This window comes from Paenibacillus sp. M-152, assembly GCF_003856555.1.
GTDB lineage: Bacteria > Bacillota > Bacilli > Paenibacillales > Paenibacillaceae > Paenibacillus > Paenibacillus polymyxa_C.
Map to the genome: position 1 here is coordinate 4,254,630 of NZ_CP034141.1, position 57,671 is coordinate 4,312,300.

Genomic DNA, 57,671 nt, shown 5'->3' on the forward strand with positions numbered 1-57,671 from the left:
ATTAATAGCATTCTTGTTGCTCCTCTCCAAAATGAAAAGGAACCCTAGCTCATAGCCAGAGTTCCCGTATATAATATGTACTTTTAAATTTGCTCATTGTGTCACGTGACACATTTTACTCAAGTCCTCAATTCGTGTAGTTTAAAATTTTGCAAATAGCAGTCAGTATTCAACAAGGTAAAATTCAATATGAAATACGAAAATTTTAAAGCGATAAATACAACCAATTAATAATATGACTCTGAATTGTCCATGAATCCTACCAAGTCTATATATGATCTATACGTGGGATAGGGGAAACTAAAACCGCCATAAAACCACTTCGCTACGCTTCGTAAACGGTAGTATCGCCTGCCACCGTTTCCCCTCCCACACCCAGCCCCTTTGCGGCATATTATAAATACTTTGTTCGCAAATTTTTATCTTTCCCTATCTCTAAAAACGGTTGATTTTATTGACTTATCTATCATCTGGACAGCAAATCATGGATACATGTATATATATAGCATTACTCCACAATTTGCTGTCCAAGATTAAAAAAATCCTTATATGTACTACCTTTTTGGCATTATCGAAAATGAGAAAAACTTGATTTTTTTTGTTACAACCGATTATCCGTTAAATTTGCTAACTAACCAATATCGCTTCCCTTTATGGGGATTGTTGCTTCCATCTTCTAACTTCTTTCGGTTATCTGGAAAGCTACCAATCGCATATTTTAATTGATTCGATTGGAGGTAGGACTGTAATTGGCTAATATCCTTTTGTAATCTACCTCGATAATCCTTGATATCAAATTTTTCAATGACTTGTTTTTGACCGTCTTTATATATTCTTTTACCTACTATTGTTTCTAAATAGCTACATAATTCTTCTTGTTCAAATATCTTCTCAATCAACGTGATTTTATTTTTATGTAATAAGTTCGAAATGTACATCATATAGGCATCGCTTTCCTTTTTCCCTCCAGTTTCTTCCCTGAAATTATTGGTTTCTCTGTTCTGATCCAGCATTGCTTTAATCCGATCTCTCGTAGCTACAGCTTGAAGATATTTAACTCTGGAAACTGTCTTCTTCGATTTATATTTGCCATCACTTGTTGCGTTGTCTTTAATGATGTAATTGGATTGCCTCGAAAATTTACCCACTAGCTTTTTCCATTCTCCAACCCCACCATGAATAAAAGCATCTGCTTCATTCAGTTTCTTCTGGACTGTTCTCAAGTAATTATTCAAATCTCGATTGCTTCGATTCAGTAAAACAATATGAACCTTATCTTGGTCATTCTTGAATCTCTTTCGTCCAATACACTGTAGCATCGTATCCACATCAAATATATCGCACACAACTAATTTAATTTGCTCATCCTTCAAATCAAAACCATTATCAAGCACAGTTGTCGTGAATAGATATTTACAGTCAAACCTATTTTTCTTGACCATGGACTCCACTTGATCATCATCTACATATTTGAGATATTTTTTATTTTTGCTGCTTTTACTACATACGAATAATGAATTGTCATATTTGAGATGAAGCTCATAAGCCTTTTGGATACTGCTTGCAAAATATATAATTTTATCGTTAGCTTTATTGAATTTGCGCTCAATCCATTTTTCTATTGCATAAAAGTCTCTATAGAAGGATAACGATGCAATCTGATTGAATTTTATTGGAATGGAGTATGTCCATATTTTATTACTTTTTTGTTTGAGCTTACGTCTATATTGATCCTTGATGTAAGAGAATAACACATGACCTGTTGCGGACATAAAAATTCTAATTTGAGACTGTAAATTAAGAATGGCTTGAAGGGAATCATCCGAATTATCATTGAATCCACTGTCCGTAGTAAAGTAATGCGACTCATCACACACAATGTATGTATACGGAGAAAAATCGTATTCCTCATCATTGTTTAGCTGGTTCTCAATCGTTTGATATAATTCCACTTTGATTCTTGAAAATAATGAATTGTCGATAGCTTCCTTATTCTGATCGTACAGGTTCTTTCGATTGACTAATAAAAGTATGTTCACATTTTGCTGATCCGCTAATTTTTCCAGCTTGTTTCGAATAAAATAGGATTTACCCGATGCCGTCCCACTGCTAATTAAAACGATATCTCCATTTTTCCATTCAACCTCCTCCCCGTTTATCTTCTCAGTTACATTTTGCTTTGGCTTATAATCATCAATTCTCATCAAATGCTCCTCACATCATTTCTAACATCTACATTTTAATGATTTGTTGCTTCCCATTCATCAATGGCTACAGATAGTTCTGGCGTTTTCAGATACATGGAAAATAAAACATTCGTCTTATAGTGTCGTGCCTTCGTTATAAACGAGAACCCCTTACTCGTCAGATAATTAAACAAATGAATATCGTAACAATAAAAATAGCTCAATCAGATTCACTCCTCTCATTTGTGGATCGCACCTTTATAGCAGGTGTCACCCAAGCGCCAGTGTTAACAGGCGCCTATCATGACAGACAAATGATTCACGTTAGTCGATATGGACTATCGCCTTAAAGCTCGATTTCGTGACTTTCTCGATAGTTATAAATTCAATTGTCGCACCGTCAAAATCCAGTAAGGATAACCCCTCATCTCGACGAATGACCTGATCTCTCGGAATGATACACTTCACTTTCCCCTGCTCATCTACAATATGAACATAGCGGTACTCGACCACCTGAATCTGTAATTTCTCGCCTAATATCTGGTCAGCTACCGACTGCGATTCTTCCTCCGACTTTTTCAAAGTACTGAAGCCTAGCAAGTAATTTCTCAATGTCCGTCTTGTACTTTTTTCATCCAGTAGAGAAGACATATTACTGGTTTGTACTACGCTTTCCCTCTCAGCTTCATATCCAATAAAGAATTGTCCCATGATCTCAAATAATGAATAAACACCGTCCGGCACATGGAATGGAAACTCCAAATCATGTATTGTAGCGATACCAGCTTGAACGGTAAGCTCCTTGCCTTCTACATTCCAATTCGTAAGCCGGTTCACCTTTCGTACTTCCCTCTTCATCACATTTTCATGCTGCTTTAGATTTTCCAGTATCCCATCTACAAACAGCCATGCAAAGGAGTATGTTCTGTAGTTTTGATATGCGATCTCGACAGCAACACTGGCAAGTATTGAAGGATAAGGACAGATCACTTCACACTGAGTTTTGTATTCCTCTCGTAACTTGGCGTATTCAGCACTGATCGCTTTCCGGGTATCATTATCTCGTTCCCATTTTTTTAGTTCATTAAATTGCATCAAGCGATGATCAATTGGTTTTTTCTGCTCGTTGTATTCTTTATACAGTGGCTCAATTCGAGCTAGATAGCTCAGAAACTTGGGCTGACTGACCTTGCTCATATCCTGTAACAATTCTTTCGTACTCTCGATGCCCAAAATCGACTGATCCAGTTTGCCATCTTTCATCTGGAACTTGTCATCTATGTACTTCTCCGCCTTAACGCAAAACTGATTAAACGACGATTGGGTTGAATACTGATAATCCTCGGCTTTGCCACCATTCACAAAACGAAAGAAATACGGCATTTGGATAGCCAGACGATCCAGCACATATGGAATCTCTACTTCCAGTCCATTTTTCGTGGCATCAATGATTTGACCTTGGAGAAATTTTAAGACTGAGTTTTCCAAAACGCGTCCTTGAAGGCTCCCTTCTTCTAAAGCCATATTCTGAAAATACGTGTTCACATTCGTACATCTACCCGTCAGATTATGTAGACTTTTTAGCTCCATCTTGACGATACTATCCATATGATTCGGTACAGGAGCAGCTACTTTTTTATCATCTTCATTGATGATCGTTGGAGCATCAATCACTGCCTTGAGTATGGTCGGATCATTCGTACAGAGAGCCGTGTCCCCATCGACATCTCCTAGTCCGAGCCTTGCCAGTGTTAAATCACAACAGTTCAGAACAATCACATTATCCAAATGACGCATATATCGGTTATGTACTTGTACAAAATCTAGCTTGCCAACTTCATTAAATATCGTTAGTGGTGAACGGAATAGAGCGTGGCTTCCCTGTTTCCGATTCATAAAAGCCTGTTTCTTCTTCAGCACACCTGTTACTGGATATCCGCTGGCATGCTCCATGAATGCAATCGGATCATTGGTTAGATAAAAGTAACTACCTCGAATCGGGATGCGACCTTTCAACATATCCTGTACTTTCAGCATGGCTTGCTTCACGATAAATTTACGGACGTTTCCGTCATACAGCATCAATTCATTCAAATCGATGGCATGGACGATTTCATTGATAAACTCTTTCTTCTGGCCCCGTTCTATTTCATTTTCCTGTTCGTCGGGTTCTTCATCTACATCTTTGGGTTCATCGTCTTCTTGGACTAGCATATGTAGGAACGCTTTTGTGTACGCGATATCTCGAAGCCACTTTCCATGGGTGCCATTCTTTTGCCCATGTAGTACACCCTTGATGACATCCATTAGAGGCGTAGCTAATTGATATAAATCGTTCAGCGTGAGATTCAGCGCATGAATATATTGATATGTCAGTGGTGTATAGGCATTCATTTGGTATGCTGGTTTCGCATAATTAGCGACCCAGAAGTTATTATGATTATGTACTTTCAGTAATGCTTCATATTCCGTTATACTTTCGAACAAACATTTAGGCTTAGCTTCTCCCTCACTGTATTGATGCCATGCTTTGAAGCAGGATTTGGTGAGGATAAGATCAATAGGACGACCCTGTTTGTCGATGATCGGCTGTAATTCACCAAAAACATCCTTTATCTCTGTCACGTTGTTTTCGTTAAACCATTTCATCAGATCGAAACGGATAAAGTTTCCTTTAATATATGGGAGCCTTCCCTGAATCGCATTAGGTGAATACGATAGGTTAAGATGCTGCCCAATGCGCTCTGCAAACTGAAAGCTCATTAAACCTTGACCATCGAAAAACTGGACATTCTTATTCTCATACTTCGGGTACTCCACTCGCTTAAATCCGATGGACTCTTCATTGATAACGATGATTGGAATTTCTTCTGTTTGCTCGATGGAATAGCAAGGGTATAGTTTGTCATTATACATAACCGAACGAGCAGGAAAAGGAATTGCTTCTAGCTTCACACGACGATTCTTTTTATTCCATCCATTGAAAGTTTTATATTCATTTTGATCAGGAACAGACTTTGTACGGCCATTCCACGAGATCGTTTTATTCGGTATACGTTCTAACTTATGTAATTGTTCCTTAGATGGTTTCAATTCTTTCTTTGCTTTGAAATATTCACGTTGCTTCGTCTTTTCATCGAATATCGACTTTTGTTGCTGCAAATCCTCAGCACACTTTTCCACTTTCCATACATCCTCGATGATCGTATCCTTTTCATAATCTGGAATAACAACAATCCGGGGAACATACGGTACTGGCTGTGCTGCTGAACGACTCACACCAAGTGCTGCTTCCCACTTATGGGGATTAGTGAGCCGTGGCATTTTACCGAGTGTTATGCGTCTATATAGGTCAGCAACATATTTTTCTTGGATAAATTCCGTTCGCTGTGTGCGTCTCATCGCAGGCGATTTGATCGAACGGACATATTTCCTTCCATTATAGTAGATGCCCTCTCGTAACATTCGTTCAAACATGGCAAGTTGAGATGGATCATCTTCATCAATTTGATCAGCTTTGAGCATGAAGAGCACTTCGGTAACATCGGTGGAAGGATCACGTTCTGCTACGACTCGTTTGAGTTGATCGAGATAAATGCTGTTTGATACAGTGATAGTGCGAGTGCTGGATTGTGGCGCACAAAGTTGGTCGCCTAGAACCGTGATTTCGTTAAAATGGAATAGTTTGATTTGGTATTGATTTCTTGTTGGATTAGTGGTCAAATTTTAGCCTCCTGTTTGTTGGTTTGTGTGATATGTTCCTCATAATGTTCTTCTAGTAAGAAAACATCAGCCTTTGTCTTCAATAATTTCTACCTGTTGCTGTGATTCTTTCTTAAGCCGATCTTTTTCTTCATTAAGAATCTTTTGCTCTTCATCACGTTTACGGATAATCGATTTTTGCTGTGAACTTAAATGTCTAGTATCAAATCTCCAATTCATTAAACTTCACCACCTTCCATTCCTGAGATATATTAGTTCCGAGTTCACCTTTTCAATATGCTGGTAATAGGTGAACACAAATATATTGTATCATACCAAATTAAAATTCGTCAATATTTTTTGTAAAATATTTTACGTATATAAAATTATTTTAATCTACGGATTTTTAGGTTATAATATTTACTGAGGAGTGATATATATGCCGAAAGTCAAATTAACTGAAGAACTAAGCAGGACTATAAAGAATACTCGAAATGATAAAGGAATTAAAGCAGCTGATCTATCTAAATATATTGATAGAAGCCTTGCATATATAAGTAAGTTAGAAAACCATAATGCAGAATTTGTTGATTTGGAAGTTCTCTATAAAATATTTGAATTTCTTTTGGGCAAAAAGGAAGATTTTCTTGAACACATACAGCCACTACTTGAGAAAACAACCATTGAATTAACCCCCGATGAGATTAAAGAACAAGAATGGATACAGATATTTGACTTGGAGTATCGTCAGATACCAATTCCCGATTCTCTAATAATGTTCATTACAAAAATGTTGAATGAACTGAATCTGACCGCAGAAGAAGTCATTCTTGAGATGAATAAAAATGAGGAATTATCAGATCATAATATTCTACACCAAAAAACCAATTCTCTAATCTTTGAACGGAATCAAGAAAAACCATGTTCCTATATCGTATTTGACTTAAAGGAGAATCTACTACAAAAAATCCTCAGTAAGCAGATAAATATTATTAACTATATTACAATGGAAGGAATCGTTCGCACTCTTTATAAAATGCAGGGTGCATCCATTAAAGAAGCTTATGAAAAGGCAGTCTCCACGTTAAACGAACATAAATTTTTCAGCTTATATGAGAAAAAAGAACTTTTACGAGAAAAAAAGCATGGTGAAGAACTCGAAAGGGTTCTAACTGAGTTTGATAAAAAAAACATGACCGTAGTGAACAGTATTATGAAGCATATCAAAATACTCAGTGATTGGAACATAGATTATGCTAATCGGAAATTAAAAAATTTGGAGGACAGTTTCGAGATTGACCCTTCCTTTATGTTGGCTATAATTGGGGGAGAATTTTTCAAATTAGCTGATCTGGATAAAGAAGGAAAAAAGGCGTTTCTTGCAGATTTATCTGCATTGATAAATAAACATTCGGATAAACCAAAATCTTCTGAAGAAAAATTCGAGGCATATTGAAGGTCTGCTAAATAATGAATCCATCTACGTGTTTTGTACTATTGTCTAGTTCTTATGTCAATCCTATGTATATGTCAGCCATTTCACTAACAATACACATTCTTAAACTACTACTAGTTAATGCGAGGAAGGTTACGAAATGAATACAAGAAAAGCAGTTTTCTCTTTCTTATTATTGATCTTTTATATACCTATCTGTTTGCTTCTTTGGTTCTCTACTTATGGTTTGATAAATTCAATAGACCCTGGAATTTATATTCGATTCGCTACAGAAAATAAATATCATGATGATATTTTCTTTAGCAAAGAGATTAATGGAAAAACAAAAATTTACGATACTATAAATCAAACATTAGGTAACAAGGATGTTGATAGTATAAATAACAAACAAGCACTGTATGCTTATTTGTTAAAAAATAAAAAACTCTTAATTAATCCAATAAGCAAGAATGAATCATACATGAAATACTTACAAGAAAATAATTTAGGATTGAATGATCTTTTTCTCTACATCGAAAGAATGACTAATTTAGATCAGACACTCTTAAATGGTTGTTTTTATCTTGTCGCTCTTCTAGAAATTCTGTTATTTTATTTTGTATTTCATTATAGAATAAGAATTTACATAATTGCTGCTGTTCTTTACACCTTTTCAAATTTAAATATATTCACATTGGGTATTTTCGGAAATATGTTTTATCCTTTATCCGAAGCTTACTTTTCCCTTTTTCAAAATGATTTCAAATATGAAAATTATACAATAATACTGAATAGTTTTGTCCCAACATTCAAAGAGGCTTTAATGACCTATATTATTATTGATGCTATTGGCCAATATTATAAAGATAAAAACGGTCGGCATATTTCCTATCATATTAAAACAATATACTATTCTATCCCTATAGTACTAAAAGAATTAAAATTCATAGATAAAACTAATCCTTCTATCTGTGTCAAAAAAGTAAAAATTGAATTCAGTTACCTTCTATCCTATTGTAAAAGAAATAAAAGGGATATTTACCTACAAGAAATAACCAAACTTTTAGAAGAGAACAGAGAAACTCTAATTCAACACTCTACGTCTATGAATATCAAATTAATGATTGAGCTAATAGAAAAAATACACTCAAAAATGAAAAGTTCTCCTAAAATTAACCAAGTGATTAAATCTTAAACGATTATTTAGCTATGTAAGGACTTTCAATCTTCTAACCAATTAAGAAAAGAATATTTCCTCCTCGTTAATTTTATTTCTATCATTAAGTATATTCTAAAAGACGATCTCATTGATAATTTGAGTTTCTATCCCCCCTTCATTCCTATCTGATTGCTAGTCAACTTCAGACGGTTGCAAAGTTGACTAGCTACACAGATCAAGTACACAATACCATCTACTTCAATTCAGACATATCACAGCATTGGGCAATAGAACAACATCACTTCGGTGTGGATTATACCCGCTCGCCTCGATTACCTGTCGTTCATCTCTTCACACCTTTTACACATTACGTAGTTTATCTTTATACATCAAAAACATCGCTAATCTTTATATTCCTTTAATGATTTCTTCAGCTTTTTTTCTAAAGAGTAAACTTTTTTCTGTTGGCGTACTTGACCAAACTGAACTTATGTTGTTTTTTCTACAGTGGTTTTCAATATCTTTACCAAATACTCTTTTTGTTTTTTCTAAATTATGTTTATTAACGCGCCCCCTATTGATATTTCTAGACCATGTTTTAAAGAACGGGAGCTCTCCATCTTTATCATAGTCTCTATCATTAGTACGGGTTCTTCCTATGAATTCAATTAATTTTCGTTCTGTAGGAACTACAACCTCATCCAATTGAACATTTATCATCCTCGCACTGATAGTCTGAAATAAGCCTGCTGTTGAATGCTTATAATACCCTCCCTTATCAGTTTTTACAAATCCGACCACATCGAGCATATTTTTTATTTTTCTAAATACGTCTGCTGGCAGCGATTCAGACATGAAATTGCTTGTAACTGAGGCTAACCAGCCAACATTATAATCTTTGATTCCAATCATAAACGTTAAGCTATTCAAAAAAAACACTACACTGCCTTTAATTCCATTGTGTTCAAAACTAAAAAGAATAGTATCAGTACTTTTCCCTTTACATATAGTAATCAAATTATTTATTTCAACCTCGATATTAATTGCCATCTAAACTCCACCACCATAATCATTTTAGTACAATTATTTCTATTATATTCAGCTAATTTTCCTTTCTTCGAACAGTTGGTTTGGATTATGCAGGAAGTTCATCAAATCTAACGAGTCCCTTTCCCCTGGTCTACCGCTACCTCTCATTTATAAACTCAGCTTAAAAGAGCCAGATCTCCTCTCAATATTAAAGGTTCTGAATAACATTTAGGTGAATGAATCTCATCTCACTGCAAAGGTTACTCTATGTGCTCTCCCTAAAACACTAATCTTATAGAATATCGACTTCTATTTCTCGTCCCTAACATAGAATTATATCCTTCCTCAATCCCGTACTTTAAATTTATTTGGAATTCTTTTTTCCAATTTTCTAGCCAACTCCCCAACTTTATCAGGACACATACTGGCATAGGAAACCAATGCTGCGACAGTTCTTTTCGAAGGAGCTTTCTCACTAAGTCTAAGACTCCAATGATATTCCGCTTCATCAACATTGATATTACTCATTAAATCAATAAGTACTGGAAAATCTTCTTTTTCTAAAGTATTTAAAAAAATTATTAAATCATCGCAATCAATGCTCTGAAGCTTTGAAATAGCACTGATAATTTGTATTGAATTATCCTCCATAACTTTTCGATATACACTCTCGCTTATCTTTTTCAGATTCATGATAACCATTGCAATGAGGCCCCAATTGTGTCCGTTATGCCCGAACAAATTCACATTACCTCCACGTATTACTAGACCAGCAATTGCTTCCGGACAAATTGTTACCAGAATCGGATCGGCCACATTAATTTCAGATTCGTGTTTCATAAGCAAGGTTTTTGCTGGTTCATGGTCACTGTTCGCAGAAAGGGTTATTAATAATAGGCGTAATTCCCTAGGTGGGCTTGACCATAATCCATCTGTCATCCGATTCAGTTTTTCGATATCTAAACAATTAATGATCTTTAGATATATCCGCTTATCTACTTCTTTTAACCACTCGCCTAGGAAATGTGCATAACGTTCCCAATCTCGTTGGCGACTTTGTGATAGATCTGACGAGATTTTCTGTATAGGCAAGCTCTGTGCAATTTTCTTGGAGTATTGCTTCTGTTTACTATTAGGTTTCTCTTGTCGAAGAAACCCAGGTATGTGACCTAACAATCTCCAATTTATATCCTGCAATTCCCTCCATGTATCAAGTGGTCGATTGTTCAGTGCATTTGAAATTATGGGAAATCCATTGTCAAGTAATTGGAAAGCAAACTCATGATCATAGGAAGCAACTTCTGTGATAAGTTTACTCATTCCTTCAATATCTTCACCCGACATATTCGTAATAAGCGTTTTAAGACACTCCTGATTAATGGAAGTTTTGAATTGTTCACACCACTGATCATTCGCGCAAAGTCGAATACGTCCTAATAAATGCCCCCAAGAATAAGCCCCCTCTACTCTAGCCTCATTAAGTCTACTTGCCAGGTTCATCGGGCTTATTAAAGAAACCAACTTTTCGGCTGCTTCATAACTATGGTTATAAATATCATTTACTAAATTTGCAAGTGCATAAGCTGATTTGTCATTTGCCTTTTCAATCCATTGGGCGAGTATAGGCAGATGCTCAATCAGTTTCTCGTTTCCATTCACTCTAGTACGAGCTAAAGCATTTAAAACAAATGCAGCATTTCTTCTTTCCATCATATCGGTAACCCAGCATCGCTCTATGATACTATTCCATACTGAATCTGAAATTACTGTATACTTGTCATACCTTAATTTATCAATAAACCTTATCTCGTTTAACAACCATGAAATACCTTGAAGTGGTGTTTCCACACTTAACATCAATTGCTGCATAAAACTAATCGTAAGATCAATTTCTGTATCTGATGCATATTCAAAAAAGCGGTTAATAACAACTGAAGCAAAGCGAATGTGTGGTGTTCGGATATGGTTACCAGATAACAGCAAATTTCGTTTTCTTAAGATATCCAAATTGCTCTGCAACCAATCGTTATCCTTTTTATAGTATTTTACAACTAAATCCAACCCTTCCAATGACATTGGTGCATCGAGATTTAGAAATTGTTTGATTGATATAGAAACAAGAAGCAAATCCGCCCCATTTAAGTCCCGCAATACCATTAACTCATCATTTGCCTTCTGCCAACCACCACGTAAAATAAAGTTAAAATGCCAAGGTGACTCTGCCTTCCCCGCTTCCTCTATCCGTCGCTCAATTGGAATGTCTAAGTAACGCTCACCAATAAGATCATCAAAGCTTCTCACAATTGGCAGCACCTCATCTCTTCTTTCAAGATAAGAATTACGAAGAGTTTGAACTGCCGCCGAATTAGAGATTAAGATTTTTTCCGGGTTATCATATATTTGTTTTGTTGATGTTATGATGATTTTAAGGAAAGTTGAAGATAGCGCTATCAGTCTGGGTAGAAAAGAATTGGAGTAGATTTGTGCATCATCGACGACCAGTACTGTTTTTAACATCAGATTCGATGCAGATTTAAGTAATAATTCTTCAGACTCCTTATCTCCCTCGGCTAGCAATACTTCCCAACCACTTTGCAAATAATCATATGCCACTTGATAAGCAGTAATGGATTTTCCACATCCGGGCATTCCAGATATGTCGACAAAATTACTAATTTCCAGATTTCTACTAGCTATTTTAACTTGTGGTAAGCGAGGACAAGAGACTACATCCGAAGGAGAGAGACGATGTCCAGCAATAGCCGATGCAATGTCTCTTTGACTGGAAAAAGTGAGATGCCGCCAGCCAGTAGTTTCTATACATAGACTATCAGCCAAAAGTGGTAAAACTTGTTCTGCAGGAAGAGGAATATCATTTTTTCCAGTTGCTTCAGGCCCAATTCGTATAACGCGCCATCTCTCTTGAAGTGGTGCTATCAAATTTTTAACGACTATATCATCCTTTTCCGAATATCCAATGATAATTAATGTACGAGGCCTTTCTTTGCACATATCTTGAAGAAATTCCAAGATCTCAATTGGAATATAACCTGGCTCATGAGGCAGTATCCATGTTTGATCAGGAATCAATGCATCTCCATGAGGCTTATGCAGAACCATCTTATGGTCATTAATATCAGTACCGTATAACCTCTTCCAAGATTTTTCGATGAGAGTGTCCCAATTTAAGGATACTATTTTTTCAATAATTCCATTGTGTGCAAGACGAGCAATAGCTTCATGAGTATAAGATCTCCGCAATGAACGTTCCGCATCCAACAAAGAAAAAGCCGCTTGGAACGTCTTTCTTGCTGAATTGTTAGTAGTTATAAGTTCAAATGCTTTCGAAATATGATTCCAATCATCACCAATTAAACTTTTTGATGTAGTACTGTTCACACCAATTAGACCAGCTAATTCTTTTTTTAAATCTGGATGCTCGTCATATGTCATCCAAAGCAATGGAGGTAACTGACCTGTTAAAGGCATACCTGTCCCAAATGAAACTCCTGCCCCAATAATTGCAATAGCATTTGATGATCGGATTTCGGAAATAACCTTTTGAATAATAGAATCTACTTGAAACATAGAATACCACCTTCATTTAGCTGTTAATTAGATTTTGATCCCCGTTTGTCTATAACTTCTTGGTCTAGCTGGGGCTTTTAGACAGTGTTCTTGGAACGAGTTTCTCTGTATTTAATAGCAATACAGTTGAAGATTGATCTCTAAAGACATTTATCTATAACTATTTTCGTCATCATCCGACAAATCCCTGCTTTTGGAAAAGGAGAAAAGCCACTTGGATACTCTTCATTAGTGAAGTATAAATATAGATCTACATAGATGGCTTAATACTATTCTTTACCAGCAACATGCCTTATATATGTAAATAATATATATTCCCGCACTCAACCCTAAAGCGTTTTTTGAATGCAGGAACATATCCAAGTTAATCTTAATCCCTCGTGTATTAATGCTTTTCCTCTCGATATATTACTACCACGCACTCCACATGCCTTGAGTGTACAAAAATGATGACCCTAAGGCCTGGTCGCCCCTTGGCGGAAAATCTATCGTTTTTAGATCAGAGTCTTTATGTCTTTCTTTTTTTATTTTCTACTGAAAGTGTCCCTCCTGATCCATCTGCCCCAAGGCAGTCTTGGTTTTTCTGACTTTCTGACAATCCTGTCAAACATAAAACCAGTAAAATAGTTTATTGCTCAACTACCCCAAAATCATCCACATAAACATATGCTGTACCAGGATTCTTGTAAGCATACACTGTTGCCCTGGTAGCGCCTGCTCCGGTTGTAAAAGGAATGTTTACCATTGTCCAGGATGTACTGTCAGATGTTGAGGATGCATCCGTTCCTTCAAAGCCATTAACGCCAATCTGAATCCGCTCTCCTATGTCTGCCTTAACCCACGCGGTACACATATAGCTGGTATTAGGACTTAGCCCCGTAAGTACCTGCTCGATACCATCTTCTCCGGGTCCCAATCTAACACTCTTAGAGCCGCTTCTTGGTACCGATACACTTGCAGCAGTATCTGAATATGTTGCTGCCCATGGTGAGATTATCCCTTTCTCGAAATCAGATTGCCTTACGTTATTAACATAAAGTAAGCTGACACTCTCAAAAACCGGGTCCGGAGGTGAAGAAAAATCATGCCCGGCAGTCCAGTCAGCTCCACCGAACTCATATGCTCCAATATCCGGTGCCGCACCAACATAATCATTCGTGATTCCAGATATTACAGCCCCTGCATTAATAGCTGGAGAAGTAGACTGCAACCTGAAATCATATGCTGTGGGATTCACAAATAACGGATTGGTTTCTGAGGTAATATTATTTCCCTCTATATGAGTACCAGGCAGTGTAAAGGTAGTAGTAAAGATATTGTTGAAAATTCTGTCGCCGTACATATCTGACTGAAAATTACTTCCCCAATATCCTACATTTCCGTTACTGTAGGTGGTATTGTTATAAATCAGGTTAAAATTACTGGGTGTATTCAATCTTATCCCTGTATAGTTTCCCCATACAACATTATGATGCACAATATAGCCCTTGCTACCGTTATCCAGATAGATACCAGTGCCGGAATAATTCTTTGCCAGATTATCATGGATGTAATTATGATGAATTACCGTCCCTTGCCCATCCCAGGCAAATTCATAGAGTATTCCGCAGTCTTTTGTCAGCTTTCCTGCATTGTACAGATTATTATATTGTATCTGGCTGTTTTGGGTAGGCATAAATATCAGATAACGCCCAGCGTTATATACCGTATTATGACTGATTAGATGGTTTGCCCCCAATAGATAGATTGCCGGAATATCCGCTGCCGAATAATTTGCTTCATGAATAAGATTATTAATTACCTTATTTCCTGTTCCCTCTATACTCACCAGATTACCGGAACTGTAGGTCAAAGTACTGTCTCTAAGCTCATTATTGGTACCGGACATAAATATCCCTGTACTGTATTGTCTGGTAACATCCGAATCATGACTGACATATTCCGCAATCATATTAGAAACTTTACAGTAATTAGAATTAGACATTTTAATGCTGGAGGCAAAGATATTAATTCCGGTAATATTTATGTAAGAGTGGGAACTTAAATCAAATGCATAAGTCCGCTTCTTTGCTTCTACTGTCAAAGTATTCGGATCAACTCCACCAGGTGCCCATAAATAAAGTCTGCCAGTAATGCTGTCAAAATACCATTCTCCCGCACTGTCAAGATCTTCAAGATTACCAGTAATATAATAGCTGTTACCGCCTGTCGCTGCAGTATCTATTTGATCAAAGGTAATGGAGCCGTCACTTGAGCTGGTAATGGTACTTTTATAAGATTTGTAGCCTGTTCCCGGAACACTCCAAACCGTTTTGCCAACCCAGTATCCAGGTGCCTGAGTTAAGTTTCCATCCTTGATGGTTGTAGTGGAACCGGAATCAACTGTTGCATATGTTGAATTTAAGGGATCAAGTGTTGATGAATTGGGCCATCTAGCTTCAAATTGCATTTGCTTATTAACAAATATCTGATTTTTTGTTCCAAGGGAACCCCTCATTTCCGCATAATAGATGGATCCGGAGTAATTTTTCCAGCCAGTAACCGGATCGGCACCGGATACCGTTACGTTCTCTCCTGTATAAGCCTCAAAGTTTATGGGTTTTGCAGAAGTTCCGGAAGTATGAAGTGTTACTGTTTCCCGGTATGTACCACCTCGTATGATGCAGGTATCTCCGGCTGTCATGGTATCTGCTGCCTTTTGTATGGTTTTCCATGGATTTGATAGTGTACCGGTTCCAGTGATGTCATTCCCCGTTGTAGAAACATAATATACGGAATTTGCCTTTACAGTTTCCACACCCAGATTAAAAGTAAATACATAAATCATCATAATTACAACTAAAAATCTAAAGCCTGTTCTCTTATTCATAGCTTACCTCCTGGAATGAATTCTATTTTTAGATACAGCTTCTACGCTTGGGCCTAAGTTCACTGCTAGGTATGTTCTAATATAGAAATTTGTGTATATATAAGCCCTTAATTATTTAATCGACTTATACCGACTTAAAGTTTATGATTCTTTCGGCGAAGCTTCTCCAATACTGAACCCATCCAGCCATTTCATTGACCATGCATGGTATTATTTTCTTTCCGAAATGGGTGCATGAGCATCCAGAGATTAAAGTACGCTATCAAAATGATTTTCCCTCTAATGGAAGAATCGCGTGAAAAGTATGAGACTTATCCGAAGCATGTAGTTCCTAAATTCGCATATATTACTTTCATTGAAAATGCAGGTGTGAACAACGAGAAGTTGATTGCCCAGGCACCTTACGCGGGCATGACAGATGATATTCGTGCGGGTAAGTTGCAAGCATAGTCAAACAAGACGAATTGAACTGAAAAGCCTGAGCCTGTGTCCCATAACGTAAGACAAATTAAAACACCTACCAACCTGGTCATACCCTGTCTACTTGACAGGGGTATGACCAGGTTGGTAGGTGCCCAGCATCTTTTTTAATGTTCTCTATAACCATCTAATCTCCATTGGCTATTCTTCTTTCTCTTTTTCATCATGAAGCATCTTCTCTAATACAACATATACAAACTGTGCTCCGTACTTCATGCCCTGCCAGTACAAAGCTTCATTCTCCAATGCTTGCTTGTAATGATGCTTATCCTCCCATTCCGAGAATCCAGGTCTGTTCACAATATCCATCTCAGAAAGTCACTTCGATTCCTCTGGGCAAGGCATCAGGATCAATATTTACGCTAATTCCCAGTCGGTCAACAACCAGGTTCTGAATCGTACTTTTACCGCTTCCATTATTCCCCGCAAATACATACATCATTGGTATATGTTTATGCATGAGAACATCCGTATCCGCAACAGGAACAATGTCTCCATCGTTGTATTCTTTTACAATTTGGCCATCCGGCGTTTTATATACAATATAGGTATCGTTCGCTTTCGCATCCAACTTGGCGCGATCTCCTGTAAGTTTAATCAATTTCTCCAGATCTTTAAATTTATCCAAGGGGTTCACCTTCCCGCATCCGTATTTATTTAAAGTAATTGAACCACAGCAAGTTGATTGCACGTCCCAGAAGGGAATAACCTTATTGCTTGAGGAATTCTTACAGGTAGCGTAAAGAAAAGAACGCCAAACTAAGGACGCTCTCTTGAATACTCACATTTTCAGTTAAATACATCGGATGTGTCCAACCACTTTAAATCCAAAAAAATCGAAACATTTATTTTGTTGTGCCATACCTTATTTCTATAAACTTTTCCCCAGCTCGTAAAGGACATAGGAAGCTACAATTAAGCACCTCTATATATCGACTCGACATAGCTTTACTACGGTCTCAACGTGTGTCGAGAGGATGAAACGGATTTACTTGAAATTAACTCGTTCCATTTTAAAAATAATAGTTCAATTTCCTTCTATTTCTTTTTCAGCTAAGCTAGCATGCTCTCGATAAGTCCCTTCCAGCTTAAAATGGAATTTTTCTAATAATTTTATAGAAGCTTGATTACATGCTGCAACCGTTGCATAAATTTTGTTCAACTCCAAATCCTTACGTTCAAACATTGTGCTTAAAAATATCAAGTAATACATTTGCATATCCTTGCATCCTATGCCTTAGAGGCAAGTAGTATCCGATCTCGGCACTCTCGGCACTTTTATTTCGAGAATTATAGTCAAAAAGCTGTATCTTTCCTATCCGCTTATTACTGTTACTTTTATCAACCAAGATATATATTAATTGCCCATTTGCAAGCCTTTTCAGTACATTCTCTTTATAATTGTTATATGGAGGAAGTTCGATTATGGGTCGGCAAGTATGTTGCTCTTTTTCGCTTTCAGTAAGACTCCAATCATATAAGTCTGGTAAGTAATCTTCAATATTCCCACTATTTAAAAGCACAAGTCCCCTTATCATTCTATCACTCCATTATTTTTAAATTTAGATTGTTTAGTTAGGTAGGGTATCATTTGGTTTTAAGTATCTGTTTTGGCAGCATGAAAAAGCATCGAAATAGCAAACCATGTGGCGTATTACCATATTCCTATATTAACTCATGTTACACTTCCCTCTCATCCTCCTACTTCCAAAAATAAACATAGTAAATCCCCCAACCAATGGGTCATTCTGTAAACTAAATCCTTCTTTTAACCGATAAATACATATGCTGGGTTGTTTATTAAATATCACCTCTCGTCCCTTTAAAGCGTACAAACCTTGTAATACATATCTATTTTGACTCACTGTTGTACTCATCTGCAGCTTCGATAATTCAGAAGCAAATGCAAGATGACGTGCTTCACTTGGAAATACCCATCGCATCTAGAAAGGAGTCATGAACTCACTTGAGCGTATTATCAGATGGGATCGGATATGAAAGCCTACGCTTTTATGGTCCCTTTCAGCCACTACACATCGAACAACTTCAAATAACACGCACCATTAATGATCATGCCTTTTTACATATCAGTGGCATACTCTCCGAAGAACAGGGATCCGCTTGTATCAGTCAAAATATGGAGCAAGAGCCCCTTGTGATTCGTCAGTTAAATGATCAGGGACAATCGCTAAGAAGGCTGTTTCATGGGATTGTTACACGTATGTCCATACACCGTGTGCGAGGCGTGTATACGTTTGAACTGGAGGCCGCTTCCCATTCATACCAGATGGATATCAAACGTAAAAGACGCTCCTATCAAGATATTCACCGCACCTATGATGATCTGGTCACATCGATGGTTCGAAAATATCAGTACGGAGATGCCATTGATACGGTAAGCAACCATGCCAAATTGGACACGTTTGTTTTACAATATGAGGAGACGGATTGGGCGTTTTTAAAACGCCTCGCTTCTCGCTTCGGCTCCGTACTTGTGCCAGAGGTAACCGCAGCCTCGCCCAAGGTTTTCTTCGGTATGCCAGAAGGCAAGCAGCATAAGGTGGAGCGGGATGTATTTTATCGAGTACGGAAAACGTTTCATGAGTTGGATGCGGAAAAGCCGGGAGAACGTGCTGGCTCGTATGTCACCTATATGATTGAAAGCCTGCAATACTATGCACTAGGCGACCTCATCACGTTACCTATTGGACAAGGCAAAGAACTGGTCGTGGTTCGAGCAGTGACAACCTTAGCAGATGGCTTACTCCGCACCCGTTATGATCTTCAAGCCGAACAAGATATCCGCTATGCGCGGTATGAAAACGATCAGGCTACTGGAATTTCGCTGACAGGAACGGTGCTCAAGGTACAGCAGGATTTTGTACAGCTTCAACTGGACATTGACCCGAAGCAAGATCCTGCCAAAGCGTGCTGGTTTCCCATCGCCACCCGTTATGTCGCGGAAGAACATAGTGGCTGGTACGATATGCCTGAGATCGGGGAACAGGTGGAATTGTATCTGCCCACCCACCGCGAACAGGATGCCTATGTAACGGATTCGCTCCGACAACAACGCCACGCAAATGGAAAGCCGAATGTGAAGGTATGGCAACATGTGCAAGGTAGCTCCGTCGAAATGTCTGAGCATGATCTGACCCTATCCACTTCCGGTGAATTTTCCATTACACTGCATGAAAGTAGCGGCATTACGATCGACAGTCCGGGGAATGTGCTGATTCAGGGTGGTCATGTAAAGCTCGATGCAGGACAGGAACTTTCGCTCGAAGCTGGAACGGCGCTACATCTAATAGGCGGAGCCAGCAGCATGGTACTGGATGGTGAGACAGATACCAAGGCTCCGGTGATTTATCAGGAAGGTACAGTGAAGGCTCCTGTTTTCGTAGCTGACCTCCCTCCTGTGTCGGAACCACCATTGATGAGCATCAAAGTATATGAGGCGGCGCAAGCTCCATCAGCAGCTAAAACATCATCAAGCAGCCAAGCCTCTCCTTCTAAAGCAAAAGTCACCAGTCCAGCAAAGCTTCAACAGGCGAATGCCATGATGGGGACAGTATCCAAGCTATTAGGCTCCATTCCGGTAATGGGGAAAGTGGCTGGCGTTGTTGTAGGAGCGCTAAGTGGACCTGCGGCAGGTGTGATTCTGAGAGCAACCGCAGCAATCCCTGTTCGGAGCAAAGGAACCCCTACCGTTGGAGGCAGTAGCAAGAGGAGCGAAGTCCACCCATTAAAACACTTGGCGGGTTTGGCTATGCAAGGGTTGATTAGTCTACACGAGCATGAGAAAGCTAAACAAGCCTATTATAACAAGTGGATTCTTGGGAAAGTGTTTACGAGCGCACGTCATATAGCGCATTCCGGCGGCACATTGGAACTAGTACAGAATCTGCTTAAAGAATCGAATGCCATGGTTCATACGTATCAGCAGGTTCCGGAAGAAGTAAGAAAACGCTGGAGAGCCAATTACGACAGCCGCATGGCACAACAGCCTAAACCACAAGTCGTGGAACCTAAGCCTTGGTGGGAAAAGATGTTTGAACAAAGTGCTAAAAATGACATGATGGCTGCTCAAGCAAAAAGGGAAGCGGCACAGCTTCAAGGTGAATTGATATGGGATGCTGCTCAGGGAGCCAATGAAACCATCAAGGTGAATATGTCAATGGATTTATATAAGCAACGTGACTATCATCCTAAGCACCCGACAGCAGGTAAGGTAGGCGAAGTTGCAGGAAACGTGGTTAGCACTTTAGTAGGTGCTGGGGAAGTAATCGCTGGGGTGGGAGGAGAAGGCATTTCTGTAATTGCGACTTCTACGGGCGTATTAACTCCTGTAGGCGTACTGGCAGCAGCAGCATCCGCTGGTTTCATGGTTCATGGAGGTAAGGCGCTCTACAGTGGCGCGTCCAACACTGGAAAAAGCTCCGCTGAACTCTGGCAAATGATCAAAGATGAAGGCAAACATGGTTCCGCTCTTCCTAAACCGAGCAAACCTAAGGAGAAACCGCCTAAAACTGAGAAGATTTCAGAAAATCCCACCAAAGTAAACTATGGAGATCATTACACTAAAAATGGTCGCAAAAAGGTTTTGAAACCAGATATTGAGTATACTAGTAAGGAAGGATACAATTATAAAACCGATGGTCAAGGACGTGTTTCAAATGTGGAAGGTGAACTCAAATTAGGAGACGGAAAAAGAAACGGATATGCTCAGAGGATTGCAGGTCGAGAAGATCGTTTGCCTGATGACGAAGGTGGCCATCTGATTGCAAGTATATTTAAGGGTTCAGGGAATCTTGATAATCTCGTGCCAATGAATGGTAATCTAAATAAAGGTGAATGGAAGAAACTCGAAAATTCTTGGGCTGACGCACTTAAACAAGGCGATGAAGTGAAGGTAAAAATAACACCAAATTACAAGGGGAATTCTCAACGTCCTGAAAGTTTTGATATTAAATATAAAATTGGTGAAGAAGATTGGGAATTTAGTAGATTCGATAATGTACCAGGAGGGAAATTGAATGAATGATGAACGATTAGGAATATTATATCAACAAATAGCAGAAGTCATAGTGGATGCGATTCCCGAGGAATGGTCTAAAGTCTACCTGTACGGCGAAATCGTAGACGGTGCCCAAACTGCATATTTTTACTTTTATCCTGAGGGTAGTGATACAGCTGTTTACAGCCATGACATTCCTGAAATTTTCACAGTAAGTGAAATTGAATATTCTGGAAAGTGGAATGAATTAGTGGATTTAATTCAGGTGCTCTGGAGAGAATTTAAAGATAACGACCAAGAGGCCTGGAGCAATCTAACTTTAGTATTAGAAAGGACAGGAAAATTCAAAATTGATTTTAATTATGACAATCTTTCGAACACAGACCCTCATGCAAGAAAAACGATTTGGAAATACAATTATCTCGGCATTATGCCTAAAAGTAACTCAGGAAAAAAGCATTTAGAAAAGTATCTTGAAACTGTGGAAAAAGAAAATAAATAAGCATAACTATGTTACTTTTAGAGAAAATAATATTGAGATAGTTTGAGACCTTCTAATCCTAAATTAGGAGAGATTTATATAACTAATCTATTTGAAAATTTTTTTAGCGAGTTACAAGCTGATATGGTTTCCATTTGCTTGGAATATGTTAATGATAGAGCAGATAAAATTTATATTTATTGCTCATATGAAGAGGGAATGATTTCTAGCGACTTTTTTTATCGTATAAACAACAAAGTTATTGAAAGACATAAACTTAATGATGTATTAAACAGTGCAGAAAAAGACGTTTTTGTATATGACGTATCTGTTAAAAGACAACGTGGAGTTATAAAAATAATAAACAATGATATTGAGAAATCTTTTCATTTATGCAAAAGATACGGACGTGAAATACCTACAGAAATGAAAATAATTTATGATGTCAAATCAAACAAATTAACAGCTAATTACAATTATGAATTAGTACACACTAATCATCCGGTTAAAACTGCAGACGATATTTCAATGGAATGGTTTGAACAAATTCAAGCAGAAAAGAGTTTTTAGAGTAAATTCGAATACTTACCAACAAACCAAACACTAACTGATTAAGCACTCGATAAACTTACAAAAGCTCATTCCAACTTGTTTTATTAGTAGGAATGAGCTTTTATTCCACACAAAACAATAACGTATCATCCCTCCCCAACACATTTCCTTTCAGCTTTGCACGCCAATTCTTTTCCTTGGCACCGCCTCAAATATTTCTTGATGGGCAAGCGGTTCGTGATTGTTGAATTATATCTTGCTGTTCTTATCCTATATTCTTATCCGTTTGTTGGTTGGAAATCTACCGTGGGCGTCTTTTGTTGCAACTGCTATTTTGATATTACTTCCCCTGTCCAATAGTTTCTTCCTTCTCTAACTACTTTAATCTATTCTACGAAAATATTCATATTAACTGGCTCGTGACTTATTTTGATTTTCCCATTTTTGATAGCTTCATTATAGGCAAGAATGCCTTGGGAATGAATAAAGGTATGCAAAAAAACTTGCGAAAGTACGCCTTTATGCAAAAGAAATATTGCTGACGCACTAACTGGATGGTATAAAGGAGACTAACGATGAAGGACATGGAAAAATTTAAGCATATTTCAATGAGGGGTAGAGTTGCATTTGGTATTAGCTGTTTTGAGAACGCTATTGTAGCCTTGAAATATGACATTAATGTTTGGAAGATCGTTTTAAATTATTTATGGGAATTCACTAATATACAATACTTGGATGATTGGAACGATATAGTCGTTGAATTAATTCCTGAGAATTTAACAGAATTCAAAACATACGAGGAGGAAGAGTTTGAGAAGTTGAGTAAAGATGAATTCATATATTTGTATAGCTTATATCAAAATATAGATGCGTCAGTCGACGCCTTACTGCGAGGTATTTATGACCTTGGTATCAGTCATGCGTACACTGTATTCGAAGGATACGGCGAAAGCAGTTTGAAAACTTTGGAGAGAATTATAAAGCTCATGATAGATTACAATTTTCCATTGCCAAGTATCGACCCATTTCTAAAATTTTCTATAGAAGAAAATAGAGGAGGGGGTGACAAGTTCGATGGTACAAAATTAACTAAAATTCTTCACCCGGAAATTGATTAGTTTAACTGCACCTTAATATTTAAATTTCAAAAGCTTATTCCAACTTAAATCTATGAGTTGGGATAAGCTTTTTTTTCTAAAGATCTAGCTGATTTACATACACACAGTTAGCCCTATAGCAGATTTTACAAAAATAATGTCGTGATCACGATCACGGTTTAGACTGTAAATTTAAGTTAAAATACAAACAATTTTAAATTTATTTCAGCTGAAACCAAAGATACCATGATCGATCACAAAGAAAAAACAAGGAAGTGTACAAAGATGAAAAGAACTGATTTACCACTTGTCTATTCTTGTTCTGGATGTTCCTCCGCAGCACAAACCGCTAACATGATCGCTATACAAATGGATCGAGAAAAAGTTGCTGAAATGTCCTGCATAGCTGGTGTTGGTGGTGATGTCAAACCCCTTGTCAGAACAGCGAAATCGGGACGTGACATCATTGCAATTGACGGCTGTCCCTTGTCCTGTTGCAAGAGTTGCTTAGCAAGGCATGAAGTTCAACCCAAACACCATTTCCTGCTGTCTGACTTTGACGTACCCAAGATCATAGGAGAAGATCCTAACCCCGATCATTATAGGAATGCTTACACACAAATCTTAGAACAAATTGGACAATAATTCTTAGTCAAGATTAAGGTCTGTATCGAAAGATGGCTCTTATTATGTAACAATATCATAAATAGTTTGTACTGGTGGCTCCTAACACATCTTTAAGGGCCACCAGTATTTTTTTACTCCCAGTTTAATCATTAGATATAAAAATCCTTAAGAATTTGGAGCACTAATTGGAGTCATTTTTTAAATTTTTAAGTAGCTCATTTGCAACATATGGCAAAGCGTTTTCGAACACTTTTCTTACAAGTGACTATACATTCTTTTTTAATACTTTTCAGATAACTAAGGTTCCCCCTCCTATATTCAAGCTCCCCCGCCTCCTTGCTGCCTTGCAAAATTACGTCGTTACCATCCAATCAACACAGCAACTATGTATCTGCCTGCTTACCAGGTTTGAGTCGGAGTACTATATCGGTTCCCAACATCACGTTTCCAGCATTTGCACTGAACGGCGATTTTACAGCCATCTTTGCCCTTGAAAATTACTTTACGTATAGCGAAGTGCCTAAAAATAAACGTAATGATGAAATCGGTAAATATCACAAAATGACAACAGATGTTATATTATACTTTGGTTGAAGTTAAACAAAGGAGATGCTTATGATGAATCAAGAACCAAATCAGCAATTAGGTGAGATTATTGAGCGGTTCATACATTCATATATGGCAGAAAATAATAATATCCGATCTCAAAAAGTAATCAACACTGCAGATGAGGAAACAATAGCTCATTTAAGGAAAATTGGTTTTCCAAAAAAAGGAAGACCCGTAAAAGAAGTTGTCGATGAAATGAGGAAAAACGTTTATTCTCATCAAACTTTCATGCAACACCCTCGCTTTTTCGCCTTGGTTCCTAGTCCAATGTCTCTTTACTCTTGGTTAGGAGATATCATGACCAGTGCTTATAATACCCACGCCGGAAGCTGGATGCTGAGTTCGAGCGCAAGCCTTTTAGAGGGAGAAGTGATCCGGTGGATGTGTGACCAAGCAGGATATCCAGATACGGCTGGGGGCTTATTTCTGTCGGGCGGATCGCTGTCAAATTTGACCGCTTTAGCGGCTGCCCGCAATGCAAGGTTATCCGAGCAGGAATATGCCATTGGAACTGCTTATGTTTCAGATCAAACTCATTCATCGGTCGCCAAAGGGCTACACATCCTCGGATTCCGTGGTGATCAAATCAGGAAAGTTCCAAGTGATAAAAAATTTCGTATGGATGTTTCAGCCTTAGAGAAAAAAATAATGGATGATCAGGCGGCTGGCATGAAGCCTTTTGCGGTCATTGCCACGGCAGGTACAACCAATACGGGAAGTATTGACCCGCTAAACGAAATTGCTGACCTATGTGAAAACCATAATATTTGGTTACACGTGGATGGAGCTTACGGTGCGTCGATTTTGGCTTCTTCGAAATATAAGTCTCTTTTGAGCGGGATATCGCGTTCAGATAGTATCACTTGGGATGCACATAAATGGCTAATGCAGACCTATTCCTGTAGCGTGGTTTTAGCCAAAGATAAGCAGCAACTCAAAAACTGCTTCAGCACACGCCCAGAATATTTGAAGGATGCCGAGACTGATGAAGAACATATTAATTATTGGGATTTGGGTCCAGAGTTAACCCGGCCTGCTCGAAGTCTGAAACTATGGGTGACACTGCAAGCTTTGGGGACTGATGCTGTCGGTGAAGCCATAGAGCATGGAGTTCAACTCGCAGAATGGGCTGAAGATGAAATCAAGAAACATAATCATTGGGAAATTGTATCCCCCGCGCAGTTAGCGATTGTTAATTTTCGATATGCACCACCTGGATTATCCGACCAAGAATTAGATTCACTCAATAAAAGGATCTCCCAAGAAATGATGACGAACGGATACGCCTCTGTGCTTACGACACAACTTAATGGAAAAACGGTTCTCAGAATCTGTGCAATTCACCCAGACACTACCGAAGATGAGATAAGGAATACAATTCAGCTTTTATCGAATATAGCAAGATCATTGAATGAGAAAAAAGCTCTTTTATGATGTTCAATTGTGAAAATGAAGTACTGCACTTTCTGTAAATAGATGAAAATGTTCAGCATCACACAAATAAGAGGGGCACGTCGCCCCTCTTTACTGTTTTCCCAGACATCTTCCAAATTATTTGCCATTGTGTAATGCAGTAACAGTGAACAGCACTCAATCCTAAAACGTTATTTGGAATGCAGTAATATATTCAAGTTGCTCTTAAACTCTCTTACATCAATATTCTGATCTCGATATATTATTACCACGTACACAACATGCCTTATTGGTGATAATGATGCCATATTTTTCGCCAACTATTTGGCATCCGAAGTTCTATTACATCATTTCAGCAGATAGTCACTTTTAATACATTTTACCAAAAAAGTGATCGCATCTATTTTTCACTAAAGCTTTTGGCCCATTCAGCAACCCTAAGACTACTTTCTTCTTCTGACAAATCCTCAATCCTGGTCATAATAGACCATCTTACTCCACAAGGATCCAGTATACTTGCGAATCGATCACCTGAAACAAAGTTTGTCACTGGCTCCCTTACTTTCGCTCCTCTTGCTACCGCATTTTCAATGACCTGATCCACATTCATTACGTAAATTCCGAAAGAATAACACGCATTGCCTTCATCTGGCGGCAAGACCAATTGATATGTCGGATTCGCTGCTCCCAGCTGCAAAAAACCATTTCCAAAATCTAATTCCGCATGAACAATGATTTTATTGCCATTCTCATCAGAAAATTCAGTAATATCCTTAACCCTCGCATTGAAAACCGCTTTATAAAACTCTATTGCTTCGGAAGGATTCTTCACGGTAATAAACGGGGTAATAGATGTAAAGCCGTTGGGTATTCCCTTCTTTGTATATTTACCTGACACTCCCACATATTCTCTGCTTTCAGTCATTTTAACTCCTCCTTTAAATGATCGTAACAGTTCAGTTTTATGCTTATACCTTCATTGGATGGAATCCATCAATTCATAGTAATGTTTGGAAGCACGTGTCTTATTAAGACTATACCAGGCTTCTAATGTTTTAGAAGAAAACACACCCAAAGCTTTCAAAACGTGTACGGAGAATTCCAACGGAGCCATTCCAGATGCAGTGATCAGCCTTCCATTCGTTACAGCAGATTCCATTTTGTAATACTTTTCGCCTGTATAGGTGGGACAGGTCATTTTGAGGTATTCCAGATCATTGCTTGTATGCGAACGTGAATTCAGCAGTCCTGCCTGGGCAAGTCCCATGGTAGCACCACAAATCGCTGCAACCCATATACCTTTCTCTAAACACCTCTCAGCGATTTTTAAGATTGGTTGGTGAATGGTTTCTGTCCATGTATTTCCACCGGGTAAAATCAATAAATCCGTGCTTTCAATACTGCACTCATCCAGTTTGATGTCAGGCAGGATTTTCAATCCGCCCATGGTAGTGACAGGAGTCTTCTCCATTCCCACAGTAACTATTTTGGATGGGACCAGCCCCTTTTTATAATATCTCCCCGAGTTCAGTTCGGCAGTTAAGTAACCGATCTCCCAGTCTGCCATAGTGTCAAATACATAAAGATATACCGTACTATTCATTCACAGGTTCTCCTTATTTTATAATTTATCAAGTGATACCAACCTCGGTAACCCGTGATTATCCCCATTATAAAAAAGCTTCACTGACATCTGCTGTCAGTGAAGCTTTTAGCGCTGATAATATTCTACTAACTCCGACGCAACAGCAACTAGTTTTTCCTTCAAGCTCTGTGGTTCGATGACTTGAATGGATTTCCCATAGGGGAGGAGTAAATAAGGGACATATGTATGAAGTGATTTTTCCTCAAGCAAAAAGATGGCTTGGTTAGCGGTTCGTTCTTTCAGATGATGCCCCAAAAACCAATGTAGACATAAGTCATCCAATGCCTCTGACTTGCCTTCGATCATTAAAGAAATTAAACCGTCCTTGCCCACTAAATCAGGTAACAGATTTTGCATAAAAAATTCACGAGCCGAAAAAGCTTCAGGCCGCTTAAATAGGCTTGGAGTACGCTTAATCTGTAGAATCCGATCTGCCCGAAAGCTACGGATCTCATTCCTTAGGTGACAAAATGCAACAGTATACCATTTGTTGTTCCAATAAACCATTCCGTAGGGGTCTATCACCCTATTCTTGGGTTGTTCTTCATGGCTTGTGCGATAATCCATTTCGACAGAGAATTCGTTGGCTACAGCCTGCTCCAATTCTGCCAATATCGGCTGAAGAGAAGGATCTCCCATGCGATTTATCACTTCAAATCCGGCTAAATGACGACTAAGTATACTTTCCTGCTCTTGATTCGAATACATTTTCAATTTTGACGTCGCATTGCTTAATTCCTCACTCAAAGGGTATCCAGCCTCTTTTGCAAAAACCGCAGCATGAAGGAGCGCCTTTTTTTCCTCCATATCAAATAGTAAAGGTGCTCTAATAAAATTATTCAGCAAGCGATACCCGCCATGATGACCCGTGTCGGATATTATAGGCACTCCACTGGCGCATAGTGCGTCAATATACCGATAAACTGTCCTTATATTTATTTCTAACTTTTCGGATATTTGTTTTGCGGTCATTTTCACACCCGAATTCAGCATCCATAAAATGGCCAGCATATTATCGTTTTTTGGCATAACATGAACCCTCCTCTCTTATTAAAGCTTAATCTTTTATAAATATCACTTTATACTCCCTCTTACCACCTATTATATGCTTTTTTCCATCTTATACTTCCCTCTCATATCTCCAAATTCCAGATTTACACATAGTAAATACCATAATGTATGGGTCATTCTGTAAACTAACTCTCTCTTTTAACCGATAAATACATATGCTGGATTTATAATTCCACTTTTTAAACACAACTACAGAAGGAGACACCTATGGAAAATATCGTGACGTACGGTCATATCGAAATCATGCCTTATGAGTTCGTCCGCCTTCATGAACTTAAAATCTTAAAAACAGTCAATGACCATGCCCGAATGATCTGTACAGGCATCATCTCGGAGAAAAAGCGAGAGCTGTATGTACGTGCTTCGGATGAAGAAACCCAGGTCAAAGCTTTTGTTACGGACAAAAATGGCAATCGGCAGCCTCTTTTTCGAGGCATTGCCTTGGATGTGGAGGAAAAAGTCGTTCACGGGGTCCATTACCTAACCGTCGAAGCCATCTCTCATACCTACGAGTTAGATATTAAACGCCATCAACGCTCTTTCCAAAATCCCAAGCTCACCTATACGGGTTTGATTGAAAGTATTGTATCGGACTACTCCAAAGCAGAAGCGATGGATGTTGTGTCCCATAAGAAGCCCATTGGTACCTTTATCATGCAATATGATGAAACCGATTGGCAATTTCTGAAACGGATGGCTTCCCACTTCTACTCTCCGCTCATTCCTGCAGTGGGCTATGGAGTGCCAAAGTTTTATTTTGGCCTACCTATGGGACTCAGCAAAGGAGAAATTAAATCTACGAATTATAAAGTCACCAAACGGGTCGCGGATTTTCAAACCGCCTCAGAGAACCATATCCCTGGCGTGCGTGATGCGGATTTTATCCAATATGAGGTCGAGACGGAGAAATTGCTGGAGCCTGGCTACGAAGTGACCTTTCAAGGTCATAAGCTGATCGTAGCTGAGGTGCTAACGGAGATGAAGGATGGAGTACTGACCCATACCGCCAAGCTGTCACCACGGAGCGGCTTACGACCGATTAAAGACTACAATCGCTCTATTATCGGCGCTTCCATTCAAGGCAAGGTACTGAGCGTTCGTCGGGACAAAGTACGCGCCCAGCTCGATATGGACGATCAGCAAGATCCGAACACAGATTACTGGTTTCCCTACTCTACCATTTATGCCTCTGCGGATAACACGGGCTGGTATTGTATGCCTGAGGATGGGGACAGCATTCGCATTTATTTCCCCAGTTATAAGGAAGAAGAAGGATACGCAATCAGCTCAGTTAAAAGAGAACCACAACCTTCCGGGGGAAAAGCTTCTGTTACTTCTGGTCATGGCACAACTTCTGCTTCGTCTGCCGGATCAAAGTCTTCTTCGGCACTGTCTGCGGTAGCTCCTGCGCCAGATCGAATGGCTGATCCTGCCATTAAGACGCTGCGAACCAAATACGGCAAAGAAATCATGCTCGCCCCAGATCAAATCGTTATTTCTGGCAATGGCATGTCCATTGTCATTAACGATAAAACAGGCATTGATATTGTAAGTGGAAAAAATGTGAGTATTAGCGCGGCTTCGGATATTATTATGAGTTCCGGTAACATCCAGCTTTCTGCCGGAAAAATTGAGCTGTCTGGTAAAGGTAACACGATCACGTTGGATGACAAAACCACCTTCTCCGGCACGGAAATTAAGATGAACTAACGGAAGGTGAGAACTAGCAGATGGATAAACAAGCGGCATTATACCATTTTAAAGAACATCATTTTACACCTTTGTTGGACATTCAGTTGGACAGGCTGGAAGCCATGTTTGATCGCTACCAAGCTCAACTAATCTCCGATTTCAAAGAATCGTTTAGGGATTTGTGTATACACATTTTGAGCATGCAGCAACAAGGCCAAAAAGAACCCATTGGATATATTCACTACTCGTTCTTGCGCACTCAGATGCTGGAGCAATCCTACCTGTATATGGTCGAGGCTTATTCTGCTGAATGGTACGAAGATGATTCTGATTGCAAGTTAACCTATGACGCGTCATGGGCTTACGCACCAATGAGTATCATGTTGGAAGCCTTGGAGAAGGAACGAAAAATATATATGGGGACGATCACTTCAGTGGACGTTGAACGATTGATGTTGGAATCCGCTCCTTTATTCCACCAGTTTGTGAGCTCCCTTCTGCGCTTAGGCATGACAGAAGTGGTTCAAATGCCTGAGTATCTCGCTATTCATAAAGCTGATCGTGTAGCCATCCGAACGGGTGAGTACAAGGATATCAGCGAGAATCTATATGTCGAAGATCAGGAAGCACTTCTTGCAGATCATGTGAGAGAGCAATTGATACACTCCAGTGAAGAAGAACCCTATGTTTACGAAAACCTAAAGCGGCTCTCTCTTCCCCACCTTCACCTGATGCAAAAGGATCTGCGCTATAACGATTTTAGCCACAGTGACTTACGGGAAAGCCAGTTTCACACCTGCATATTGATCGGAAGCATGTGGCAGCGATCGAATCTAGCAGGGGGTAGCTTTCAGGGATGCTTACTGACCGACGCGGATTTTAGATATAGCAATTTGAGAGATGCTAACTTCAGTAATGCCAGCGGACAACCTTATCGGGAACATGGAGTTCGGGTGCCAGGTCTATGTGGCCTTCATTTTGAACATGCCATCCTGGATGGGGCCGATTTTACGGATGTACATTCGTTTGAACATGCGTATTTTGATGGGGCTTCGATGCAAGGAACCCTCGTCCCGCAAAAGTACTACCAGCATTGGAAACTAAGCGAAGCACAGCTTCAATCTATTGTGTGGACGGAGTAAGGAGGAATGTGTATGCGCCATTATTATGTGCTGGTCGATGATCATCGTATATCCCGAAACATTGAACCGATGAATTTAAATCTTTTTAAAACGCCATTTGTTGGCATGCCTCCGGCTCAGGTTTTAGATGTTCATGCGACAGAAGATGCGGAGTATACGGACTGGCTACCATTTTTAACCTCACAACCGCTATTTTCCGATCCTTTGAAACGGATTCTAGAATTATACAATACACAAGCTCGTTTTAAGCAGGTGTATATCGTGAACCGGGAACCTAGCCGTCAGGAATTATATTGGATTTGTTCCGTTCCCTCTGTGGATGGCATTTCAGAGCAGACTGAATTTTATGCGCACGACCAAACTCTAAAACGACTTGTTCTAGATAGCCATAAGGTGAATGGACACCATTTTTTCCGATTGTCCAACGTGAGGGAACCTTATTTCATCGTTAGCTTAGAGGCTGCTGAAAGCTTGCTTCGGCGGAGTTTGAGTGGTTTTCGGCTACAGAAGCTAGAACTCTTATAAGGAGGTTCAATCTTGACGGAGCATTGGGATGAATTTTTTTTAAAACTGCATCATCAGCAAATATTGAAAGAGCAATTAAGTACAGCGGAAAACGATGAAAGCTGGATGATGATATCTATTGAAGAAGCGATAGAGGGAATTTTAAAAGGCTCACTAACGCTGACGAATGAACAGGAAATTCGGTTTCAAACCCTTCCTGTCTTTGAAAATCAAGTCACCATTTCCCTGCCTGACTCTCTTGCTCCAGAAGTTCGAACTGGACAGACGGTAGATCCATCGAGAAGCTTCGTCGTTCAGGACAAGCTGGGCGGAATCCTGTTCGGTCTGCACCAAAGCGGGCAAGAACTGAACCCTACGCAAATAGAAGTCTATCAACAACAGATGATTGAGCAAACCAGTCGCGCACAACCAAGTATGAAGCTTGTAGATGAAAAGATTCTTTCTATTCAAGATACCATCATTGGCTGCTATGAAGCTATTTTTCTAGTTTCCCCCTCTCCCTATTATCAGGTTGTCTTTGTGCGTTCCTGGCGTGGCAAGGCTATGATCGGGAGTTGCCAATTTAAGCTGGAGGATGGTCCCCTCTGGGTTCCGTTAACCTATGCCATGCTGCATACTGCGACATGGTCGGAGCTTTCTTGAATCTATACCTTTTATCCAAGGAGGTACTTATATGTTTTTACCTATACTTATTAAAGCTTTGGCCCAAGGTGCACTCAGCGGAGAACATTCCTATGTGGTGAGAGGAGCCAAGCTACAGTGCAGTCAAGGTACAGACCCTGGTGTGCTTAATATGATGTACAGCCATGGTGTCTTCATTAAAGATAAACCCGTTCTGAACGTGGACGATGCCATTTGTGGAGCCAATATTAGCAAAATCAATGCTTTTGGTCTGTGTAAATTGAAGCATGGTCTTCCTTGCGAACCTGAGATTGCGTTTGGGTCCAAGTGGACCGGTGGGAAAGAAGACGTATTGATCGAGGGGGCACCCGCCCTACTCAACAATTCGACCTTAATGTGTAGCTGCCAAGATGTTCTGACTAATACGTTCAATTTCATGATAGACCCCAGTGATGATGTTACCCTCTCTTCTGCGATAGGACCTAGTGGTGGGGGCATCATCTCGATCATCGATGACGGGCAAGACAGTTGACTTTATCAAGCAAGGAGATTCAGGAATGAACATCGTAGCAAAAGACCGTTTTACCTATCAGCATCTACATGTTACCTGGCCCTATGGCAAGCTGCGTCTTCGTAATGTCCATATGAGTCACGAGCTCGGAGAACATGCCAGACTGAAGATCACGGGCGTCTTGGAAGGCAATCAAGCAGACACGATCATTACTAAAGCAAGTAGCGACGACGAAGTTGAGCTATGGTATTCCGATGCCAAAGATCAGAAGCATCCATTATTCATAGGACAACTATACTGCGTAGATGTGGAGCACACGCACCAGGAAATCGTGGTAACTCTCGACGTCATTTCTCACAGCTTCAAATTGGATACGCAGTTCAAAAATCGTTCCTTTCAACATATCAATCAAAAATTTGTGGAGATTGTAGATGCAGTGCTGGCCGATTATAAAGGCTCGGATAAGATCGATGAAGCTTTTGAGAAAAAAGCGACAGGCCAGTTTATTATGCAGTATCAGGAGACGGATTGGACTTTTTTAAAACGGCTGGCTTCACATGTGGGAGCCCTGCTCGTCCCCAATATCGTTTCACACCATGCGCAAATTTGGATCGGAATCCCGCAAGCCAGGCAGCATATTCATTTGAAAGAGGTTCCTTTTTCGTTACAACGCAAGATCGCTCCTTATCTGGATCAGGAGGCGAACGGCTGGAGATCTGCCAATATCGGAGATTACACCCGTTATACCTTTGAGTGGGATCAAATGCTGCAATTAGGAGATGAAGTTGAACGCAATCACGAAACTTACGTCATCACCAAACGTGAGGGTCAATTGATTCGTGGCTTGATGACTTGGTCATATGAATGCGCCCTGTCGGCGAGCTTGAAGGTCCCTAAAATCTATAATCGAACGATCATTGGCGCGGCTATCGAAGGAAAAATACTGGAGGTCAGTCGGAATCAGGTTCGATTGCATCTGGATATAGACGGTCATCAAAATCCAAGGGATGCCCAGTGGTTCCCCTATTCTGCAGAAGGGAATCAGGTGTGGTATCTGATGCCGGAAAAGGGTGCACAGGTGAAGCTGTATTTTCCAAGTGCAGACGAAGACGATGCGATGGTCATACAATCGGTCCGAACGAAACCATCTAGTGTTGCTGTCCCTTCATCTCACGCAGCTCAAGGTACCGTGATCGAATCACCAGCAGAACGCCACCAGCGTAAAACTTCTGATCCCGGAATCAAATCCTTTGCAAATCCTCAAGGAAAAGAAATTTCCTTAGGGAACTCCGAGCTGGCGATGAGTGCACAGGAAGGATCACTATACATCTCCATGAATACCCATAACGGTGTCAGCCTGAACAGCACCCAACGTGTACAAATTCAAGCCGCAGGTAGTCTTAGTCTTTCGGCAGGTAGCATTCTTCTGCAAGGAACGAATGGCTTACACTTGAGCACAACAACGGATACGCTTGATTTGGAGCAGGAAGTTAACAGCGTGAGTTCGGAAATCCAGCTTAAAGCTTCCCTCCATCAATACTACCCAAATCCGATCTTGTCTGACTTTGAGAAGCAAGTCGCTGAAAAGGGTATCCAAGGCGTAATGGGGGCACGTGCTAAAGAAAACGTTGGTGCCACCCTCAAGGGAGAATGGGATGCGGGTTTGGAGTTTATAGGCGGTGTATGGGACTCGGTTGTCGATATAGTGGATATGGGGACCATGGTAATGACCCCTCTTGTTATGCCGGGAAATTACACTGGTAAAGGTTTTCTGGAGCGCAATGAGACGCTCGAGGGAATTAAAAGCGGTGCGAAGTTTGGCTGGGACTATATTGCCGATTCTTTCCAAGGGAAGAAAACAAAGAAAGATGTGGTTCACGACCTTGAAACCGTGTGGGATGGCATAAAAAGCATACCCGATCCGATTGAGCGAAAATTGAATAATTTCTTCCCTAATCCATTGACCGATACCAAACAGGAAAGTTACGATGCAGGATACGACAGCATCAAGGCCGTTGAACGTGTTGCAGACATTTATGCGTTTGTTAAAGGTGGCACAAAGTTAGTTAGAAAGCTGGGAAAGTTGGGGAAAGAAGAAGCCTCCTTATCTAAGGGACTCAAGGAAACTGAAGAAAAGAAAGCCGGTAAAGGTGGCGCGCCGGGTTTATTCGGAGATTCAGCAAAGGCCGACTCTGCTCTGGCGAAAATTGGAGATGGAAAATTCAAAACAAATGCCATCCGTTTTCCAACCAATTTTGAATCCTTGGGTAGTTACTTGCAAAGTGTATCTAGAAAGATGAATATTCGTTTAACTAAAAGGTCACCCATCTTCGCAACTGCTGGTGGTCATTATCGGTTTCATGATCCTGGTCCTGACATCCCACATTCTAAAGGTTCCGGTGCAAAGATTTCGCCTGAGAGACAAAAGCAGATTGATGCGTTAGAATCAGGAGAGTACACGGGTAAGAGCACTAAGGGAACGGGTAATGTTCCTGAATCAATACCTACCCTTAAAAAGATTGATTGGAATGAATACAAGCGTGTAGATGATTATAAACCCACATTTATGGATGAATTTCAAGAAAAAGAATATAAAGCTGCATCAAAGGATTATGATGATATTAGAAGTGTTGGTATGACTGATATTGAACAGGTTGCAAAAAATACTGGTATGACAATAGCAGAAATTAGGGCTATGAAACAACACATGTTTTTTGATACACATAAAATTCCTTTAGATAATCAAAGTTATCGAGTTGGCCACTTTACTCCTGATTTAGAGGTTGGGTTTATATGGAAAGAAGCACAAAAAGGTGAGCTAGATCCAAAACAAAAAAAGTGGTTTCAAGAGTTAGCTAAACATGAATTGACTGAAAGTGAAAAAATGAAACAAGGCTACCCATATAAAAATCCTGGTTCGTATCAAAAAGATAGTGATGATTTTGGTTCAGATCCTCCTGGTGCACATGATGTAGCTTCTGATCAACCTTCATTTGAACTCCCTGGAGGATATGAATATTATGCGAAAAAAGTTCTTGGGCAATAAAAATAGAGAAGATGGAGCGAAATAATTGATGGAAAATTTTAATCAGGCAATTAAGCGTATTTCTACAATAGATTGGAGTTGTATTGGAAACAAACAAGCAAGATCACATGTTCATTTGAGTAAAGAATACTTAAGAAGAGCATCAATATTTTTTCAATATTATCCTGGGCCTTGTAGGTATCCTTTTATTATAATTTCAAATTCGATAACTAAGTCACAAGTGAGTGTTAATGAATTACAAATACTAAAGGAAATTGACAATAGTTATGTTAGAGAAATTGTTACCAGTTATATAGAGTTAAACGCACTCATTGATGAAGGAAATCAAATTGCTATTGATAATAAAGATTTGTTTGAGCCAGCAATAAAGCTATATGAAAGAGGTGGCCTTTTCTTTATAAGGGGAGGTTATTTGAATGTAGTTGGTGCTACTGATTTTCTTTCGCTTGCAAATCGAGTTAAAAGGGAACCACTTGATATAAGTGATGAAATCTTGGATGCACTTGACAATGAACGTATAGAGTAACCATTTTTACATTTTTTCGGTTAGGTGAACTACCCAGTGCTGAGTAAGTCATCTGCTCTACCAAAGACTTATATAGCTCATGTAATACCCGTATAAAGACTTTTCTTGTTTACTTAAACACACATTGATGATTAAAAGCATAACCTTAAAAAGTCTAAAGTCTACAATAAACAGGTCGATTATGGTCAGAAGTCACCATTATTGACCTGTGTTTTATGCTTTCACTTATTTCTCATTTCCTAAAATTACATTAATATAATCTAAAGTTCCCAAATGAAATTAACTATATAAAATTCATTTTATGGAAAATTAGGGGAATAACTTAGAAGAGGGCTTGCACAAACTGGCTCTGGGCACTATCAAGATGTTACCCGATGCGGAATTTTGGGCAAATTAGAAAGTCTCACTAAACAGAAGATTAAAAAAAATTTAATGATGACGATCTAAATTTACATTTAAAAAGGCCAATTTCCTCTTAGAAAAATTAGATGAATAAAGATTAATATGGTCGAGTATAAATTCTTGCGAGATAAGGTGATATTGCTATGAGTTTACCAAAAATTATTTTAGGAATACCTGGTTATTGGGAAACAAGAGATGAATTTATAGAGGCAATGGCTCGAAAGGGAAACGGTTTTATATATGCAGGTAGCCATATCGGAAACCTTAATAATCCAAAAGATTTCTTTGACGTAGAAATGAGTGAATATAATCCTTATGTTGCAGAAGCTTTCGAGGTAGCTGGAAATGGCTCATTTAAAAGGGAACATATTGATCAATTAAATGAACATAAAAGTATCATCTATCTTTTGGGTGAGGGCGGTTCTATAGAAAAAGTTTTGGATATTATGGAGGTTGCTAGTGCTGTATTGCATGCAGGAGGAATGGCTGTAAATGTTGAATCTTCTGGAAGAGCAAGTACAAAAGAGGAATGGTTAGGACTAACAAGTAGTAGAGACATTGCTCAAGTTTTTACTGCGTTTATTCAAATGTCCCGCGAAGAAAACACATTTTACACTACTGGTATGCACAGCTTTGGTTATCCTGATGTACAAACAACTTCTGAAGACATAACTGGCTCGGAAGTGTCCACATTATTCAGGATATTTTGCTTATATAACCTTGTAGAAGCTCCAAAGATCACTAACGGAGAAACATTTAGTACAGATCCAAGCTCTCCAATCTATCTATTAAAGCATAAAGAATGTACAATGTTTGAGGAAGAAGATCCATTCTATAATCCATTCGGAGTATGGAATTTAATTCGAAATCACCGCCCTATCAATTAAATTTTTTCATTTGATACCCAGTTATACTTAATAAATTCTTAAAGGCTTATTCCACTTACTATTATGAGGAGGAAAAAGCCTTTATTTTGTTCAAGATCAGCAACTAATAACTAGCCCTCCAGCCGCCTAAACTAAACTCGCATAAAAATGCCCCCTAGCATTCATCGGACAAACCAAGAGGTTTGATCCAATGTCTACACTAGGGGGTGCTCTTCTAATCAAGAAAATTTGCTTTACCCTTTAACTGACCCGGCTGCGATCCCTTCCACAATCCGGTCACTCATGATGAGGAACACGAGCAAAATGGGCAAAATGCTGATCATCAGCGTGGCTCCGATTGCTCCCCAGTCGGTCGTATATTGTCCGATAAAGTTCTGAACGCCGACGGTCAGTGTTTTATTTTCGTCAGAGCTAATGAACGTATTGACGAAAATAAACTCGTTCCAGTTGTAGATCATATTAATAATAGACGTCGTTGCCATGACGGGGGTGGTCATGGGCAGCACAATCCGGAAGAACATCCGGTTGACGGAGCAGCCGTCCATAACGGCCGCTTCTTCCACTTCACGGGGCAGGGCGTAATAAAATCCCAGCAAGATCATCATCGTTGTTGGCAGATTAAAAGCGACATACGACAGGATGATGGATACTGAAGTATCTGTTAGATGCAGTTTGAGAAACATACTGAATAGCGGGATCAAGGTGGAATGGACCGGAATCATGAGTCCGACCATAAAGAGCCCGAGAACCAGCTGACTCCCTTTCCACCGCATACGTGTAATGGCAAACGTAACAAAGCTGGCAAGCAGCACGGTCAGCGCCACAGATATGACCGTAATCCACACACTATTGAAGAAATACCGTCCGATATTGCCGCTGGTCCACACATTCATATAGTTTTCCCAATGCGGCTGGGACGGGAGTGCAAACGGTGGAAGGTTAAACACTTCCTGATTATTTTTAAGCGAAAAAAGCATCAGCCACACCAGCGGTAAAAGCTGCGTCACCGCTAAGATGATCAAAAGTATATACAAAGCGGCATAACCGACCCGAGTTAACATTTTGCCGCGAGTAGCGACTCCAAGCGGATAGTTGGCGGCTGCCTGGGTTTTCATATCCTTTCCTCCCTCTTCCTGTCCTTTGTTACCCATGATCTAATTGCATGAATGTTCTATGAATACTGGATGGTGTCACTAGTAGCGGTCACCTTGCGAATCACCCACGTAGCAACCAGACAGATGAGCAGCAGGGCAAAGGCTGTAGCGCTGCCATATCCGAAATCGAAGCTGCGGAACGCCTGGTGGTACATGTACGAAGCCATCACTTCACTGGCCCCGTTCGGCCCACCGTCCGTCATAACGTAGATCAGGTCAAAATATTTGAGCGAGCCGACAATCGACAATATGATCGTCACGTTAATCACCTCGCGCAGCAGAGGCAATTTGATACGCGTCGCAATCTGCCAGGCACTGGCTCCGTCGATGCGGGCAGCCTCCATCAGCGTTTCGGGAATGTTTTTCAGCCCAGCATAATAAATCAGGATATAAAAGCCTGCATATTGCCAAATAATCGGGATGAACAAGGCGAGCAGCACCAGCGACGGATTAGCTAACCACTCGGGCGGGTTGTGAACTCCGACCGATGCCAGCAAAGAATTCAGCACTCCGTTGGTCGGGTGATACATTTTGAGCCACAATTGAGCGATCGCTACAGAAGACAGCAGCATGGGAATTAAATAAATTTTCCGCAGCAGATTCGCTCCCTTGATTTTTCCTGACAGAATCATCGCAACGACCAGATAACCGATCAGACTGATGCCTGAAAACAAGGCCAGCAGCAGCGAATGCCAAGCACTTTGCCAGAATGCCGCGTCTGTGAACAAATGTTGATAGTTATCCAGCCCTACGAAAGTCATAGGGCCGATTCCATTCCACTGATTCAGGCCGTAATAGCCGGTCAGTACGATGGGCACATAAATCACGGCAAATAACAGCAGCAGGGAAGGCAACACATAGAGAGCAATGACGAGCTTATTGGACATGACCTTTTCCACGGTCAGACCTCCTTAGGTGGTCAATTTCAATTTCCTTTCTCGATGGCAGCCTTATGCTGGTCGGCAAATTGTTGCGGTGTCACCGCTTTACCAAACAACGCCTGAATCATATTCAAATGTACCTGCGCTGCATTCGGCTTCATTTGTACATCAGCGAACAATGTAATGTTGCTGGCTTGGTTCAGTCCATTCAGCAGGTCGACATACAGCTTGGGCAATTTTTCTTTAGAGGTGTCCACCTTCGTCGCCGGAATAACGCCCGCCTGTGTGACCGATTGCTCTCCCCATTTTTCTACGAAGTATTCCACGAACGCTTTGGCTTCTTCTTTTACTTTGGAATTTTCCGAAACAAACAAGCCGACTCCCGGACCTCCTACCCAACTGTTCTCGTTGCCCTTGCCGCCTGCAACCATCGGGAATTTAAAGAAGCCGACTTGATCTTTAAACGCTTGCGGGATTTCGGGATTAGTCGTAAAATTCGGCAACTCCCAAGTAGCCATCAAATACATCGCCGCTTTGTCGTTCATAAACTCGGATTTTCCTTCATCATTGGACAAGCCGTTAAATCCTTTGTTAAAGGCGTTCATATTCACCAGAGTCTGAATTTCGGAGGCCGCCTGAATTAAACCAGGGTCATCGAATGATCCTGAGCCGTCAATTGCTTTTTTCAGCGTTTCGCTACCTGCTATACGGTCTGCCAGATACATGTACCAAAGCGAACCCGTCCAGCGGTCTTTATTGCCCAATGCAATCGGTGCAACTCCATGATCTACAAGTGTTTTCACCACCTGCTTAAATTCATCAAATGTCGCAGGTACCTTCAAGTTGTATTTTTGGAATATGGCTTTATTGTAATAAATGGGTGTTATGTTCAATTCGATCGGAAGCGCATACGTTTTACCATCCAGCGCATAGGCATCGGTCGTTCCCGGTACGAATTTGTCCTTCAGCTTGGAACCTTGCAGCAGGTCATCCATCGGCGTAAATAATCCACCTTTAACGTAAGGCTCCATGAAACCGGCGGCCCAAGTGATGCCGATATCTGGCAATTCATTGGAAGCTGACAGCACTTTGAGTTTGTTTTTGTATTGTTCATTTTCCAGCACTTCCTGCTGAATGACGACATTCGGATGATCCTTTTGGTATTGATCTATAATCTGAGTTACAAGCTTGCTTTGCTGTGCCGAGCTTCCCTCTGGCCATAAGTGCATCATTTTGAGAGTAACCTTGCCCCCAGCTCCACTGGAACCGCCTTGCCCATCCTTACCAACACCACAACCGGACAGCACTAGCATGAATGACAGCAGCAGGGTCAACCCAGCAACCCATTTTCGATGTGAGCGCTTACGAACTGAATACTCGTTGGACATCGTTAGACCTCCGTTATTGTAATTATATTTTTTGTAACCGTTATCATTTGTAAGTTTAGCACTCTATTTCTGCTTCCAACAGGGTACGCTCATTGGGTATAATTCCACTTTTATTGGGTTGTGAGCAGCCTATATGTCAGTCGATATTCTCTGGTCCTTTACGCATCTGCTGTCTATAGCGGCTGGGACTTACCCCCTCGGTCGCTTTGAATACTTTAATAAAATATTTATCTGTCCGGTAGCCTGAGCGCTCACCGATTTGGGCAATCGTCAACTGGGTATGCAGCAGCAGCTCCTTAGCCCGTTGTATCCGTATCCTGTGCAGATATTCGCTGAAGGACAAACCACTTTGCTCCTTAAATAAAACACTAAAATAGCTCGCATTCAGGTGTGAATGCGCTGCAGTCTGCGCCATCGTAATGGGTCCGTGAAGATGCTCTGCCATAAAGGTGAAGGCTCGCCGTACCGGATCGCTAAGCGTAGTCGCTTGGAGGTCAAGCTCTAGCAGAACAGGGTCAGCCAGCTTGTCCAGCTTCTTATACCGCTGCCGTTCCTCTTCAAGTTGAAGTGCTTCATTTACCGCATTCAGCAGCTCCTGCTTATCAATCGGCTTGAGCAAATAATTAACGGCTCCGAGACGAAGCGCCTGCTGGACATAATCAAACTCCGCATATCCCGAGATCACAATGATCGCCGGACGATATGACTCCCGTTCCAGAGAGCGGATTAAATCCAGCCCGCTGAATTCCGGCAAACGGACATCTGTAATCAGCAGATGAACCCTCTCCGCTTGCAGCATATGTAATGCCTCCAGGCCATTCCCCGATGTCATAATTCGGTATTTCCCGGAGGCCCACTGCTCCAGTGTCTGATGTATCCCCTGACGTGTTCTTTGTTCATCGTCCACAATAACAATGGTCTTGGATGAAAAACTCATTCCTACCGCCCCCCGTATTCATCAGGAATTTCAAAAGCGACCACCGTTCCTTCCTGCACAGCACTGTAGATCAGCACGCCGTCCGTTGGATAAGATGCACTGTCATAATAGAGAGCAAGCCTGCGCTGCACATTAACCAGTCCCATACCAGTTCCCTTGCTCTGACAGGCAGATCCCTCGATCAACGCTGTACGCACAGCTGCAAGTTCCTCCTGTGTCATTCCAGGTCCGTTATCTACAACCTCGATCCTAGTCCAACCCAACCTCGCCGAAGGAGTGATTCGAATTTCAACACGGCCATTGCCGATACGATTTTCGACACCGTGTAAGATTGCATTTTCTAGAATGGGCTGGATCAGCAGCTTAGGAAGCGGAATGCTTGCTGCCTCTGGTGGCATATGAATTTGCCAGCTCAGACGTTCGCCCAGACGCATCTCCATCAATTCCAGATAACGACGGACTTGTGCTATTTCTTCCCCAAGTGTCACCCAAGAGTCATGGTGAGCCGGTTCGATCACATAACGAAACAGCCGCGACATGGACACCATCAGCCCGGCAAGCTCCTCCTCTCCTTTTTCTTGCAGCGACCAATTGAATGCATCTAGCGTATTAAAAAGAAAATGCGGGTTGATCTGCGCTTGCAGTGCTTTAAGCTCGGTCTGGCTTTGTAAAGCCTCCTTCTCGCAAATGACACGGATCAATTCATTGATATCGACAATCATCGTGTTGTACTCTGCATTTAATTCCCGTAATTCAACCGCTGCTGCAGGTTCAGGATTCAAGGCCAACGCTCCTTCCCGTGAACGGCGCATCGCCTGAATCAAGTGACCTATCGGTCTGGTAATCAACGTTGACAGCATAAAGGACATGAACAGGAATAACACGGCACCTAGAGACGCCGAAATAATAAGTGTCGTCCGTAAAACCGTAATTCCGTCTGTGACGACGCTAACTGGAATCAGGATCAGCAGCGACCAGCCAGTCCGTTCCGATTGCTGAACTGCCTTCACATACTCGCGCTCTCCAATATGAACCGTCTGTGTCTTGCTGTGCAATACATCTAACAAATTAATCTGACTCATAGGCTCACCCGACAGCAGCTGCCCTCGGCGATCTACAAGCAGCATAGTTTCATTTGCTTCTTCATGGGTCGCTGACGTACCATTTAGCCCAAAATAACTTCGTTCCATGCGGGTAATCAGATATCCTCCGCGTGAAAACCAGCGATCCACCAGGCTCACCTGCCGAATCGCCAGCAGCGACTGGGGATTTTCAGGATCTATGCCGATCCAGACCAGCCTGCCTTTCATCTCATTGGCTTCCCGAATGTCCGCCTGTCCGATACGATCCTCCAGACTGCCTTCTCTAATCGGAAACAACATCTTCCCTTCAGCGGTATACAGCTCCAGCGAGCCAACGCTCGGCATATAAGCCTGATAGCTATGCATCACTTGCAGTAGCGATTGACGCTGTCCGAAAGTCACCTTGCCCCCATTACGCTCCTCCAGCAAAATATGCTGAACAGATGGATGATTCGCCACTTGTTCCGTCAGGCTGTCCATCTGGCCGATTAATGCATCCAGTCTGCCGCTTGCTTGTACTGCGGTTTGACCAATATGCCGTTCGGCACTGTCTTTCAACAGGTGAGAGACATTGAGATAAATAAACGCTCCCGCCACACTCATCATAATGAGCATTACCAATATAAAGCCGATAAAGATTTGATTACGCAACGTGTTTAATGGTTGAAACCTTGAACGCATAAGCCTTCTCCCCCTGAATCATCGCAGAAAAGCCGATAATGATAACGCTTTCTATTTTCTATTCTAGCGCATCGTTCCCCTTTGTTGGCATCTTTTTAGCAGAGATTAATTAAAACGGCCAGCCCTCTTTGAAATCATTGCGTTTGATCATAACACGTAATAACGATATATATTAAAAAAGCCTTAACAAAGATAACACCTTATCCTTGTTAAGACTTCATCTGCATTACCAATAGCAATCCCTCAAAGTTACATTCAATGGCAGGGTTCAGACATTATCTTGTGGATAACGAAGCCCATTTTTGCTCCAGCCACTGATCGAATTCAGTACCCTTGTTGCCTTCATAGATATCATAAATATCGACTCTCATCTTACGCAGCTTCTCGCGAAAATCATTATAGGTATGGTCGGCTGGCAGGCTTTTTTTAATGCGCACCAGAATCTTCGTCAACCCCTTAACAAGCTCACCCTCTTTGCGCACAGGCGGCTGTACGTTTTCGCCCCATTCCTGTAGCTTGTGGTAAGCAGCTTCCTGAACGGCATATACCATATCATTATTCATTCGGTGCGTCAGCAAGTCAATCGTCTGCTGGTTCTTCCATGCACCCAATTCATTCACCGCTGCTAGACGCGCTTTCCAATCGGAGGTTCGGTTTGCAGCCACCTTAAGCTGCTCATATACTTCTGCAAATTCCTGCTGAGTTTCGTTGTTTTCCAAAATAATCTCATCCTTTTCTAAAAATCACTACACTGCTGTTCATCACGATTGCCGTTTGTTAAATATAACATACTTGCAGGTCTTCTACTAAAAAAGATCATTATGAAGTGTATTGGAGCTGCAGCCAATAATACGAACAAAAAAGAACCCAGGGCTCCGCCTCAGGCTCACTGGTGCAGATTAACAACTGAAAACCTGCGTTGGTACAGTTTTTTTATATTCGGCATGCTCGATAATAGCCATATTTAGTAAGAAAATTTATAGAAAATCGGCACGTGCTGGTGTAAATGCATCTAGCAAAATTCCGTCATCCTCCAGCGGGATACAGCCATGAAGAGTGTCGGATGGAAAATGGATGCTGTCTCCTTCTTTAACAGTCTGCACTTCCTTGGTTTGCCCATTATCGATCATGAACTTAAAGCTTCCCTTCAAAACATAAGTGACTTGTTCATGGACATGCTTATGCAACAGGATCTCCCCAGTTTGGGCTTTAGCAAACATCACTTTGACATACATAAGCTGGTCACTGTGGGCCAGCACTTTCCGGGTTGTATTACTGTCTACTGTATCCATTTGAATATCTTGGTCATTAAAAAACATGAATCATTCCTCCTCATTTAGAACCCAATTTATTTAGATGAGTTATTTTTAAAAATTCATAAATCGGTTTAGTTTAAAACCAGCGGAAAATAAGCCAAAGTAATCCGGAAAGGGTTGTAAAGTCGGGATCGGCGAATGTCACTCCGTCGGCACCCAAAAAAGAAAAGAGCGGCAAGGTGAGAGCCGGCAGCAGACAGAGCAAGAATCCATTAAGACAACTGGAAATGACTGCCCCTCTAAAACCACCGCTGGAATTGCCAAATATCGCGGCTGCACCGCCAGCGAGAAAACAGGCCATGATCCCCGGTACAATAACAGGCAGTCCGATAAGCGGGAAAACAAAAACGCAGGCCACACCTGTGAAAAAGCTGACCAAGAAGCCTACCAACGCGGAATTGGGTGATTTGTCGAACAGTACCAGAACATCCACCCCAGGAACTGCTCCAGGTGCGAACACTTGGGAGAACCCCTTGAAAGCGGGTACAATTTCAGTCGTGAACAGCTTAACACCTGCTTTTGCGATATACAAGCCAGCAGCAAAAGTGGCTGATTGTTCGAGGATAAAGACGAGGTATTCTTTGCCGTTAGATAATTTGCTGACATATTCAGAACCAGCAACCAGTCCAGATACCAACAAAAGCACCAGCATCGTCAAGGTTGTTGCCACATTGGGATCACGCAAAAAACTGATGCGGTCATTTATTTTTACATTTTCGGTGTCATGTTCACGATTGCCTAAAACTTTTCCTAAATAGGTACCGAGAATGTAAGAAGTCATGGAAGCATGAGCAATTGTATATTCATCCGATTTGATAATATTTTTGCTGGCATTTCGGAGCAGGTAAGGAAACACTGCCATATAGCTCCCAATGACCAAGGAACCAACGATGATTGTAGTTAGCGAACTGAGACCCAGACCTTTCATAACGGCTGTAGCGGCAAAGCTCATGAACAAAATCAAGTGGAGAGACAAATAAATGTACTTGAACTTGGTCAGGCGCGCAAGCACGATGTTAAGGATCATGGAAAAAAGTAGAATGAGCGCAGCATCCGCCCCGATCTGATCAATGGTCAGGGCCATGATAGCTTCATTGCTTGGTACGACACCTTTAAGGTTGAACGCAAAAGAAAATATTTGGCTGAAGTTGGTGAGCACGCCTCCTAAAATTCCGCCGCCGACCTTAATCATGGTAAAGCCCATGAAAGAAAGGGTGGTTCCGGTTATGATCTCGGATACTTTCTTCCTCTGAAATATGAGACCGAGTAATGTCACAATCGCAATAATGATGGATGGCTCCCTGATAATGCTCATAAACATTTCCATAGTGATCCCGACCTTCTTTTCTTTATTTTTCATTCTTACTAAATCGATTTAGTAATGCTTGAAAAAAATTTCCCTTCCGGGAATGTAAAAAGAAGTAGAACTGCTTTTTTGTGAATTATATCACAAATTTAATCATAAATTTCCGTTTAAGGTTCACTCCTCCCCTCTATTAAGTTGCAGTCATCACTACACTCAGCACTACCAGAAAGGGTATTCATGACTCGAATCATAAGATCATTATAGCTCTTTATTTTCTTTTTACAATAGAATTCATAAAAACATTTTCAAAAAAGAAAAAAATACTTATTCCAATTATTCAATTTAACTTTTGGACAGATTCTCTGTGGTTAATGACCGGATTCAATCGGATGATGTCTGACAGCTGCTCATGCCCCTGCTCTTTTTGATCAATTTTATCGAGCAGTAGCCTCGCACTTCTTTTCCCCATTTCAAAACTCGGCTGGGAAACGGTAGTGATCGGCGGATTATAAAAAGATGCAAAGGATACATCATCTATCCCAATCAAGGAAAAATCATTAGGTATGGTCAGATGATTATTTTTGGCATAGATCAGCACCTGCTCCAAAATCATGTCATTCGTAGCAATGATTGCGGTGGGCGGGTTCTCCATGTGAAATAGTTGTCTAATAAGATCAGACATTTCATCCAGCCTGCCGCTTTTGATATAGTTTTCATGCACGGATATGTCATGTTTGCCGAGCGTATTTCTATAGCCGGACAGCCGCTCACTTCGTGTGGTAATTGCTTTTTTGCCTAGAGGAAACGTGATGATGCCGATGTTTTTGTGACCATGCTCAATCAGTGCTTCAACCGCAAGCTCACTAGCTTTTTCATTATTTAACAGCACCGTGTCTACGTTGATTTCATCGATTTTTCGGTCGACAAACACGAACGGATAGCCACTTTTAACAAGGGAAACATATAATTTTTTGTTCTCTTCTGTCGGAAAAATAATAAGTCCATCCACTTGCCGAGCAATCATCGACTGGACGTACTTTTTCTCTTTGAGCGAATCATCATCAGTATTGCAGACAATGACCTGGACATTTTCCAGTTGGCATTCATCTTCAATTGCGCGCACGATTTCTGTTGTAAATCTCGACAAAATAGTTGAAGAAATAACCCCCACAATAAAGGTCTTCTTTTGCTTGAGACTGCGCGCCACCTCATTGGGAATATAACTGAGCTCCTCAATCGCTTGCTCAATCTTCTTCTTGGTGCTTTCACTCATATAGTTGTATCTTTTATTCAGAAACTGCGAAACTGTGCTCTTCGACACCCCTGCACGTTCTGCGACTTCTTTCATCGTGGTTACCATGATTCCCCCCCTTTCTATATTGCGTATTAGGCATGTGTTCATTTTCAACAATGTATGTACTCTACAACCTGTATGTAATGTGAATTTCCTTTATTATATACCTTCTTTTACAGGAGGAAAATATAATAAATGTGAGTTGGAACGTGCCTCACCCCATAATCCAGCCCCACAAATGCTATACCCCCTAACCTAAATATCCCTTGTCCCAAAACTAATAATTTTGAACGAAATCTTAAAAATATACAAATTTTATGAACTTGTTTGATGGAAGATTTGAACATAAAATGAAAATGTAATCGGTTACAATATCATTTATATAAAAGGAGGAAGCAAGAATCATGAAGAAAAAAGGGTTGAAAAAAACATTTTTCGTCATTGCCTCCCTCGTCATGGGCTTCACACTGTATGGGTACACTCCACCTTCGGCAGATGCAGCCAGCGTAAAAGGATATTATCATACCCAAGGAAACAAGATTGTAGATGAATCCGGGAAAGAGGCCGCATTTAACGGTCTGAACTGGTTTGGTCTGGAAACCCCTAATTACACTTTGCATGGACTATGGAGTCGCTCAATGGACGACATGCTGGATCAGGTGAAGAAGGAAGGTTATAATCTCATCCGTCTGCCTTACAGCAATCAGTTATTGGATTCCAGCTCTCGTCCGGACAGTATTGATTACTACAAAAATCCTGATCTGGTCGGATTGACTCCGATTCAAATTATGGACAAGCTGATCGAAAAAGCTGGACAACGCGGTATTCAGATTATCCTTGACCGTCACCGCCCAGGCTCAGGTGGACAATCCGAGCTATGGTATACCTCTCAGTACCCTGAGTCCCGCTGGATCAGCGACTGGAAGATGTTAGCTGAACGTTATAAAAACAATCCTACCGTCATTGGTGCAGATTTACACAACGAACCGCACGGTCAGGCAAGCTGGGGAACAGGCGATGTTTCCACAGACTGGCGTCTCGCGGCGCAGCGTGCAGGGAATGCCATTCTGTCTGTGAATCCGAATTGGCTGATTCTGGTAGAAGGTGTGGACCATAATGTACAAGGCAACAACAGCCAATATTGGTGGGGCGGCAACCTGACAGGTGTAGCCAACTATCCTGTCGTTCTAGACGTACCGAACCGTGTCGTCTATTCACCACATGACTACGGTCCTGGTGTGTCTTCGCAGCCATGGTTCAACGATTCAACCTTCCCGTCCAACCTGCCAGCAATCTGGGATCAAACCTGGGGCTACATCAGTAAGCAAAACATAGCTCCGGTGCTGGTCGGTGAATTCGGCGGTCGCAATGTTGATTCGTCTTCCGCTGAGGGTAAATGGCAAAATGCACTCGTAGACTATATTGGTGCCAACAACCTGTACTTTACGTATTGGTCCCTGAATCCGAATAGCGGTGACACAGGCGGTCTGCTGCTGGATGACTGGGTTACCTGGAATCGTCCGAAGAAGGACATGCTGAGCCGGATTATGAAACCTGTAAATTTCATAGCAGAGCAAGTGAAAGCAAGCGCCGAATAGGCACAGAACTTCAATCCGTTTATTAAAAAAGCCGATTTTTCCTCCTTCAGTCCAGCTTGTGCTGGGACTACGAAAAGGTGGAGAAACGGCTTTTTCCATTTTCCAGTTTTACACATTGTAAATCCCCTAATGAATGGGTCATATTGTAAACTAAATCTCTCTTTTAACCGATAAATACATATGTTGGATGTGAAAATCATTTCGACGAGAGACTCACCATGAACGTAAACATAATTAGGAAGGAAGTTTTCATGTGATTATTTGGAAGGGCTTTGGTATTTTAAATATCATTATTCCAGGAATTTTATTCGTTATTGTCGGCAGTTTAGTATCCGCTCTTGGGCTTGACTCCATAGATTCCCGGCTGCCGATGGCTTTTGTGTTCATTGTGTCGGGAGTTATTATCTGGTATTTGGGTAAAGCACTTAACGCCGACTCGGACAAGGTGCTCGTTGATATGGAAACAGGACAACGCTATCGAATGGGAACCCAGCACAGTCTGTTTTTTATCCCTATGCATTATTGGGGCCCTGCCGGTCTAGCGATCGGATTTATTTTAATCGTTGCATCGATATTTATATAACGTTGATTGTAAAACATGAGCTATTCCAAACACCACAATGCGAGCTAGTTGCTCCACTGTGGTGTTTTCCCTTATGTAGAGCGATTATGATCAGATACTCCCCTGGTTTATTTGTGATAAAGCTTTTCTCACAAGCTGGTCAGCTTGTCGAGTGGTCTCAGGTAAGCGATATTGTGGACAAAGCTTTAATATCCAGTTGCAGGCCGTTTCTAATGAAATACGATGCCCTACAGATACAAACAGAGATTTAATGTTGTCCTGGGTTCTTAACGCTCCGCCGATAACCTCCTCATGATCCATTAATAACGAACATGCCCCTCGTTCTCGAGATGGCTCTTCGAATTCACCCCATAGCCTCGTTTTACCACATCCAATTGTAGGAATATCAAATATAACACCTAAATGACTGGCTAATCCGAATCGTCTAGGATGGGCAATTCCTTGTCCATCACAGACCACCAGCTGGGGAGAGGTCTTGATTTGCTTCAATGCTTTTACTATAGGCGGTAGCTCCCTGAATGAAAACAATCCGGGGATGTAGGGAAAATGGACAGCATCTTCAACCACTATGGATTCCACTACTTGTAATGAGCTAGCATCTAAAATCACGATGGCCGCAACTAAGAGATCACTTTGTTCACTGTATGCCACGTCTACCCCAGCAACATATTGAATTTCAGGGAATCGATCTTCTTTTGTAACTTTTAAAGATAACTCCTGCTGTAATTTCACCGCTTCTTTTTCATTTAGATCCCATTCATGATTTATGATTGGTTCCATTTTTCTGTGCCTCATTTCTATCCTCTTAGAATGTAGTTTTCCGAATGTCCTCTATATGTTAATGGATCAGCGTGTTTGCTATTGAGATGGCGAAAACCTAGCTCATGCTTCGTCCTAGCTGCTCAACCTTGCTCAGCCATTCGTTACGCTGTTGCTCTGTCCTCTTATTCATGAGATCAATGGTTGTAGAACGTACTGGTTTGACTCCACATAAATGTAACGTGGAATCCTTCATCATCCGGTGCCCAGGCTGTCCTTGGAAAAATCGGTAATACCAGTGCGGACCATCCATCGTGCTGATAAGGCGGGCTGTTCTTCCCTTTAAAAGCTTGTCAGGCAAGGGTTTTCCTTTTTGATATTTAAACGCGAATCCCGGCATAAAGGTACGGTCAATAAATCCCTTCATTAACGCAGGCAAGCTGCCCCACCAGATCGGAAAGACAAAAACGAGATGTTCTGCCCATTTAATCCATTCCTGTGCTTGAATCAAATCAGGTTCAAGCGGCAATTTATTCCGATATCCACCTGATAGATTTGGATTAAACTCCAACGCGGACAGCTGCAATAAGCGAACCTCAGCCCCTGCGCCTTCGGCTCCTTTTACATAGGCTTGAGCCAGCGCTTCTCCATAACTGTCAGCGACCGGATTCCCCTGAATCACCAATATTTTTTTAGACATATAAGCCACTTCCTACCTTCATATTATGATTTTAGTTAGAAAACACTAACTTTATATTTAAAAAGAAAAGGTCACTACTGACCTTTACTTAATAAAGCAGTTAAACGTTGTTTGATCTCTACGGCAAATGGAACCAGCTGCTGTGGAAGTTCACCTTCCAGGCTAGACACGGACAAGCGTGTAATGGCTCCAATGATGAGCACACCGGATAGCTGAACATCCTGCTTCGGCAGTTCACCTTGTTGAATCCCTTGTTCGATGAATTCAGTCAACGCCTCCAGCGGCTGACGCACATTCTGGTTCTGGCTTGCTTCAACATACAGCTCATGATGCTGTGATAGTAGAAGCAATCCATATTGGTCCTCATCATGCATATTCAGCACTTCATCCACCAGTTGGTGGAAACGACTGAGAAAGCTCCCATTCTGCTTGCGATAAAAGTCAATTAAGGTGGTATAGCTATTGCAATACTGCCCGAATACCTCCAAGGCCATCGCGTCTTTACTCTTAAAATGCTTATAAATCGCAGCATCTGTCACACCGGCAGCCTCTGCAATTTCTTTGACCGAAATCCCATCAATTCCTTTGGTTGCAAATAAGCACATCGCTGCCTGCAGAATATCCTTCTTTTTACTGTCTACATGTGTTTTCTTATTCATAGGATTATAGTAAGTGATTGCTAACCAAATTGCAAATCATATTTATACAGTTTCAACCTGTCTGTATGCTTGAATTTAAAATCCATCGTAATAAACCTAAAATACCATGTTTTTATAAGTGAATCGCTTCATTTTATTCCTATAAAATACATATGTAACCGAATAAAAGCGGGCGTTCTGAACCGTAAATAAAGAGGACGGAAAAGCAACCGATTGGCATACGCTGCATTACGGCACTCGGCGCTAAGACAAGTCGGGCTAATCATGCTTGAAGTGTATGCAGTCACCCAGCAGGGAAAAGATTCGGGCAGCCTTGGCATATGGAGCGACGAGCACATTTCCCCGCTGCAAAAAGTGGTGCAGGCCATCCATGACCAAGGCTCTAAAGCCGGTCTCCAGCTTTGGCATGTCGGACGCTCCTGACTATCAGGTGCCTTACTCGGAAGCTATTCGTCAGGCTGCTGATATAGCTACCGCGGCCGTAGGATTGATTACTCACGGTATTCAAGCCGAGGAAATTTTGCGTAATGGTCGGGCGGATCTGGTTGAAGTAGGTCGGGAACGGCTGTCCATTCTGGCCCAGACAGGGCAGCCGAGCAACTCGGTGCTCGTATTGAAGGACCTGCACCCTATAACCATTTTTGGTTTTAAAATAATGTCCATCACATGAAGCGTTCATCGCGAGCAATGTCATGCACTGTATCGCACACTAAATTGAACAATTTCCACAATAATAGGTGTGCCGGAGGAAATAGTCTCCCCTTCGCTGAGGTGAATCGTCAGCGATGAAGGTGTCAAGCTGAACAACGTTCTTTCTTGTAACATCCCGTTAATATACAGATTGGCATAACTATTGCTTCCGACATGAAACCTCTGAAAAGCCCCCTGCACACCATCTACAGAAAATTGATCCGCCATAATCGTAACTGAAGATTCAATCGGATCAGGAGTAAAATAAAAATACCGCTCAGCCCTAGGGACAATTTCAACATTGGAGATGTCAGGAGCCGGACCTGTTGGACCAGTTATACCTTGGGCTCCAGTAGGACCGGTTACGCCTTGTGCCCCGGTAGAACCGGGTATGCCTTGGGCTCCGGTAGGGCCAGGTATGCCCTGTGCTCCGGTAGGACCAGGTGCACCTGTTGCGCCTGCACTACCGGGAGCCCCAGCTGGACCTGGCACTCCCGTTGCTCCCTGTGTTCCTGCTGGACCCTGTATTCCAGGTATTCCTGGTGTTCCCGCAATTCCCGGTACTCCTGGCGCTCCTGTCACCCCGGCTTCGCCTGGCAGACCTTGCTTTCCTGTATGCTCTATCCTCTTCCGTTTGGCAGGAGTATTTCTGAAGCGTCGTTGTATAATAATTAGTTTTGGATGCTTTTGAGCATGGAGCCCCGTTTTTGTTTTACCTTTGAATGAATACCGGGGCTTGCACTTTTTTCGTTTGTTGATCTTGCAATGTACCGGTCTCTTTCCTTGCCTCCTTAGTGATGCATCGCGTCTTTTCATAACAGCCGTACACACCTCCTCCTCTCATGCTTATGTATTGTATGCACATCTCCCATTAGGGTCTTAGGCATTTGTAGCATGCAGATTCCAAGTATTCGCTTTCATTTTTTGCGCAGTAAAATAGGGCTTTCTCCATTTACCCTATTATTAATAGGAAGGTTCATATGCCGTTTCCGAATAGGTTGAAAAATCATTTATTGATTAAGAGCCAGCAGTGGCTCATACCAGTAAAGAAAGGAGATGAAAACGATGCCCATCATAAAACCTGTATACACAGCAGTAGCTACTGCTCCAGTAGCTACTGGTGGTGCCATAAGCACGACTGTAACCCCAGCCGTGACTCGTTTTTTTGCAACCATTACAGCCGGGATGATCGGAGCAACAACAACAACTATTCCTGCTGCCAGCTTCGTAGATGACGCCGATGCTCCAGTCGTTGCTTTGCCAACATTAACGGCTACTGACTCTGCTAATTATTATATTAATGGAGTTATTCAGCAGAGCTCCTTATTCACCCTAACCACGGCAAGTCTGGTCATTGCCTCCGTAGATATTACACCAGGTGTCCCCGCTGTCATAGAAATATCTGATTTTAGCGGCACAACCTCTACTATCACAACTCAGCCTACCATCTCTGCCCCTACCGTAACGATTATCACATAAGACGTTTCAATGATTTTGAACCAAGCCGGACTGAATGGTCATTCACGCTGTACACTACCCCGTATATGCTAGAAAAAGACCGATTCAGATGTCCAGATCTGAATCGGTCTTTTAAGCTCAAGATTAAGGTAAAATAGCAAAGGAACGCACCGGAAATCCGGGGGAATCTTGAATGCTCGGTACAATATTATATATGACTGCACCCGTCGGGGGCAGCTTGTCCAAATTCGTCAGCACCTCAACTTGATATCGATCCTGCTCCAATATGTAATATTCTCCTACCAGCTTACCCTCTTTTCGATAAGCTACAGAGGAGTCAGTATCCAGTGTTTCATGTCCAATAGCAGCAACATTTCGTTCCTCTACCAAAAAGCGCAGCGCATCCAGCGACCAACCCGGGCAATGTGCATCTCCAGCGTTGTCCTTGTTCGAGAAGGCATCAGGATCAGGCCAACGCTTGCTCCAATCACTACGAAAGGCGACAAAGGACTGATCGGCAATGCGTCCGTGCTCTTGTTCAAAATCCAGAATATCCGCAACCGTAAGCTCATAGTCGGAATTGGCTGCAACGGCTGCTGAACGGTCAATGACAACCAGCGGCAAAACCAGTTCCTTCAACGAAAGTTCATGTAAATAACGTTTACCCTTCACAAAATGAACGGGGGCGTCGATATGAGTTCCATATTGCCCTGGAAAGCAGTATTGTTTTACAAAAAAGCCATCGTCGTGGGTAAACAGGGTATCCACCTGAACATTATCGAAAACCGGAAAATGGGGAATTTCGGGATAAAAGGCATGGGACAAGTCCACCCACTCTTTTTGCTTCAACAACTTCAGGATATCTGCTAAATGCTCTGCCATGATGCCCATTCCTCCTCAGCTTTATTACAAGCATTGTACCTGAGGATGCTGCAAAAATCCATAAATCCCCTGTCGTTCCCCTACGCATTTTGGTTTTGAAATCGTTAACATTATGAGAAAAACCATTCAATTTTCCTTTGCTTTAATATGAAGATGAACAGACTGATTTTGAAAGAAATTCACCAGGAAAATTCCATATAATCATATATACATTTTCTGTTCGGTATGATTGTTAACGTTTTCATTCTGGCATATGCGTTTTGATTGGAAAAAGAAGGGCTCTATTGAATTATATAAAAAATTCGACAAAAATTTTAGTATGTAACTTTTATTATATTAACAAATACTGGAACACAAAGTATGATAGAACATGTAGAAACTACAGGAGCACCCGGGACTCCCTTCGTTCGTCTACTCCATTTATCCAATATACGGAGGTATTTTATGAAAAAGAGATTTTCACTCGGAATCGCAGCCGTGTTACTGTTCGCTACTCTGGCTCCTATGGGTGCACCTGCTCATGCAGCCAGCGATATTGGCAAGGAGACACTCGGCAGCAAAAACGGCTGGGCCGCCTTTTCTACTGGCACAACAGGTGGAGCTACTGCTACTTCCTCCAATACTTTCACCGTAACGAACCGTAAACAACTTGTCGATGCGTTAGGCAAGAGCAGCAACACTACACCTAAAATCATTTATGTCAAAGGTACAATCAATGCTAACGTCGATGACAATAATAAACCATTAGGATTGAACGATTACAAGGACTCTAAGTATGATTTCAATGCGTATCTCAAGGCGTATGATCCGTCTACATGGGGGAAAAAGGTTCCTTCTGGTACATTGGAAGATGCACGTAAGGCATCACAGAAGAATCAAGCCAGTCGTATCGTTATTGAAATTCCATCCAATACAACGATTGTCGGTCTGGGCAACAATGCCGTCATTAATGGCGCAAACTTCCAATTAAAAAAGGGTACAGACAACGTCATTATCCGTAATATTGAGTTTCAGGATGCCTACGATTATTTCCCACAATGGGACCCAACTGATGGCAGTACAGGCAATTGGAATTCAGAATATGACAGCATTACAATTAACGGAGCCACGCATGTATGGGTGGATCACAATACGTTCAATGACGGGGCTCACCCCGATAGCGGAAACGGCACCTTCTACGGTCAAGAATACCAACATCATGATGGACTGCTCGATGTGATTAACCAAGGTGATCTGGTTACCATTTCATACAATCACTTTTACGATCATGACAAAACATCCATTATCGGCAACAGCGACAGCAAAACAGCGGATGAAGGGGCTTTACGTGTAACCCTGCATCACAATTATTATGAGAATACAGTACAACGCACACCGCGCGTACGTTATGGACAAGTCCATCTATATAACAATTACTATACAGGTGATGTAAAACGCTCTGAATACCCTACACTGTATATATGGGGCGCGGGCAAAGCCTCTAAAATCTTTGCTGAAAACAATGTCATTGACGTTGCGGGACTGTCCGCAGCCAAAATTGTGACTGTTTTTGGTGGAACTGCCCTGTCAGACACTGGCACACTTCTGAATGGACAGGCCGTAAACGCAGGCTCCAGCGCGGGGCTTAGCTCCTCTGTAGGCTGGAAGCCATCCTTGAACGATAAAATTTCCCCATCCGCCAGCGTGAAGACAGAAGTCACTTCCCAAGCCGGTTCCGGCAAGTTGTAAGCGCTGCCGTATAATACAAATCACCACAGACTCATACAACCTGTGGTGTTACACCAAAAAGGCTGTTCCTCCGTAATATTAATTCACACGGAGAAACAGCCTTTTTTTATTTATTATTTGATTATTTACAAATGATATCGTGCTTTAACTGCCGTATTGTTCAACTAAAACTGGCTTTTCAAATGCGTTATCCAGCTTGCGAAGTTTAGCCTTCACCGCTTCTGGTGGCTCAACCGCAGGTGCATCTGGATGAAGCAGCCATG

Annotated in this window: 49 protein-coding genes and 2 pseudogenes (1 of these 51 only partly in view); 23 read left to right on the plus strand and 28 right to left on the minus strand. The window is 41.2% G+C overall.

Features of this window, described 5'->3' with window-relative positions:
* Positions 1-611 precede the first annotated feature (611 nt).
* The 4 genes from EGM68_RS18570 to EGM68_RS25795 all read right to left on the minus strand — a co-directional run bounded on the left by EGM68_RS18570 (position 612) and on the right by EGM68_RS25795 (position 6,128).
* Positions 612-2,204 (minus strand): DEAD/DEAH box helicase, encoded by a 1,593-nt coding sequence (locus EGM68_RS18570; RefSeq protein ID WP_129549774.1) that lies wholly within the window; start codon positions 2,202-2,204, stop codon positions 612-614.
* A gap of 35 nt (positions 2,205-2,239) precedes the next feature.
* A complete protein-coding gene (locus EGM68_RS25790; protein ID WP_165264052.1) occupies positions 2,240-2,410 on the minus strand; it encodes a hypothetical protein in 171 nt (56 codons plus the stop codon).
* A gap of 100 nt (positions 2,411-2,510) precedes the next feature.
* Positions 2,511-5,909, minus strand: coding sequence for an RNA dependent RNA polymerase (locus EGM68_RS18575; protein WP_129549775.1), 3,399 nt, complete (start codon positions 5,907-5,909; stop codon positions 2,511-2,513).
* Between the two features lie 66 nt (positions 5,910-5,975).
* A complete protein-coding gene (locus EGM68_RS25795) occupies positions 5,976-6,128 on the minus strand; it encodes a hypothetical protein (protein ID WP_165264054.1) in 153 nt (50 codons plus the stop codon).
* Between the two features lie 199 nt (positions 6,129-6,327).
* Here EGM68_RS25795 and EGM68_RS18580 point away from each other — a divergent pair, with 199 nt between their 5' ends.
* On the plus strand, positions 6,328-7,344 hold the full coding sequence (locus EGM68_RS18580; RefSeq protein WP_129549776.1) for a helix-turn-helix domain-containing protein: 1,017 nt from the start codon (positions 6,328-6,330) through the stop codon (positions 7,342-7,344).
* A gap of 139 nt (positions 7,345-7,483) precedes the next feature.
* Positions 7,484-8,518 carry a hypothetical protein gene (locus EGM68_RS18585; RefSeq protein WP_129549777.1) on the plus strand — a complete coding sequence of 345 codons (1,035 nt, stop codon included), beginning with the start codon at positions 7,484-7,486 and terminating at the stop codon, positions 8,516-8,518.
* Positions 8,519-8,890: 372 nt separating this feature from the next.
* Here EGM68_RS18585 and EGM68_RS18590 read toward each other — a convergent pair whose 3' ends face one another.
* The 3 genes from EGM68_RS18590 to EGM68_RS18600 form a co-directional block, all read right to left on the minus strand.
* Entirely contained in the window at positions 8,891-9,532 is a 642-nt protein-coding gene (locus tag EGM68_RS18590; protein WP_129549778.1) for a DUF6037 family protein, read from the minus strand.
* A gap of 324 nt (positions 9,533-9,856) precedes the next feature.
* Positions 9,857-13,099 carry an nSTAND3 domain-containing NTPase gene (locus tag EGM68_RS18595; protein ID WP_129549779.1) on the minus strand — a complete coding sequence of 1,081 codons (3,243 nt, stop codon included), beginning with the start codon at positions 13,097-13,099 and terminating at the stop codon, positions 9,857-9,859.
* Between the two features lie 628 nt (positions 13,100-13,727).
* The gene (locus EGM68_RS18600) at positions 13,728-15,968 is read right to left on the minus strand and encodes a right-handed parallel beta-helix repeat-containing protein (protein ID WP_129549780.1); all 2,241 of its coding nucleotides are present in this window, start codon (positions 15,966-15,968) and stop codon (positions 13,728-13,730) included.
* A gap of 200 nt (positions 15,969-16,168) precedes the next feature.
* On the opposite strand from EGM68_RS18600, the pseudogene EGM68_RS18605 reads away from it, so the two are divergent.
* Positions 16,169-16,418: pseudogene (locus tag EGM68_RS18605) on the plus strand (phenolic acid decarboxylase); the annotation flags it as partial.
* A gap of 171 nt (positions 16,419-16,589) precedes the next feature.
* Here the strand turns inward: EGM68_RS18605 and EGM68_RS25800 are convergent.
* The 3 genes from EGM68_RS25800 to EGM68_RS18615 all read right to left on the minus strand — a co-directional run bounded on the left by EGM68_RS25800 (position 16,590) and on the right by EGM68_RS18615 (position 17,667).
* Positions 16,590-16,757: a hypothetical protein gene (locus EGM68_RS25800; RefSeq protein WP_165264056.1), complete on the minus strand. Its 168-nt coding sequence runs from the start codon at positions 16,755-16,757 to the stop codon at positions 16,590-16,592.
* Between the two features lies 1 nt (position 16,758).
* Entirely contained in the window at positions 16,759-17,076 is a 318-nt protein-coding gene (locus tag EGM68_RS26215) for a hypothetical protein (protein ID WP_090738577.1), read from the minus strand.
* A 399-nt stretch (positions 17,077-17,475) separates the two neighbouring features.
* Positions 17,476-17,667 carry a GNAT family N-acetyltransferase gene (locus EGM68_RS18615; RefSeq protein WP_129549781.1) on the minus strand — a complete coding sequence of 64 codons (192 nt, stop codon included), beginning with the start codon at positions 17,665-17,667 and terminating at the stop codon, positions 17,476-17,478.
* A gap of 747 nt (positions 17,668-18,414) precedes the next feature.
* Between EGM68_RS18615 and EGM68_RS18620 the strand changes: the two genes are divergently transcribed.
* The 6 genes from EGM68_RS18620 (at position 18,415) to EGM68_RS18650 (ending at position 26,265) form a co-directional block, all read left to right on the plus strand.
* Entirely contained in the window at positions 18,415-21,492 is a 3,078-nt protein-coding gene (locus EGM68_RS18620) for a DNA/RNA non-specific endonuclease (RefSeq protein ID WP_129549782.1), read from the plus strand.
* A complete protein-coding gene (locus EGM68_RS18625) occupies positions 21,485-21,967 on the plus strand; it encodes an antitoxin YezG family protein (RefSeq protein ID WP_129549783.1) in 483 nt (160 codons plus the stop codon). Before EGM68_RS18620 ends, EGM68_RS18625 begins: the two co-directional genes overlap by 8 nt.
* Before the next feature lie 123 nt (positions 21,968-22,090).
* Positions 22,091-22,516 (plus strand): DUF600 domain-containing protein, encoded by a 426-nt coding sequence (locus tag EGM68_RS18630; RefSeq protein ID WP_129550347.1) that lies wholly within the window; start codon positions 22,091-22,093, stop codon positions 22,514-22,516.
* Between the two features lie 557 nt (positions 22,517-23,073).
* Positions 23,074-23,616: a hypothetical protein gene (locus EGM68_RS18635; RefSeq protein ID WP_129549784.1), complete on the plus strand. Its 543-nt coding sequence runs from the start codon at positions 23,074-23,076 to the stop codon at positions 23,614-23,616.
* Between the two features lie 264 nt (positions 23,617-23,880).
* Complete coding sequence (locus EGM68_RS18640) at positions 23,881-24,240, plus strand: putative zinc-binding protein (protein ID WP_013311396.1); 360 nt, start codon at positions 23,881-23,883, stop codon at positions 24,238-24,240.
* A gap of 597 nt (positions 24,241-24,837) precedes the next feature.
* The gene (locus EGM68_RS18650) at positions 24,838-26,265 is read left to right on the plus strand and encodes a pyridoxal phosphate-dependent decarboxylase family protein (protein WP_129549785.1); all 1,428 of its coding nucleotides are present in this window, start codon (positions 24,838-24,840) and stop codon (positions 26,263-26,265) included.
* 379 nt (positions 26,266-26,644) lie between these two features.
* On the opposite strand, the gene EGM68_RS18655 is transcribed toward EGM68_RS18650, so the two are convergent.
* The 3 genes from EGM68_RS18655 to EGM68_RS18665 form a co-directional block, all read right to left on the minus strand.
* Positions 26,645-27,169: a VOC family protein gene (locus tag EGM68_RS18655; protein ID WP_129549786.1), complete on the minus strand. Its 525-nt coding sequence runs from the start codon at positions 27,167-27,169 to the stop codon at positions 26,645-26,647.
* 51 nt (positions 27,170-27,220) lie between these two features.
* On the minus strand, positions 27,221-27,847 hold the full coding sequence (locus EGM68_RS18660) for a type 1 glutamine amidotransferase family protein (RefSeq protein ID WP_129549787.1): 627 nt from the start codon (positions 27,845-27,847) through the stop codon (positions 27,221-27,223).
* A 108-nt stretch (positions 27,848-27,955) separates the two neighbouring features.
* A complete protein-coding gene (locus EGM68_RS18665) occupies positions 27,956-28,918 on the minus strand; it encodes a helix-turn-helix transcriptional regulator (RefSeq protein WP_129549788.1) in 963 nt (320 codons plus the stop codon).
* 249 nt (positions 28,919-29,167) lie between these two features.
* On the opposite strand from EGM68_RS18665, the gene EGM68_RS18670 reads away from it, so the two are divergent.
* The 8 genes from EGM68_RS18670 (at position 29,168) to EGM68_RS18705 (ending at position 38,312) form a co-directional block, all read left to right on the plus strand.
* Positions 29,168-30,670, plus strand: coding sequence for a hypothetical protein (locus EGM68_RS18670; RefSeq protein WP_013372461.1), 1,503 nt, complete (start codon positions 29,168-29,170; stop codon positions 30,668-30,670).
* 20 nt (positions 30,671-30,690) lie between these two features.
* Positions 30,691-31,794: a pentapeptide repeat-containing protein gene (locus tag EGM68_RS18675; RefSeq protein WP_129549789.1), complete on the plus strand. Its 1,104-nt coding sequence runs from the start codon at positions 30,691-30,693 to the stop codon at positions 31,792-31,794.
* Between the two features lie 12 nt (positions 31,795-31,806).
* Entirely contained in the window at positions 31,807-32,319 is a 513-nt protein-coding gene (locus EGM68_RS18680; protein WP_129549790.1) for an imm11 family protein, read from the plus strand.
* A 12-nt stretch (positions 32,320-32,331) separates the two neighbouring features.
* On the plus strand, positions 32,332-32,961 hold the full coding sequence (locus EGM68_RS18685) for a hypothetical protein (RefSeq protein ID WP_129549791.1): 630 nt from the start codon (positions 32,332-32,334) through the stop codon (positions 32,959-32,961).
* A gap of 31 nt (positions 32,962-32,992) precedes the next feature.
* Positions 32,993-33,472, plus strand: coding sequence for a DUF4280 domain-containing protein (locus EGM68_RS18690; protein ID WP_129549792.1), 480 nt, complete (start codon positions 32,993-32,995; stop codon positions 33,470-33,472).
* Positions 33,473-33,497: 25 nt separating this feature from the next.
* Positions 33,498-36,497, plus strand: a complete 3,000-nt coding sequence (locus EGM68_RS18695; protein ID WP_240664077.1) for a contractile injection system protein, VgrG/Pvc8 family — start codon at positions 33,498-33,500, stop codon at positions 36,495-36,497.
* Positions 36,498-36,525: 28 nt separating this feature from the next.
* Positions 36,526-37,023 carry a hypothetical protein gene (locus EGM68_RS18700; protein WP_129549793.1) on the plus strand — a complete coding sequence of 166 codons (498 nt, stop codon included), beginning with the start codon at positions 36,526-36,528 and terminating at the stop codon, positions 37,021-37,023.
* Between the two features lie 545 nt (positions 37,024-37,568).
* Complete coding sequence (locus EGM68_RS18705; RefSeq protein WP_129549794.1) at positions 37,569-38,312, plus strand: DUF4261 domain-containing protein; 744 nt, start codon at positions 37,569-37,571, stop codon at positions 38,310-38,312.
* A 233-nt stretch (positions 38,313-38,545) separates the two neighbouring features.
* On the opposite strand, the gene EGM68_RS18710 is transcribed toward EGM68_RS18705, so the two are convergent.
* From EGM68_RS18710 to EGM68_RS18750, 9 genes are all read right to left on the minus strand, one after another.
* Positions 38,546-39,427, minus strand: a complete 882-nt coding sequence (locus EGM68_RS18710) for a carbohydrate ABC transporter permease (RefSeq protein ID WP_043886031.1) — start codon at positions 39,425-39,427, stop codon at positions 38,546-38,548.
* 56 nt (positions 39,428-39,483) lie between these two features.
* The gene (locus EGM68_RS18715) at positions 39,484-40,365 is read right to left on the minus strand and encodes a carbohydrate ABC transporter permease (protein WP_013372488.1); all 882 of its coding nucleotides are present in this window, start codon (positions 40,363-40,365) and stop codon (positions 39,484-39,486) included.
* 26 nt (positions 40,366-40,391) lie between these two features.
* On the minus strand, positions 40,392-41,735 hold the full coding sequence (locus EGM68_RS18720) for an extracellular solute-binding protein (protein WP_129549795.1): 1,344 nt from the start codon (positions 41,733-41,735) through the stop codon (positions 40,392-40,394).
* A 136-nt stretch (positions 41,736-41,871) separates the two neighbouring features.
* Positions 41,872-42,672 (minus strand): response regulator transcription factor, encoded by an 801-nt coding sequence (locus EGM68_RS18725; RefSeq protein ID WP_129549796.1) that lies wholly within the window; start codon positions 42,670-42,672, stop codon positions 41,872-41,874.
* Positions 42,673-42,674: 2 nt separating this feature from the next.
* Positions 42,675-44,435: a cache domain-containing sensor histidine kinase gene (locus tag EGM68_RS18730; RefSeq protein ID WP_129549797.1), complete on the minus strand. Its 1,761-nt coding sequence runs from the start codon at positions 44,433-44,435 to the stop codon at positions 42,675-42,677.
* 275 nt (positions 44,436-44,710) lie between these two features.
* On the minus strand, positions 44,711-45,154 hold the full coding sequence (locus tag EGM68_RS18735) for a HEAT repeat domain-containing protein (protein ID WP_129549798.1): 444 nt from the start codon (positions 45,152-45,154) through the stop codon (positions 44,711-44,713).
* 258 nt (positions 45,155-45,412) lie between these two features.
* The gene (locus EGM68_RS18740; RefSeq protein WP_129549799.1) at positions 45,413-45,754 is read right to left on the minus strand and encodes a cupin domain-containing protein; all 342 of its coding nucleotides are present in this window, start codon (positions 45,752-45,754) and stop codon (positions 45,413-45,415) included.
* A 73-nt stretch (positions 45,755-45,827) separates the two neighbouring features.
* Positions 45,828-47,078 carry a PTS ascorbate transporter subunit IIC gene (locus EGM68_RS18745; RefSeq protein WP_013372494.1) on the minus strand — a complete coding sequence of 417 codons (1,251 nt, stop codon included), beginning with the start codon at positions 47,076-47,078 and terminating at the stop codon, positions 45,828-45,830.
* A 316-nt stretch (positions 47,079-47,394) separates the two neighbouring features.
* Positions 47,395-48,417, minus strand: coding sequence for a substrate-binding domain-containing protein (locus tag EGM68_RS18750; RefSeq protein ID WP_090738559.1), 1,023 nt, complete (start codon positions 48,415-48,417; stop codon positions 47,395-47,397).
* 338 nt (positions 48,418-48,755) lie between these two features.
* Between EGM68_RS18750 and EGM68_RS18755 the strand changes: the two genes are divergently transcribed.
* Positions 48,756-49,949 carry a glycoside hydrolase family 5 protein gene (locus EGM68_RS18755; protein ID WP_129549800.1) on the plus strand — a complete coding sequence of 398 codons (1,194 nt, stop codon included), beginning with the start codon at positions 48,756-48,758 and terminating at the stop codon, positions 49,947-49,949.
* A gap of 253 nt (positions 49,950-50,202) precedes the next feature.
* Positions 50,203-50,532: a hypothetical protein gene (locus EGM68_RS18760; RefSeq protein ID WP_013372497.1), complete on the plus strand. Its 330-nt coding sequence runs from the start codon at positions 50,203-50,205 to the stop codon at positions 50,530-50,532.
* 90 nt (positions 50,533-50,622) lie between these two features.
* Here EGM68_RS18760 and nfi read toward each other — a convergent pair whose 3' ends face one another.
* The 3 genes from nfi to EGM68_RS18775 form a co-directional block, all read right to left on the minus strand.
* The gene (gene nfi / locus EGM68_RS18765) at positions 50,623-51,327 is read right to left on the minus strand and encodes a deoxyribonuclease V (RefSeq protein ID WP_129549801.1); all 705 of its coding nucleotides are present in this window, start codon (positions 51,325-51,327) and stop codon (positions 50,623-50,625) included.
* Between the two features lie 82 nt (positions 51,328-51,409).
* Positions 51,410-51,991 carry an NAD(P)H-dependent oxidoreductase gene (locus EGM68_RS18770; protein ID WP_025676090.1) on the minus strand — a complete coding sequence of 194 codons (582 nt, stop codon included), beginning with the start codon at positions 51,989-51,991 and terminating at the stop codon, positions 51,410-51,412.
* A gap of 74 nt (positions 51,992-52,065) precedes the next feature.
* Positions 52,066-52,650 carry a TetR/AcrR family transcriptional regulator gene (locus tag EGM68_RS18775; protein ID WP_025676091.1) on the minus strand — a complete coding sequence of 195 codons (585 nt, stop codon included), beginning with the start codon at positions 52,648-52,650 and terminating at the stop codon, positions 52,066-52,068.
* A 264-nt stretch (positions 52,651-52,914) separates the two neighbouring features.
* Between EGM68_RS18775 and EGM68_RS26220 the strand changes: the two genes are divergently transcribed.
* Both EGM68_RS26220 and EGM68_RS18780 read left to right on the plus strand, forming a co-directional pair.
* A complete protein-coding gene (locus EGM68_RS26220) occupies positions 52,915-53,073 on the plus strand; it encodes an oxidoreductase (protein WP_481855684.1) in 159 nt (52 codons plus the stop codon).
* A pseudogene (locus EGM68_RS18780) lies at positions 53,069-53,301 on the plus strand (oxidoreductase); the annotation flags it as partial. The gene EGM68_RS26220 and the pseudogene EGM68_RS18780, both read left to right, overlap by 5 nt.
* A 39-nt stretch (positions 53,302-53,340) precedes the next feature.
* Here EGM68_RS18780 and EGM68_RS18785 read toward each other — a convergent pair.
* Positions 53,341-53,964, minus strand: coding sequence for a DUF4183 domain-containing protein (locus EGM68_RS18785; protein ID WP_129550348.1), 624 nt, complete (start codon positions 53,962-53,964; stop codon positions 53,341-53,343).
* A gap of 441 nt (positions 53,965-54,405) precedes the next feature.
* On the opposite strand from EGM68_RS18785, the gene EGM68_RS18790 reads away from it, so the two are divergent.
* The gene (locus tag EGM68_RS18790; RefSeq protein ID WP_013372504.1) at positions 54,406-54,819 is read left to right on the plus strand and encodes a DUF4183 domain-containing protein; all 414 of its coding nucleotides are present in this window, start codon (positions 54,406-54,408) and stop codon (positions 54,817-54,819) included.
* A 123-nt stretch (positions 54,820-54,942) separates the two neighbouring features.
* Here EGM68_RS18790 and EGM68_RS18795 read toward each other — a convergent pair whose 3' ends face one another.
* Positions 54,943-55,680 (minus strand): cyclase family protein, encoded by a 738-nt coding sequence (locus EGM68_RS18795; protein WP_129549802.1) that lies wholly within the window; start codon positions 55,678-55,680, stop codon positions 54,943-54,945.
* Between the two features lie 444 nt (positions 55,681-56,124).
* On the opposite strand from EGM68_RS18795, the gene EGM68_RS18800 reads away from it, so the two are divergent.
* On the plus strand, positions 56,125-57,408 hold the full coding sequence (locus tag EGM68_RS18800) for a pectate lyase family protein (RefSeq protein ID WP_040103127.1): 1,284 nt from the start codon (positions 56,125-56,127) through the stop codon (positions 57,406-57,408).
* Positions 57,409-57,552: 144 nt separating this feature from the next.
* Here the strand turns inward: EGM68_RS18800 and EGM68_RS18805 are convergent, their stop codons facing one another.
* Positions 57,553-57,671, minus strand: partial view of an ABC transporter ATP-binding protein gene (locus EGM68_RS18805; protein ID WP_013372507.1) — the 3' end only. It continues 949 nt past the right edge of the window; 119 of the gene's 1,068 nt are visible here — the last part of the coding sequence; its start codon lies beyond the right edge, outside the window — the gene reads right to left on this strand; it ends in the stop codon at positions 57,553-57,555.

Excerpts from the sequence above, each read along its gene's own strand:
- EGM68_RS18570 (WP_129549774.1), bottom strand. The coding sequence starts at position 2,204 with ATGAGAATTGATGATTATAAGCCAAAGCAAAATGTAACTGAGAAGATA.
- EGM68_RS25795 (WP_165264054.1), bottom strand. The coding sequence starts at position 6,128 with ATGAATTGGAGATTTGATACTAGACATTTAAGTTCACAGCAAAAATCG.
- EGM68_RS18580 (WP_129549776.1), top strand. The coding sequence starts at position 6,328 with ATGCCGAAAGTCAAATTAACTGAAGAACTAAGCAGGACTATAAAGAAT.
- EGM68_RS18585 (WP_129549777.1), top strand. The coding sequence starts at position 7,484 with ATGAATACAAGAAAAGCAGTTTTCTCTTTCTTATTATTGATCTTTTAT.
- EGM68_RS18590 (WP_129549778.1), bottom strand. The coding sequence starts at position 9,532 with ATGGCAATTAATATCGAGGTTGAAATAAATAATTTGATTACTATATGT.
- EGM68_RS18595 (WP_129549779.1), bottom strand. The coding sequence starts at position 13,099 with ATGTTTCAAGTAGATTCTATTATTCAAAAGGTTATTTCCGAAATCCGA.
- EGM68_RS18600 (WP_129549780.1), bottom strand. The coding sequence starts at position 15,968 with ATGAATAAGAGAACAGGCTTTAGATTTTTAGTTGTAATTATGATGATT.
- EGM68_RS25800 (WP_165264056.1), bottom strand. The coding sequence starts at position 16,757 with ATGGATATTGTGAACAGACCTGGATTCTCGGAATGGGAGGATAAGCAT.
- EGM68_RS18615 (WP_129549781.1), bottom strand. The coding sequence starts at position 17,667 with ATGCAAATGTATTACTTGATATTTTTAAGCACAATGTTTGAACGTAAG.
- EGM68_RS18625 (WP_129549783.1), top strand. The coding sequence starts at position 21,485 with ATGAATGATGAACGATTAGGAATATTATATCAACAAATAGCAGAAGTC.
- EGM68_RS18630 (WP_129550347.1), top strand. The coding sequence starts at position 22,091 with ATGGTTTCCATTTGCTTGGAATATGTTAATGATAGAGCAGATAAAATT.
- EGM68_RS18635 (WP_129549784.1), top strand. The coding sequence starts at position 23,074 with ATGAAGGACATGGAAAAATTTAAGCATATTTCAATGAGGGGTAGAGTT.
- EGM68_RS18640 (WP_013311396.1), top strand. The coding sequence starts at position 23,881 with ATGAAAAGAACTGATTTACCACTTGTCTATTCTTGTTCTGGATGTTCC.
- EGM68_RS18650 (WP_129549785.1), top strand. The coding sequence starts at position 24,838 with ATGATGAATCAAGAACCAAATCAGCAATTAGGTGAGATTATTGAGCGG.
- EGM68_RS18655 (WP_129549786.1), bottom strand. The coding sequence starts at position 27,169 with ATGACTGAAAGCAGAGAATATGTGGGAGTGTCAGGTAAATATACAAAG.
- EGM68_RS18660 (WP_129549787.1), bottom strand. The coding sequence starts at position 27,847 with ATGAATAGTACGGTATATCTTTATGTATTTGACACTATGGCAGACTGG.
- EGM68_RS18665 (WP_129549788.1), bottom strand. The coding sequence starts at position 28,918 with ATGCCAAAAAACGATAATATGCTGGCCATTTTATGGATGCTGAATTCG.
- EGM68_RS18670 (WP_013372461.1), top strand. The coding sequence starts at position 29,168 with ATGGAAAATATCGTGACGTACGGTCATATCGAAATCATGCCTTATGAG.
- EGM68_RS18675 (WP_129549789.1), top strand. The coding sequence starts at position 30,691 with ATGGATAAACAAGCGGCATTATACCATTTTAAAGAACATCATTTTACA.
- EGM68_RS18680 (WP_129549790.1), top strand. The coding sequence starts at position 31,807 with ATGCGCCATTATTATGTGCTGGTCGATGATCATCGTATATCCCGAAAC.
- EGM68_RS18690 (WP_129549792.1), top strand. The coding sequence starts at position 32,993 with ATGTTTTTACCTATACTTATTAAAGCTTTGGCCCAAGGTGCACTCAGC.
- EGM68_RS18695 (WP_240664077.1), top strand. The coding sequence starts at position 33,498 with ATGAACATCGTAGCAAAAGACCGTTTTACCTATCAGCATCTACATGTT.
- EGM68_RS18700 (WP_129549793.1), top strand. The coding sequence starts at position 36,526 with ATGGAAAATTTTAATCAGGCAATTAAGCGTATTTCTACAATAGATTGG.
- EGM68_RS18705 (WP_129549794.1), top strand. The coding sequence starts at position 37,569 with ATGAGTTTACCAAAAATTATTTTAGGAATACCTGGTTATTGGGAAACA.
- EGM68_RS18710 (WP_043886031.1), bottom strand. The coding sequence starts at position 39,427 with ATGAAAACCCAGGCAGCCGCCAACTATCCGCTTGGAGTCGCTACTCGC.
- EGM68_RS18720 (WP_129549795.1), bottom strand. The coding sequence starts at position 41,735 with ATGTCCAACGAGTATTCAGTTCGTAAGCGCTCACATCGAAAATGGGTT.
- EGM68_RS18725 (WP_129549796.1), bottom strand. The coding sequence starts at position 42,672 with ATGAGTTTTTCATCCAAGACCATTGTTATTGTGGACGATGAACAAAGA.
- EGM68_RS18730 (WP_129549797.1), bottom strand. The coding sequence starts at position 44,435 with ATGCGTTCAAGGTTTCAACCATTAAACACGTTGCGTAATCAAATCTTT.
- EGM68_RS18740 (WP_129549799.1), bottom strand. The coding sequence starts at position 45,754 with ATGTTTTTTAATGACCAAGATATTCAAATGGATACAGTAGACAGTAAT.
- EGM68_RS18745 (WP_013372494.1), bottom strand. The coding sequence starts at position 47,078 with ATGGAAATGTTTATGAGCATTATCAGGGAGCCATCCATCATTATTGCG.
- EGM68_RS18750 (WP_090738559.1), bottom strand. The coding sequence starts at position 48,417 with ATGGTAACCACGATGAAAGAAGTCGCAGAACGTGCAGGGGTGTCGAAG.
- EGM68_RS18755 (WP_129549800.1), top strand. The coding sequence starts at position 48,756 with ATGAAGAAAAAAGGGTTGAAAAAAACATTTTTCGTCATTGCCTCCCTC.
- nfi (WP_129549801.1), bottom strand. The coding sequence starts at position 51,327 with ATGAGGCACAGAAAAATGGAACCAATCATAAATCATGAATGGGATCTA.
- EGM68_RS18770 (WP_025676090.1), bottom strand. The coding sequence starts at position 51,991 with ATGTCTAAAAAAATATTGGTGATTCAGGGGAATCCGGTCGCTGACAGT.
- EGM68_RS18775 (WP_025676091.1), bottom strand. The coding sequence starts at position 52,650 with ATGAATAAGAAAACACATGTAGACAGTAAAAAGAAGGATATTCTGCAG.
- EGM68_RS26220 (WP_481855684.1), top strand. The coding sequence starts at position 52,915 with ATGCTTGAAGTGTATGCAGTCACCCAGCAGGGAAAAGATTCGGGCAGC.
- EGM68_RS18790 (WP_013372504.1), top strand. The coding sequence starts at position 54,406 with ATGCCCATCATAAAACCTGTATACACAGCAGTAGCTACTGCTCCAGTA.
- EGM68_RS18795 (WP_129549802.1), bottom strand. The coding sequence starts at position 55,680 with ATGGCAGAGCATTTAGCAGATATCCTGAAGTTGTTGAAGCAAAAAGAG.
- EGM68_RS18800 (WP_040103127.1), top strand. The coding sequence starts at position 56,125 with ATGAAAAAGAGATTTTCACTCGGAATCGCAGCCGTGTTACTGTTCGCT.